Here is a 57,671-nt window from a genome sequence, read left to right on the forward strand (position 1 = left end):
GCCCTGGTCGGCCTCACCGGCTTCGGCATGCTGCGCAGCGGGCTGTCGGACGAGGCCGACGGCCCGCCGCAGCCGGCCGGCGGCACCGCGCTCTCCCGCGCCGACCGCCACCTCTCCGGTCCGCGCCCGCTCGCCCGCTCGGCCGTCTCCCGGGTGGCCATCCCCTCGCTCCGGGTCTCCGCCCCGGTCGTACCGCTCGGCCTGGACAAGGACGGCTGGATAGCCGCCCCGCCCGCGCGGAACCCCAACCTCGCGGGCTGGTACACCCACGCCCCGACGCCGGGCGAGCGGGGCACCGCCGTCATCGTTGGCCATGTCGACACCTATAGCGGCCCCGCGGTCTTCTACCGCCTGGGCTCCCTCAAGAAGGGCCAGACGATCCGGGTGACCCGCAAGGACGGGCGCACCGCGGTTTTCGAGGTCTACGGCGTCCAGGTCTTCAGCAAGCGGCACTTCCCGGCCAGGGAGGTCTACGGCGCCACCGGGCACCCCGAGCTCCGCCTCCTGACCTGTGGCGGCGGCTATTCCGCGAGTGCCGGTTACGCGGGGAATGTGGTGGTCTTCGCCCGAATGACGGGGATCGCGTAGCGGACGTCCGTCCACGCACCGGGCCGGGCCCCGCCACCGAACATCCGTGTGATGTGCTGACGCCATGAGCAGCGTCGCCGTCACCACCTGGTATCTGGAGCAGACCTCGCGCGCCGACCTCGCCCCCGCCGGGCGGCCGCCCTCCGAGCGGGGTGTCCGGATCGTCGGGTCCGAGGTGCCGTCGCCGGAATTCAGCCGGTTCCTCTATACGGCGGTCGGCGGGGACATTCTGTGGACGGACCGGCTGAGCTGGTCGTATGCGCGGTGGGCGGAGTATCTGGCGCGGCCGGGGGTGGAGACCTGGGTGGCGTACGAGCGCGGGACGCCCGCCGGCTTCATCGAGCTGGACGCGCAGCCGGAGGGTGTCGTGGAGATCGCCTACTTCGGGCTGATACCGGGTTTCCGGGGGCGCCGGATCGGCGGGCAGCTGCTCGCGTACGGCACGGAGCGGGCCTGGGACCTGGCGGAGCGGTGGCCGGAACGGGAGCGGACGCGGCGGGTGTGGGTGCACACCTGCAGCGACGACGGCGTGCATGCGAGGGCCAACTACGAGCGGCGCGGGTTCCGGGTGTACGAGACGACGGTGACCGAGGAGCCCCAGGTCGCGATGCCCGGCCCGTGGCCCGGCGCGGGGCCGGTCACGCCGGTCGCCGAGTGACCCATGACACAGTGTCCCAACATTCGGGACAGTGATGTCCAAATCCTGGACGACGGTGGACTGGCCGGAGAACGACGTGCCACGCTTCCGTCATGTCCAGAGCTGGAATTGCCTTGGTGAGTCGGCGGCACGTCGACCTCGGCCGCATGTCCAGCGCCATTTGTCGGGCAGGCTGACGAAGCGCCGACCAGGGCTCCGAGCCCCGGCCCGGCACCGCCAGCACCACCGATTTCCCGCCGTCCCCATCGTCGCGGACAGGCCGGCACCCGCCCCTGCAGCACACCTCCGACGCGTTGCCACGCGCCGCGTTTCGGTATGTCTGCACAGGTCACCGCGGGCACGCCGGGCCCGTCCGCACCCTTGAGCCCGCCCAGAAGGACGTACACCCATGGCCGCCGACACCCCGGAACTCCCCCAGCCCTCGGCCGGGGCCGCAAAGCCGCGCCGCAAGGCCGGCCGCCACCGCGGCGAGGGCCAGTGGGCCGTTGGCCACTTCACGCCGCTCAACGGCAACGAGCAGTTCAAGAAGGACGACGACGGTCTCAATGTGCGGACACGCATTGAGACGGTCTACTCCAAGGCCGGCTTCGACTCCATCGACCCCAACGACCTGCGCGGACGGATGCGTTGGTGGGGTCTGTACACCCAGCGCAGGCCCGGGATCGACGGCGGCAAGACCGCGATCCTGGAGCCGGAGGAGCTGGACGACAAGTACTTCATGCTGCGGGTCCGCATCGACGGCGGGCGGCTGACCACCGAGCAGCTGCGGGTGATCGGCGAGATCTCGCAGGAGTTCGCCCGCGGCACCGCCGACATCACCGACCGGCAGAACGTCCAGTACCACTGGATCCGCATCGAGGACGTCCCGGAGATCTGGCAGCGGCTCGAAGCCGTCGGCCTGTCGACCACCGAGGCGTGCGGTGACACCCCCCGCGTCATCCTCGGCTCGCCGGTCGCCGGTATCGCCGAGAACGAGATCATCGACGGCACCCCGGTGATCGAGGAGATCCACCGCCGGATCGTCGGCAACCCCGAGTTCTCCAACCTGCCGCGCAAGTTCAAGTCCGCGGTCTCCGGCTCGCCCCTGCTGGACGTCGCGCACGAGATCAACGACATCTCGTTCGTCGGCGTCGAGCACCCCGAGCACGGCCCCGGCTTCGACGTCTGGGTCGGCGGCGGCCTCTCCACCAACCCCAAGCTCGGTGTCCGGCTGGGCGCCTGGGTCTCGCGCGAGGAGGCCGCCGATGTCTACGAAGGCGTCATCTCGATCTTCCGCGACTACGGCTACCGCCGGCTGCGCACCCGCGCCCGCCTGAAGTTCCTGGTCGCCGACTGGGGCCCGGAGAAGTTCCGCCAGGTGCTGGAGGACGAGTACCTCAAGCGGAAGCTGACCGACGGCCCCGCCCCGGCCCAGCCCGACCAGCAGTGGCGCGACCACGTCGGCGTGCACAAGCAGACGGACGGCCGCTTCTACGTGGGCTTCGCCCCGCGCGTCGGCCGGGTCGACGGCGCCACCCTCACCAAGATCGCCGACCTGGCCGCGGAGCACGGCTCGGGCCGGCTGCGGACCACCGCCGAGCAGAAGATGATCGTGCTGGACATCGACGAGTCGCAGGTCGACTCGCTGGTCTCCGGTCTGGAGTCGCTGGACCTGCGGGTCACGCCGTCCCCGTTCCGGCGCGGCACGATGGCCTGCACCGGCATCGAGTTCTGCAAGCTGGCGATCGTCGAGACCAAGGGCCGCGGCTCCTCGCTGATCGACGAACTCGAGCGCCGTCTCCCGGAGTTCGAGGAGCCGGTCACCATCAACCTCAACGGCTGCCCGAACGCCTGCGCCCGTATCCAGGTCGCGGACATCGGTCTCAAGGGCCAGCTGGTGCTGGACGACGACGGCAACCAGGTCGAGGGCTACCAGGTCCACCTGGGCGGCGCGCTGGGCCTGGAGGCCGGATTCGGCCGTAAGGTCCGCGGACTGAAGGTCACCGCCGACGAACTGCCCGACTACGTCGAGCGGGTGCTGCGCAACTTCCAGGAGCAGCGCACCGACGGTGAGCGGTTCGCCCAGTGGGCCGCCCGCGCGGAAGAGGGTGCGCTGAAGTGAGCGAGCGTGCCGCCCCGTTCTACTGCCCGTACTGCGGTGACGAGGACCTGCGGCCCTCCGAGGAGGGTTCGGTCCGCGGCGAGGGTGCCGCCTGGGAATGCCGTTCGTGCAGCCGCGCGTTCCGGCTGAAGTTCCTGGGCCTGCTCTCGCAAGGGCTGTCCGCTTCCCCGTCACCCTCTGCCGGAGGTGCGTCGTGACCACTGCCACCGATCTGCCGCAGCTCGCCGAGCGCGCGGGCCGCGACCTGGAGGACGCGGCCCCGCTCGAGATCCTCACCTGGGCCGGCGAGACGTTCGGCGCCCGCTTCTGCGTCACCTCCTCCATGGAGGACGCGGTCGTCGCCCACCTCGCCTCGCGCGCCATCCCCGGCGTGGACGTGGTGTTCCTCGACACCGGCTACCACTTCCCGGAAACCATCGGGACGCGGGACGCGGTCGCCGAGGTGATGGACGTCAACGTCATCACCCTGACGCCCCGTCAGACGGTCGCGGAGCAGGACGCCCGGTACGGGCCGAAGCTGCACGACCGGGACCCGGACCTGTGCTGCGCGCTGCGTAAGGTCAAGCCGCTCGAAGAGGGCCTGACCGGCTACGACGCCTGGGCGACCGGGCTGCGCCGGGACGAGTCCCCGACCCGGGCGAACACCCCGGTCGTCGGCTGGGACGCCAAGCGCCAGAAGGTCAAGATCTCGCCGATCGCCCGCTGGACGCAGGCCGATGTGGATGCCTACGTCGCCGAGCACGGCGTGCTCACCAACCCGCTGCTGATGGACGGTTACGCCTCCGTCGGCTGCGCCCCCTGCACCCGCCGGGTTCTGGCGGGCGAGGACGCGCGGGCGGGCCGCTGGGCAGGCAGTAACAAGACCGAGTGCGGCTTGCACTGATGGCCGAACTGCAGGATTTTCGGGGCGCGGCCGAGGGCACATTGCGCACAGCGCAGGGCACCTCGCCGGGCACACAGGATGTTCAGGACGTTGCGGATGTTCAGGAGAAGCCGATGACGGGCGCCACGGTGTGGCTGACCGGACTGCCGAGCGCAGGCAAGACCACGATCGCGTATGCGCTCGCGGAGCGGCTGCGCGGCGAGGGCCGCCGGGTCGAGGTCCTCGACGGCGACGAGATCCGCGAATTCCTCTCCGCCGGCCTCGGCTTCACCCGCGCCGACCGGCACACCAACGTCCAGCGGATCGGGTTCGTCGCCGAGCTGCTGGCGAGCAACGGGGTCACCGCCCTGGTGCCGGTGATCGCGCCGTACACGGAGTCCCGTGAGGCGGTGCGCAAGCGCCACCAGGCCGAGGGCAGCGCGTACCTCGAGGTGCATGTGGCCACCCCGGTCGAGGTGTGCTCCGAGCGCGATGTGAAGGGGCTGTACGCCAAGCAGGCGGCCGGTGAGATATCCGGGCTGACCGGCGTGGACGACCCCTACGAGCAGCCCGAATCGCCCGACCTGCGCATCGAGTCGCACACCCAGACCGTGCAGGAGTCCGCAGCCGCGCTCTACGAGCTGCTCGTCGAAAGGGGACTGGCGTGACCACCGCGACCGTTCGTACCGAGACCGGCGGCGAGTCCGGCGACAGCCCGTACGCGCTGTCGCACCTGGACGCCCTGGAGTCCGAGGCGGTGCACATCTTCCGGGAGGTGGCGGGCGAGTTCGAGCGGCCGGTGATCCTCTTCTCCGGTGGCAAGGACTCCATCGTCATGCTGCACCTCGCGCTGAAGGCGTTCGCGCCGGCCGCGGTGCCCTTCTCCCTCCTGCACGTCGACACCGGGCACAACTTCCCCGAGGTCCTCGACTACCGCGACCGCACCGTCGAGCAGCACGGCCTGCGGCTGCACGTCGCCTCCGTACAGGACTTCATCGACCGCGGTGAGCTGCGCGAGCGCCCCGACGGCACCCGTAACCCGCTGCAGACCGTGCCGCTGCTGGACGCCATCGAGAAGAACCGCTTCGACGCGGTCTTCGGCGGCGGCCGCCGGGACGAGGAGAAGGCCCGCGCCAAGGAGCGGGTGTTCTCGCTGCGCGACGAGTTCGGCGGCTGGGACCCGCGCCGGCAGCGCCCCGAGCTGTGGCAGCTCTACAACGGCCGCCACTCGCCCGGCGAACACGTCCGCGTCTTCCCGCTGTCCAACTGGACCGAGCTGGACGTATGGCAGTACATCGCCCGCGAGAAGATCGAACTGCCCGCCATCTACTACGCCCATGAGCGCGAGGTCTTCGGCCGGGCCGGCATGTGGCTGTCGCCCGGCGAGTGGGGCGGCCCCAAGGACGGCGAGACCCTCGAGACGCGGTGGGTGCGCTACCGCACGGTGGGCGATATGTCCTGCACCGGTGCGGTCGACTCCGACGCCGACACCATCGAGGCCGTCATCGCGGAGATCGCCGCATCCCGGCTCACCGAGCGGGGCGCAACGAGGGCCGACGACAAGATGTCCGAGGCCGCCATGGAGGACCGTAAGCGCGAGGGGTACTTCTAACAATGAGCACCACCAATGCTGTTGAGGGCGATGGGGGTCCCCCCTGCTCGAGCGGAGCCGAGAGCTTGGGGGAGGACGCCGGCGCGACCTCGTTGCTGCGGTTCGCCACCGCCGGCTCCGTCGACGACGGCAAGTCGACCCTGGTCGGCCGGCTGCTCCACGACTCCAAGTCGGTGCTCGCCGACCAGCTCGAGGCCGTCGAGCGGGCCTCGCTGGGCCGCGGGCAGGAGACGCCCGACCTGGCGCTGCTGACCGACGGGCTGCGCGCCGAGCGGGAGCAGGGCATCACCATCGATGTCGCCTACCGCTACTTCGCCACACCCCGGCGCCGCTTCATCCTCGCCGACACCCCGGGACACGTGCAGTACACCCGCAACATGGTCACGGGTGCCTCGACGGCCGAGCTGGCCGTCGTCCTGGTCGACGCCCGTAACGGTGTCGTCGAGCAGACCCGGCGGCACGCGGCCGTGGCCGCTCTGCTGCGCGTCCCGCACGTCGTCCTCGCGGTCAACAAGATGGACCTGGTCGACTACGCCGAGCCCGTCTTCGCCGCCATCGCCGAGGAGTTCACCACCTACGCCGCCTCGCTGGGCGTCCCGGAGATCACCGCGATCCCGATCTCGGCGCTGGCCGGCGACAACGTCGTGTCCCCCTCGGCCAACATGGACTGGTACGGCGGCCCGACCGTGCTGGAGCACCTGGAGACCGTCCCGGTCGTCGCTGATCCCGCCGAGGACCCCGGCCGCTTCCCGGTCCAGTACGTGATCCGTCCGCAGACCGCCGAACACCCCGACTACCGCGGCTACGCGGGCCAGATCGCCTCAGGCGTGCTGCGCGTCGGCGACCCGGTGACCGTGCTGCCCTCGGGCCGCACCAGCACCATCGAGGCGATCGACGTGCTCGGCCAGGCCGTGGACGTCGCCTGGGCGCCGCAGTCGGTGACCGTCCGGCTCAGCGACGACCTCGACATCTCGCGCGGTGACCTGATCGCCCCGACCGCCTCGGCGCCGTCGGTCTCCCAGGACATCGAGGCCACGATCTGCCATGTCGCGGACCGTCCGCTGACCGTCGGCCAGCGGGTGCTGCTCAAGCACACCACCCGCACGGTCAAGGCGATCGTCAAGGACATCCCCTCCCGTCTGACACTGGACGACCTCTCCCAGCACCCGGCGCCGGGCGAGCTGGCCGCCAACGACATCGGCCGGATCGTGGTGCGGACCGCCGAGCCGCTGGCCCTGGACGCCTACGCCGACTCCCGGCGCACCGGCTCCTTCCTGCTGATCGACCCGGCGGACGGTACGACGCTGACCGCGGGCATGGCGGGCACCGCCTTCGCGGAGGCGGCCGCGGAAGCCGCCCCGGCAGCCGAGGCGGACAACGACGGATGGGACTTCTGAACATGCTGAAAGACATGTTTTCCACCTTCGCGATTGAGGGCGGCCGCATCGGCAGCGGCGCCCTCGGAAGCGGGCAGGGAGGAGTCGGGCGATGTGTGTGCTGACGATGCTCGACTCCGTACCCCCCACACCCCCCTTCCGAAGATCCATCGATCTGCCGGGCGCGCCTTAGAGGGGCGCGTACTGCCCCGGCCCTCCGAGAGGAACTCCTCCCGTGTCTGCCGTTCGTCACCGCCTGCTGGCGGCCGCTGTCTCCGTACCACTCCTGGTGGGCGTGCTGGGCGCCTGCGGCTACGGCTCCGAGGCCAAGAAGGACACCACGGCCGCCGTCGCCCCCAAGGGGCCGAAGACTGACGGGCTCGATCAAGTCCGGATCGGGCTCTTCGGCAACACCACGCACGCCACCCCGCTGATCGGCCTCCAAAAGGGCCTGTTCCAGAAGGAACTGGGCGGCACGGAGGTCAAGCCCTCCGTCTTCAACGCGGGCCCCGCCGAGATCGAGGCGCTCAACTCCGGCTCCATCGACATCGGCTGGATCGGCCCCTCCCCCGCGATCAACGGCTACGTCAAGTCGCACGGCAAGAGCCTGAAGATCATCGCCGGTTCGGCGTCCGGCGGTGTCTCGCTGGTGGTCAACCCGAAGAAGATCAAGAGCCTGGACGATCTCAAGGGCAAGAAGATCGCCACCCCGCAGCTGGGCAACACCCAGGACGTGGCGCTGCTGAACTTCCTGGCCGGCAAGGGCTACAAGGTCGACGCCACGACCGGCAAGGGCGATGTCACCGTCCAGCGCACCGACAACAAGGTGACGCCGACCGCCTTCGAGCAGGGCTCCATCGACGGCGCCTGGGTGCCCGAGCCGACGGCCTCCAAGCTGGTCGCCGCGGGCGGCAAGTCGATCCTGGACGAGAAGAAGCTGTGGAAGGACGGCAAGTTCGTCATCACGAACGTGATCGTCTCCCAGAAGTTCCTCAAGGAGCACCCCAAGGCCGTCGAGGCGGTGCTGCGCGGCTCGGTGCGGACCAACACCTGGATCCGGTCCCACCCGGACGAGGCGAAGAAGGCGCTCAACGACCAGCTCGCCGACTCGCACTTCTCCGGCAAGGCGCTGCCGGAGAACGTCATCGACCCGGCGTTCAAGAACGTCGACATCACCGATGACCCGCTGGCCGCCACCCTGCAGCAGGAGGCGGACCACGCCGTCAAGGCGGGTCTGCTGAAGAAGCCCGATCTCAAGGGCATCTACGACCTCACCCTGCTGAACAAGGTGCTCAAGTCCGAGGGCAAGCAGCCGATCGACGACGCCGGCCTCGGCAGCTGATCGCCCTCCATCCCGTAGCACCGCAGTCCCCCAGGAGGTGACACCGATGACGACCACCACACTCACCAAGCAGCCCGCCCCGGCGGCCCCGGCCGGCACCGTGCCGTACGCCGCTCGTATCGACCATGTCTCGAAGTCGTTCGGCCGCCCCGGCGCGCAGCAGCATGTGCTGGATGACATCAGCATCGATGTCGCACCGGGCGAATTCGTCTGCCTCCTGGGGGCCTCGGGCTGCGGTAAGTCCACCCTGCTCAATCTCGTGGCCGGTCTCGACGCGCCGTCGGCCGGCAGCATCGAGACGCCGGACGGCCGGCCGGCCCTGATGTTCCAGGAACACGCGCTGTTCCCGTGGCTGACCGCGGGCCGCAACATCGAACTGGCGCTGCGGCTGCGCGGGGTGCCGCGCGGCGAGCGCCGTGCCGAGGCCGAGCGGCTGCTCGACCTCGTCCGGCTGCGCGGTGCGTACGGCAAGCGCGTGCACGAGCTGTCCGGCGGTATGCGCCAGCGTGTCGCCATGGCCCGCGCGCTGGCCCAGGACAGCCAGCTGCTGCTGATGGACGAGCCGTTCGCCGCGCTCGACGCCATCACCCGCGACGTCCTGCACGACGAACTCACCCGCATCTGGCGCGAGACGAACCTCTCGGTCCTCTTCGTCACCCACAACGTCCGCGAGGCCGTACGGCTCGCCCAGCGCGTGGTGCTGCTCTCCTCCCGCCCCGGCAAGATCGCCCGCGAGTGGCAGGTGGACATCCCGCAGCCGCGACGCATCGAGGACGCCGCGGTCGCCGACCTTTCCGTCGAGATCACCGAACAGCTCCGTGGGGAGATCCGCCGCCATGGCCAGCACTGAGACCACGTCCGACACCGGAACGGCCGGCGAAGCCGCCGCCGCTCCGGATGCCGGCACGCCCGCCGAAGCGACCGTGCGGCCGCCCGCCGCGCGCGACACCTCCGGTGACCTCGCCGGTCTGGAGGCCGGGCTCGACGCCCTGGAATCCACCGTCGTCGCCCGTCAGCCCTGGCTGCGTACCGCCGTCTCGAAGGCGCTGCCTCCCCTCGTCGCCATCGCGATCGTCCTGGCGCTGTGGCAGCTCGCCTACCACTTCCAGCTCAAGGCGCACTACCTGCTGCCGAGCCCGGTGGAGGTCGCCCGTTCCCTGCGGGACAAGTGGCTCGAGGGCACGCTGCTGAGCTATGTGTGGACCAGCGTCTCCCGAGGTGCCCTCGGCTTCCTGGCCTCGGTCGTCATCGGGACCGCCCTCGGTCTGGTCGTCGCCCGCGTCAAGGCCGTACGGGCGGCGATCGGCCCGATCCTGAGCGGTCTGCAGTCCCTCCCCTCGGTGGCCTGGGTCCCGGCGGCGATCATCTGGTTCGGCCTGAGCGACGCCACCATCTACGCGGTGGTGCTGCTCGGTGCCGTGCCCTCCATCGCCAACGGCCTGGTGGCCGGCGTCGACCAGATCTCCCCCCTCTACCTGCGGGCGGGCCGCACCATCGGCGCCACCGGCCTCGCGGGCGTACGGCATGTCCTCCTGCCCGCCGCGCTCCCCGGCTACATCGCCGGCCTCAAGCAGGGCTGGGCCTTCTCCTGGCGCTCCCTGATGGCCGCCGAACTGATCGTCAACGCGCCCGACCTGGGCACCGGCCTGGGCCAGCTGCTGGAACAGGGCCGCGAGATCGGCGACATGTCCTGGGTGCTGTCCGCGATCCTGCTGATCCTCATCGTCGGTATCGGTATCGAGCTGCTGATCTTCGCCCCGATCGAGCGGCGGGTACTGCGCAGCCGCGGCCTCCTCGTCAAGAGCTGAACCATGGACGCACACCCCACACTCCTCGTCATCGCCCATGGCAGCCGCGACCCGCGGCACGCGGCGACCGTCTCCGCGCTCTGCGCGCGGGTGCGGTCGCTGCGGCCGGGGCTGCGGGTCGAGGTCGGCTATCTCGACTTCAACGCGCCCAGCGTGCCCCGGGTGCTGGAGCGCCTGTCGGCCGAGGGGATACGGGATGTGGTGGCGCTGCCGCTCCTCCTCACCCGCGCCTTCCACGCGAAGTCCGATATCCCGGCGGTACTGCGGGAGGCCGCGCTGCGGCTGCCCCTGCTGACCGTCCATCAGGCCGAGGTGCTCGGCCCCTCCTCCCTCCTGACCGCCGCGCTGGAGCGGCGGCTGGAGGAAGCCGGGCTGCGGCCCGGCGACCGCCGCTCGACCGGGGTCGTGCTGGCCTCGGCGGGCTCCAGTGACCCGGAGGCGATCGCAGTGATCGCTGAAATCGCGCGGGAGTGGCGGCGCACCGCTGGTTGGTGTGCCGTGCGACCTGCGTTCGCCTCCGCATCTCTTCCCCGTACGGCGGATGCCGTGCGGGCGCTACGGGCCGACGGCGCCGACCGGGTCGCCGTCGCCCCCTATGTCATCGCGCCCGGCTTCCTCCCGGACCGCATCGCCGCCGGGGCCCGCGAGGCCGGCGCGGACATCCTCGCGCCGGTGCTCGGCCCCGCCCCCGAGCTGGCCCGGCTCCTGCTCCGGCGCTACGACCAGGCGGCCGAGGGCCGCATCCGGCGGCGGCTGACGGCGCTGAGCGCCTGACGGGAGCCGTGCGTCCGTCGCGCGCCGACGCCTGCGAGCCGTCGTCGGCGGGTGCCGTTCCGCCGCCGTCACCGCGCTGTAGAGGTCGGAGAGGGTGGAGGTGACCACGCGGGCGGTGAACGTCGAGGCGTTGAAGCTGTGTTCGGCGTAGAGGATCAGCGAGGTCTCGAAGCAGCGCACGACCTCGGGGGCGGGAACGGTGCCGAAAGCACATGTGGAAGAAGTTCTCGGCGTAGCCGAGGCGCGGGTCGGGCCGGAGGGGCTCCAGCCCAGCCCGTGCCGTCTGCGGTGGTCGGCGGCGACCACGGCCGGCAGGCAGGCCAGCAGGGGCAGGGACTTGGCGGTGGTGCGGTCCAGCGGGCGCAGGGCGCGTTCGCGGGCCCGGAACTCCGCCAGCTGCGCGGGGTCGGGGAGTTCGCCGTACCAGAGGAGGTGGGCGACTTCCTCGAAGGAGCAACGGGCTGCCAGGTCCTGGACCGGATAGCCGCGGCAGGTAAGGGAGTTGGTCTCCTGGATGACCGTGGAGATCTCCGTGGTGTCGACGAAGACGCCGGCGAGACCGCGGTGGATGTCCGGCTTCTGCTGCTCCGACGGGATGACAGTGGGCATGGCGGTCCTCCGTGGGGTGCGGGGATGGGCCGGGCGCGGTCAGGCGCCGCACCCCGGACATCGGCGACCGCCGCGCGTCCCCGGCCGCGGAACGCGCGATCAGATGTCCGGTTCGGCGACGGGGTACGGCACGAACGTGCTGCTGTTCTCGTCCACCGCGAGCCGGCGGTCCAGCGGCGGCACCGCCCGCTGCGGGCAGTCGGTGCGTTCGCAGATCCGGCAGCCCATGCCGATCGGGGTGGCCGCCGCCGCGTTGCCGAGGTCCAGGCCGTCCGAGTAGACGAGCCGGGAGGCATGCCGGACCTCGCAGCCGAGGCCGATGGCGAACGTCTTGCCGGGCTCACCCCAGCCACCGCGGTGCCGGGTGATCGCTCGGGCGGTCCACAGGTAGCGCTGCCCGTCCGGCATCGCGGCGATCTGGACGTGGATGCGGCCGGGCGCGGCGAACGCCTCGTAGACGTTCCACAGCGGACAGGTACCGCCCGCCCGGGAGAAGTGGAAGCCGGTCGCCGACTGCCGTTTGGACATATTGCCCGCGCGGTCCACCCGCACGAACGAGAACGGCACTCCCCGCAGGCGCGGGCGCTGGAGGGTGCTCAGGCGGTGGCAGACCGTCTCGTAGCCGAGACCGAACTGGTCGGTGAGCCGCTCGATGTCGTAGCGCGCCTCTTCCGCCGCCGCGTGGAAGCGGCGGTACGGAAGGATCAGTGCGGCGGCGAAGTAGTTGGCGATGCCGATGCGGGCCAGCGACCAGGCGGCGGAGTCCGGGGTGAAGTCCTCCGAGGCGAGGCGGGACAGTTCGTCGTCGTATTCGAGGAACGCCAGCTGCGTGGCCATCCGGAACGCCTGCTGGCCGGGGCGCAGCCTGCTCGACAGGCGCAGAACGCGCTCGGCGGCGTCGTAGCGGTGCAGGGCGCGCGAGTCGGCCGATACCCGTACGTCGTGGCGGTCGGCCAGGCGGGCGGCCAGGATGCGCACGACCTCACCGGGGCGGATGCGGATCTCGGTGGCGAGCTGTTCGGCGGCCAGGTCGGCGTCGTGGAGGTAGTTCCGGCGGCGGTAGAAGAATTCGCGGATCTCCTCGTGCGGGGAACGCGGCAGCGCGGCGACGGTCTGCCCCCTTCCCTCCGCGGCTTCGGCCAGCCGCTCGGCGAGCTGGTGGTTGCGGCGGCCGAGATCGACCAGCACTCCGGCGACGGTCGGCATGCGGGAGGCAAGTTCCGCGATGTCGGCGGGCGATACCCGGTCGGCGGTGATCTCGTTGGCGAGTGCGTCGCGCAGATCGGCGACGAGCCTGCTGGTGTCGCGCTCGGAGAAGAACCCCGCGTCGACACCGAACACCTCGGTGAGACGAAGCAGGACGGGGACGGTCAGCGGCCGTGAGTCGTGTTCCATCTGGTTGAGGTAGCTGGGCGAGATCTCCAGCATGCGCGCCAGGGCCGCCTGGCTCAGGCGCCGGTCGTCGCGAAGCCGTCGCAGGCGTGCTCCGGCGTAGGTCTTGCTCACGGTGATCGCCGTCCCTCTCCGCGGGAGTCTCCGCGCTGGATCTTCAGCGGACCATAGCCTGCCCGAACCTTCGCAAGGTTGGCAAAGACGGGTGGGAAGATACGCAAAACTTGGCACAACTCCACGGTTGATGGCACTCAGTGCCGGTGTCAGAGTCTGAGTACGGCCCGCCGGAACCGGCGACCGAAGCGGAACACCGGGCACGATTCATGCCCTGATGTCGGAGAACCCGGCCGTTCCAGACGGAAGTCCGCGCAACATTGCTCACCCTTGATCGCGCAGGGAACTCCGGCGGGCCGCATCTGAAGACGGCACCCAGTGCCACATTCGCATCTTTGACAAGACACAGGCAGACCCGGGAGACGGTCATGGCACAGGCAAGCACGACGACGGCCGCAGAGCTGGCGCAGCGGTGGGCGGCCGACCCCCGCTGGAAGGGCATCGAGCGCACCTACACGGCCGAGGACGTGGTCCGGCTGTCGGGCAGCGTCCGTGAGGAGCACACCCTGGCCCGGCGCGGTGCCGAGCGGCTGTGGCGGCAGCTGCACGAGCAGGACTACATCCACGCGCTGGGCGCGCTGACCGGCGGCCAGGCGGTGCAGCAGGTCAAGGCCGGCCTCCAGGCGATCTACCTCTCCGGCTGGCAGGTCGCCGCCGACGCCAACCAGGCCGGCCACACCTACCCCGACCAGAGCCTCTACCCGGCCAACTCCGTGCCGCAGGTGGTGCGACGGATCAACAACGCACTTCTGCGCGCCGATCAGATCGCCACCGCGGAGGGCGGCAGCGACACCACCGACTGGCTCGCACCGATCGTCGCCGACGCCGAGGCCGGCTTCGGCGGGCCGCTCAACGTCTTCGAACTGACCAAGGCGATGATCGCGGCCGGCGCCGCGGGCATCCACTACGAGGACCAGCTCGCGTCCGAGAAGAAGTGCGGCCACCTCGGCGGCAAGGTCCTCGTGCCCACCGGCCAGCACATCCGCACCCTCAACGCCGCCCGCCTCGCTGCCGACATCGCCGACGTGCCCACCCTCATCGTGGCCCGTACGGACGCCCTCGCGGCAAACCTGCTGACCAGCGACATCGACGAGCGCGACGCCCGGTTCGTCACCGGAGAGCGCACCGCCGAGGGCTTCTACCGGGTCCAGAACGGCATGGCCCCCGTCATCGCCCGCGGCCTGGCCTACGCGCCCTACGCCGACCTCATCTGGGTGGAGACGGGGACGCCGGACCTGGCGCAGGCCCGCGAGTTCGCGGAGGCGATCCACGCGGAGCACCCGGACCAGATGCTGGCGTACAACTGCTCGCCGTCGTTCAACTGGAAGGCCGCCCTCGACGACGACCAGATCGCCAAGTTCCAGCGGGAGCTGGCAGCGATGGGCTACCGCTTCCAGTTCATCACCCTGGCCGGCTTCCACTCCCTCAACCACGGCATGTTCGACCTGGCCCGCGGCTACGCCGAGTCCGGCATGACCGCCTACGTCGACCTCCAGGAGAAGGAGTTCGCCGCCCAGGAGCACGGCTTCACCGCGGTCAAGCACCAGCGAGAGGTCGGTACCGGCTACTTCGACCAGGTGTCGACGGCCCTCAACCCGGCTTCCTCGACCACCGCGCTCGCCGGCTCCACCGAGGAGGAGCAGTTCCACTAGGAACCGCTCGGCCCTCTCCGGGCGCCGCCGGCCCCGCTGTTGGCCCCCATGGCTCGGCGCGTATGCGGCCGGCCGCCCCGTATCCAGGTGAGGGCCGGACGACCGTCTCCGTCCGGCCCTCACCGCTCCGCTCCACTCCGCCCGTTGAGGAGATGCGCATGTCCACCACCGAACTGACCAGCCGTGTCCAGGTGCTCGGCGCTTCCCCAAGCTCTCGACTCGGCTCGAGCAGGGGAGGCCCCAATGGCGACCGCTTCGACGAGATCCTCACACCCGCCGCCCTTGATTTCCTCGGGTGCCTCGCCCACACCTTCGCCGACCGGTACCGCGACATCCTCACCGAGCGCCGCCGCCGCGCCCTTCGCCTCTCTTCCGGGTCCCCGCTCGACTTCTCGCGGGCCACCTCCGCCATCCGCGCCGATCCGCACTGGCGGGTCGCACCGCCCGCGCCGGGTCTCACCGACCGCCGGGTGGAGATCACCGGGCCGCCGGAGCGCCGGATGACGGTCGACGCGCTCAACTCCGGGGCGCAGGTGTGGCTGGCCGATTTCGAGGACGCCACCTCCCCCACCTGGGACAACATCATCGGCGGCCAGTTGAACCTGCTGGACGCCATCGAGCGGCGGATCGACTTCACGGCACCCGACGGCGCGGAGTACCGCCTCGGCGACCGGCTCGCGACCATCGTCGTCCGCCCGCGCGGCTGGCACCTCACCGAAGAGCATCTCCTCGTCGACGGCCGTCCCGTGCCCGCCTCGCTCGTCGACTTCGGCCTGTACTTCTTCCACTGCGCGCAGCGCCAGATCGACGCCGGCTCCGGCCCGTACTTCTACCTCCCCAAGCTGGAGAACGCCTGCGACGCCCGCCTGTGGAACGACGTGTTCGTCCTCGCCCAGGATCTGCTCGGCATCCCGCGGGGCACCATCCGCGCCACCGTCCTGATCGAGACGGTCACCGCGGCCTTCGAGATGGAGGAGATCCTCTACGAGCTGCGCGAGCACAGCGCCGGGCTCAATGCGGGCCGCTGGGACTACCTCTTCAGCCTGATCAAGATCTTCGCGCATCGCCCCGACTTCTCGCTCCCCGACCGGAAGCGGGTCACCATGACGGCGCCCTTCCTGCGGGCCTACACGGAACTCCTCGTGCGCACCTGCCACAAGCGCGGTACGCACGCCATCGGCGGCATGGCCGCGCATGTGCCCAGCCACGACGCACAGGCCGACGGGGCCGCTCTCGCCACGGTGCGTCTCGACAAGGAGCGCGAGGCGGAGGCCGGCTTCGACGGGACGTGGGTCGCCCACCCCGGGCTTGTCCCCTTCTGCCGCGACATCTTCAACGGCGTGCTGGGCGGGCAGCCGCACCAGATCGACCGCACCCGGGAGGATGTCGACGTTCCGGCCGAGGCGCTCCTGGCCGTCCGGCGCACCGCGGGACCGCCCACCGAGGAAGGCGTGCGCGCCAACATCTCTGTCGCGTTGCGCTACTTCGACGCTTGGCTGCGCGGCACCGGTGCCGTGGCACTGGAGGGGTTGATGGAGGACGCGGCAGCCGCCGAGATCGCCCGAGCGCAGATCTGGCAGTGGCTGCGCCACGGCGCCGTCGACCGGGACACGGTGCTCGGCCTCCTCGACGGCGAGATCGCCGCCTTGGGAGCCGAGTACCCCTGGGCACGGCTCGACGACGTCCGGGAGCTGTTCGAACGGACCGCTCTCGCCAAGGAGCTCCCCGCCTTCTTCACCCCGGACGCCTACGCCCGCCATCTCGTGCACCGTGCGGAGGTCACGGCATGAGCGCCGCGCTGAACACCGCGATCCGACGGGTCGGAGTCGTCGGCGGCGGCCAGATGGGCGCGGGCATCGCCGAGGTGTGCGCCCGCGCCGGGCTCGACACCGTGGTCTGCGAGGCCGATGCGACCGCGGCCCGTGCGGCCCGCGAGCGGGTGGCCGTCTCCCTCGAACGCGCCGTCCAGCGCGGCAAGTTGGACCGTATCTCGGCCGAGGACGCTCTGACCCGGATGGTCTTCACCGGCAGTCTCGACGACCTCGCGGACCGGCAGCTCGTCATCGAGGCGATCGTCGAGAACGCCGCGGCCAAGACCGACGTCTTCGCCGCCCTCGACAAGATCGTCGAGGATGAGGAGGCGATCCTGGCGACCAACACCTCGGCCATCCCCGTCATGCGGCTCGGCATGGCCACCCGCCGCGCGGACCGCGTCCTCGGGCTGCACTTCTTCAACCCGGTCCCGGTGCTGCCGCTCGTCGAGGTCGTCACCTCCCTGCACACCACGCCGGCGACGGTCTCCGCCGCCGAGGAATTCGTCACCGGCACCCTCGCCAAGACGGTCGTACGGTCCCAGGACCGGGCCGGCTTCGTCGTCAACGCGCTGCTCGTGCCGTACCTGCTCTCGGCGATCCGGATGGCCGAGTCCGGCTTCGCGACCGCCGCCGACGTGGACGCGGGCATGGAGCTGGGCTGCGCGCACCCCATGGGCCCGCTGAAGCTCGCCGACCTGATCGGCCTGGACACCGTGGCATCCATCGCACGGTCCCTCTACGACGAGTTCAAGGAACCCCTCTACGCGCCGCCACCGCTGCTCCAGCGCATGGTGGAGGCGGGACTGCTCGGCCGCAAGACCGGGCGCGGGTTCCACACCTACGACCAGGGCTGAGGGTCCCTGGATCGCCGTCGGGCTGAGGGGCCCGGCAGGTGTGCGGTACGGGGCGCGGAACGGAGACTGAGGCCGTTCCGTGCCCTGCCGCGTGCGAACCTCGCCCCGCCGGTGTCTCATCTCACAGTCCGGAATGTGAACAGAGGTGTCCGCCGCGACGGCCGCGTTCTACGCTGGCCGGGCAATTGGTTCGCCCCGTCCGCCAGACGGGCCGCGTCGTAAGAGGGAACCCGGTGAGAATCCGGGACTGCCCCGCAGCGGTGAGTGGGAACGACCGCCGTCATACGCACTGGATCCGGGCCGCGGATCCGGGAAGCGACGGCCAGTAGGTGCCCGCCGGAAGAGACTCCGGCAGGCGCGCCCGCGAGTCCGAAGACCTGCCCGTTGCCCGTGCACGCCCCTGCGTGGACGGAGATCCCGGTGACCTCGAGGGCGGGTCGGCGTACATATCAGGCGGACACGTGCGTCGCGAGCGCAGCGTGGTTCCGTCCGGTTCGTCATCCCTTCGCGTTCCTCGTTCCGTCCCGGGACATTCAGGAGACACATCCGCGAAGGAGAGTTCCGTGACAGCTAAGCCCGCAGCCGCGGCAGCACGGGCCACCGTGTACGGCTACCCCCGCCAGGGCCAGAACCGGGAACTGAAGAAGGCCATCGAGGGCTACTGGAAGGGCAAGGTCACCGCCGACGCCCTGACGGAGACCGCCCGCACCCTGCGCCGTTCCCACTGGCAGCAGCTGGCCGACGCCGGCATCCACGAGGTGCCCACCGGTGACTTCTCGTACTACGACCATGTGCTGGACACCAGCGTCATGGTCGGCGCGATCCCGGACCGCCACCAGGCCGCCGTCACGGCCGACGCCCTCGACGGCTACTTCGCCATGGCCCGCGGCACGCAGGAGGTGGCGCCGCTGGAGATGACCAAGTGGTTCGACACCAACTACCACTACCTGGTACCCGAGTTGGGGCCGGACACGGTCTTCGCTGCCGACTCCACCAAGCAGGTCGCCGAGCTCACCGAAGCGCTCGGGCTCGACCTCACCGCCCGCCCGGTGCTCGTCGGACCGATCACCTACCTTTTGCTGTCGAAGCCCGCCCCCGGCGTGGCCGCCGACTTCGAGCCGCTGACCCTGCTGGACCGACTGCTGCCCGTCTACGCCGAGGTCCTCGCCGACCTGCGTGCCGCCGGCGCCGAGTGGGTGCAGCTCGACGAGCCCGCCCTCGTCCAGGACCGCACTCCGGCCGAACTGGACGCCGCGGCCCGCGCCTACCGCGAACTGGGCACCCGCACCGACCGCCCCAAGCTCCTGGTCGCCTCGCACTTCGACCGGCTGGGCGAGGCCCTGCCCGTCCTGGCCAAGGCTCCGGTGGACGGACTGGCGCTCGACTTCACCGACGCGGCCGCGGCCAACCTCGAGGCGCTGGCGGCCGTCGGCGGACTGCCGGGCAAGCGCCTGGTAGCGGGCGTGGTCAACGGCCGTAACATCTGGATCAACGATCTGGAGAAGTCGCTGGCCACCCTCGGCACCCTGCTCGGCCTCGCCGACCGGGTCGATGTGGCCGCCTCCTGCTCGCTGTTGCACGTCCCGCTGGACGCCACCGTCGAACGCGACATCGACCCGCAGATCCTCCGCTGGCTGGCCTTCGCCAAGCAGAAGACCGCGGAAATCGCCACGCTCGCCCGCGGCCTGGCGCAGGGCACCGACACCATCGCCGCCGAACTCGCCGCGAACCGCGCAGACTTGGCGTCCCGGGCCGGTTCGGCGCTGACCCATGACCCGGCGGTACGCGCCCGCGCCGCGGCCGTCACCGACGCCGACGGCCGCCGCTCGGCGCCGTACCCCGAGCGGGCCGCCGCCCAACGCGCCCACCTCGGGCTGCCGCTGCTGCCGACCACCACCATCGGCTCGTTCCCACAGACCGCCGACCTGCGCACTGCCCGCGCCGACCTGCGCACAGGACGGATCGACACCGCGGGATACAACGACCGCATCGCGGCCGAAATCCGCGACGTCCTCGCCTTCCAGGAAAAGGCCGGCATCGACGTCCTCGTCCACGGCGAGCCCGAACGCAACGACATGGTCCAGTACTTCGCCGAGCAGCTCACCGGCTACCTCGCCACCCAACACGGCTGGGTCCAGTCCTACGGCACCCGCTACGTCCGCCCACCAATCCTGGCCGGCGACATCTCCCGCCCCGAACCTATGACAGTCCGCTGGACCTCCTACGCCCAGTCACTCACCAACCGCCCCGTCAAAGGCATGCTCACCGGCCCGGTCACCATGCTCGCCTGGTCCTTCATCCGCGACGACCAGCCACTCGCCGACACCGCCCGCCAAGTCGCCCTCGCCCTGCGCGACGAAGTGAACGACCTCGAAACAGCCGGCACATCCATCATCCAAGTCGACGAGCCCGCACTGCGCGAAACGCTGCCACTACGCACAACCGACCACACCACCTACCTGACCTGGGCCACCGAAGCATTCCGCCTCACCACCAGCAGCGCACTGAACCGCACCCAGATCCACACCCACATGTGCTACGCCGAATTCGGCGACATCGTCCAGGCCATCGACGACCTCGACGCAGACGTCATCAGCCTGGAGGCCGCCCGCTCCCACATGCAGGTCGCCCGGGAACTGGCTACGGCCCGCTACCCACGCGAGGCCGGCCCCGGCGTCTACGACATCCACTCCCCCCGCGTCCCCAGCACCGACGAAGTAACCACCTTGCTCCGCAAGGGACTTGAGGCCATCCCCGCCGAACGCCTCTGGGTCAACCCCGACTGCGGTCTCAAGACCCGCGGCTGGCCGGAGGTGCGGTCCGCGCTGGAGAACCTGGTCACCGCCGCCCGCACCGTCCGCACGGAGCTGTCCGGCTCCTGATTCCGTTGACGGCCGGGAGGGAACGCAGCCGCGCCCTCCCGGCCGTCTCGGCATGTCCACCAGGAGACGGATGCCGGCACAGGTCAACAAGGCGCTGTCCTGCGGGAGTCGACAACGTCGTAACAGGCTGCGTTCCTCGGGGGCGAGACGCTGGTTGGCCCAGGCCGCCATGGCGAGCAGGAGGGGGCGCAGGGCGGCGCGGCCCTGCTCGGTGAGGAGGTACTGGTGGTGAGGAGCATCGGCCCCTAATTCCCTCTCGAAGTCCATGGGCGCGCCTCCGCCCGGCCTGAACGGGTAGCCCCGGAGCCCCGGAGCCCCGGAGGCCCGGGAGCCCGACCCCGGTCAACCGGATCTCTCTCCATCCGGACCCGGACCGGGAGCGGGACCGGGAGCGGGACCAGGACCGGCATGGCCGACGGACCGTGCGGGCACGGCCACCCGCGGCCGGTGCCTTTGGCGGCTCCTTCCCGCTCAGGCCGTAGCGGCGACGGCCGGCCCCGGGCGGGTATCGGCCCGGCCTTTCTCGTAGACCGTGAGGCCCCGCGACAGGTGGAGCGGCACCAGCAGCAGTTCCACGACGAGGGCTTTCCAGGCGTAGACGAGGTTGACGGCCTTGGTCGCGTAGACGCAGGGGATGTTCAACAGGACACCGGCGAGCGGGAGTTTGCGGCGGTGGGCGGCGTAGATCAGTGGTGGCGCCGTCAGCACCAGCTCGGCTCCGGCCCACCAGGCGAAGGTCAGCGCCGGAGACTGGCCCGTCGTCGCGGCGACCACGAAGGGCGTGGCCCACCACAGAGGCGCGGTCAGGATCTCCAGCAGGGCGAGGAGCACCCAGAGCGCCAGCAGCGGTTTGCGCACGATCAGCCGCCCGAGATGCAGCCGCACGTTCTGACAGAAGCCGGCCATCCAGCGCCAGACCTGTTTGCGGAGATAGGTGAGGTCTTCGGGGTCGGCGGCCAGGGCGAGGGCATCGGAGACATAGACCGCCCGCCTACCCGCGATCTGCTGGGACCAGGTGTAATCCATGTCCTCCACGATGGTCCGCTCGGGAAATCCGCCGAAGGCCACCAGGTCGTCCCGCCGGAAGACGGAACAGCAACCCGAGCACACCATGGGGCTGTTGGCGCGGGCCTGGATGGGCCGATGCCAGTGGAAGCCGAACAAATACTCCGTGGACCGTCCGCGCTCCCAGATGCTGCGGGTATGGCGGGTGCGGACCGTGCCCGCCGCGACCGAGACATTGGGGTCGTCGAAGACGGGGACAACGGTCTCGATGTAGTCCGGCGCGAGGACGGTGTCCGCGTCGACGGCCAGCACGAGGTCGGTGGTGCAGTGCGGAAGGGCGTAATTCTGCGCCTTGGCTTTACTGCCGAGATTGCGCGGCGGGCGGAGTACGGTGACTGCGTGTGAGGCCGCTACCTCGCCCGTACGGTCCGTGGACGCATCGTCCACGACCAGAATCCGGTCAGGTGGCACCGTTTGGCACGCGAGCGATTCCAGCGTGGCCGGCAGCCCCTCCTCCTCGTTGTGAGCGGGCACGATGACGGTGATGGTGTGCATGGTGAGCTCCTCCCCCTGTCTTGCGGATGGCGTCGGCCGCGACCGCGATCAGGCCGATCACGCCGTAGACGATGGTGCTGATGCCGATGAACGGCAGTCCTCCGTGCATGTCACCGACCGTAGCGGGAGGGAGCGTCGAGCGGTTGCGGAGGCGACCTCCTGTGGATAACTGCGCCAAGTCGGTTTCGGTGCCATCCGGTTGGGGCCCGGACACACAAAACCGCCGGCCGCCGCGCTCCGTGGGGGAGAGCGCGACGGCCGGCGGGCAGAGCCGGGAGGGGGTTACTCGACGATCTTCAGGAGCTTGTTGGGCGTGCCGTCGCCCGGGTTGGAGATCTTGTCGGGGGTGGCGCCGTCCGTCAGCGCCTTTTCGACGTCCGCGGGCTTGGCGTCCTTGTGGCCCGCCAGGTAGACCGCGGCGGCACCGACGACGTGCGGGGTCGCCATGGACGTACCCGAGATCGTCTTGGTGGCGTCGTCGCTGTTGTTCCAGTCCGAGGTGATGTCGGAGCCGGGGGCGTAAAGGTCCACCACGCTGCCGTAGTTGGAGAAGTCGGACTGCTCGTCCTTGTCGGTGCTGGAGGCCACCGTGATGGCCTCCTTCACGCGCGCCGGGGAGCCCTGGCCCGCGTCGGTGGACTCGTTGCCCGCCGCGACGCCGAAGGTGACACCGGAGTCGATGGCCTTCTTCACGGCCGCGTCCAGCGCCTCGTCCGCGCCACCGCCGAGCGACATGTTGGCGACCGAGGGGCCCTTGTGGTTCTTGGTGACCCAGTCGATGCCCGCGACGACCTGCTCGGTGGTGCCGGAGCCCTGACCGTCCAGGACCTTGACGGCCACGATCTTGGCCTTCTTGGCGACGCCGTGGGCCTCACCGGCGATGGTGCCCGAGACATGGGTGCCGTGGCCGTTGTCGTCCTCGGCCTTGTCGCTGTTGTCGATGGCGTTGAAGCCGTACGACGCGCGGCCGCCGAAGTCCTTGTGGCTGATGTGGACACCGGTGTCGATGACGTAGGCGGTGACGCCCTCACCCGCACTGTCGGGGTAGTTGTACTTCTTGTCGCCCTGGGTGTCCGCCTGGTCGATGCGGTCCAGGCCCCACGACGGCGGGTTGTCCTGGGTGGCGTCGATGTGGAACTTCTTGTTCTGTACGACCTTGTCGACGGCCGGGTCGGCGGCGAGGCGCTTGGCCTCGTCCTCGTCCAGACCAGTCGTCGAGAAGCCGTCGACGGAGGAGTAGCTCCGCTTGACCTTGCCGCCGTACTTGGCGGCGAGGTCGCCGCTCGCGGCGGTACGGACCGACTTCTTCAGCATGACGATGTAGCTGTCACTCACGGCACCCTTGGCCTGGGCACCATAGATCTTGCCCTCGACGGGAGCGGGGGAAGCGCCGGCGGTGACCGCGGTGACCGTGGCGATGCCCGTTGCCGCGACAGCGGCGGCTATCGCCGTGATGAGCCGCTTCTTGCTGGAACGCTTGTGATCCATTGCGAGGGTTCTCCTCGTTCGTGGTGTGGGGGGAAAGCGTTGCGCAATAGCCCGAAGAGACCGCAAAATCTCCGCGGGCTGGCTCGAAACCCTGTCGGATTGATGAGTTCAATTCAAGGGCCGCCCGGTCGTGTGAGATAAGCAACAACCTTGAATAAATGCAAAAGGCCGCAGAAACGGTCAAAGAGAGCCGCCCAGTTGAAGGGTAGGGACTCAACTCCGTTTACATTGCCGCAATAGAACGTGACGGTGGGCGACGAGCGCCCGCGATCCGTCGACGGGGCGTGGAAAGATCGCGCCCGGCAAGACGTGCGGCCGACAGCTCAACTCAGGGCGGTAATTCGGCCTCGATGGGATCCGCCGCCCCGCCCCTTTCCCATTCCTCGCCGCCGCGGTCACCGCTGATAGCGCGCCAGCACCAAGTTGCCGTCCTTGACGAGCCGTCGGCGCAGGGCGTCCAGGTCGATCGCGCCGCTGTAGTACTCCTGGAGACCGGGCGTTGCGATCTTGTCCTTCCACTCCGGGTAGCCGCGTACGGACTGGGCCGGCGCCGAGCGCAGGGCGCCCGCCAATGCCGTGCCGGTGGCCCAGTCGTATCGGGCCACCCGTAGCGCGGGGTCCTTGAGAGCCTGCCGGCCGGTCGGCAGCATCCAGTCGCCCAGGGCCAGTCGGACCATGTTCTCCGGGTGGAGGAGGAAGTCGATGAAGGCCATCGCCTCCTCCTTGTACGGGCAGTCCTCGGCCACCGACAGGGTCTGCGGGCTCACCCCCTGGTCCAGGGCGGTGCCCTTGGGGGCGGGCAGCACCGTCCAGTCGAAGCCCTTGGGGGCCTGCTGGACGATCTGCTGGCGGTAGGAGAACCCGAGCGGCACCATCGCGTACCGCCCGGCGAAGAAGCCCGGCAGGGTGTCCGAGCCGCCCATGCCCAGGGTCGAACGGGAGGCGGTCCGGTCGACGTTGACCTGGTCGTGGACGGTGCGCGGCACCACCTGGTCGACGGCGTCGAAGCGCACCTCCACCTTGCCGTCGGGGCGGCGGTGGAAGACCTGGCCGCCGGTGGACAGAGCGAGATTGAGGGTGACCGAGACCGGCTCCTTCAACGGCCAGGCGACGCCGTAGTTGCCACCACGGGTCATCTGCTGGGCGGCATCCGCGAACTCCTCCCAGGTCCAGGGGTGTTCGGGGGTGGGGATCCGGACGCCGGAGCGCTTCAGCTTCGTACGGTTGGCGATCAGCACCCGTGGTTCCTGGAGGAACGGGACGCCGTACACCCTGCCGTCGAAGGTGCCACTCGCCCAGCTCCGGCGCGGAATTTCCCTCTTGAGACGGGGCGACACCAAGGACGTGAGGTCGGCGAGATCGCCGCCGTAGGCGAAGTCGGCGAGGTCGTCGGTGGCGTCGTGGATGATGTCCGGCGCCTCGCCGCCCTCGAAGGAGGTGAGCAGCTGGTCGTGGACGGTGGCCCAGGCAGCCTGGACGTAGTGCACCTGGACGTCGGGGTGCCGGCGGTTCCATTCCGCGACCAGTTGTCTGTTGACCTTGATGGAGTCCTGCTGCCAGGCCAGCGACTGGAAGCGCAGAGTGATCTTGCCGCCGGTCGCCCGTCGGCGTTCGGCGGAGCAGCCGGGCAGCAGGGCCGCGGCGGGCAGCGCGGCGGCCGCCGCGAGGAGCCCTCGCCGGGGCAAACGGCCCGGTGTCGTCGCGTTGTTCCCGTGACGCATCAGCTCTTCACCGCCCCGGCCATCATGCCGCCCGTGATGCGCCGCTGGATGACGGCGAACAGGAGCAGGCTCGGGAGGGTGGCGAGCAGCGCGGCGGCGGCGAGCGGGCCGAGGTCGGCGACGCCCTCCGTCCCGATGAAGTGGGTCAGCACGACCGGCAGCGTCTGTTTCTCGGGAGACTTGAGCAGGACCAGGGCGAAGAAGAACTCGTTCCAGGCGGTGATGAAGGCGAACAGCGCGGTGGCGACGATGCCCGGCGCGAGCAACGGTGCGGTGACCGAGACGAGGGTACGGATGCGGCCCGCGCCGTCCATGGCCGCGGCCTCCTCCAGCTCGGGCGGCACCGCGCGGACGTAGCCGGTCAGCATCCACAGGGCGAACGGCAGCGACCACACCACATAGACCATGATCAGGCCGATCCGGGAGTCGACCAGATGCAGGGTCTTCAGGATCAGGAACAGCGGGATGATGACCAGGACCAGGGGAAAAGCCTGGCTGATGACGACCCAGCCGGTGCCGGCCCGTGCGAGGCGGCCCCGGGAGCGGGCCAGGACGTAGGCCATCGGGGTCGCCAGCGCGATCGCGATCACCGCGGAAACGGCCGCGGCCAGCAGGCTGTTGCCCGCCGCCGCCAGCAGCGGCTGCTGCTCGAACGCCTGCCGGAAGTTGTCCAGGGTGGGCGCCTCGGGAATCCAGGTGGGGTGGATGCTGCCCATTTCGCGCGGTGGCTTGAAGGCGGTGGAAATCAGCCAGAGGAAGGGGAAGGCGAGAAAGACCAGGTAGCAGAGGAGGGCGGCGTACTGGCCGGTGCGGGTGGCGGTGCGCCGGGCGGTCGGGCGGCGGCGCGCCCGGGGCCCCGGGCCGACTTGGCTCACTTGGCTCACTTGTCGTCGTCCCCCTTCAGCCGGCCGGCCAGATAGACGGCCAGCAGGACCGAGATCACCGCGACCATCGCCAGCCCCATCGCGGCGGCGTAGCCGAACTGCCCGTAGCGGAAGGCCTCTTCGTAGGCGAAGAGCATCGGCAGGCGTGTCCGGCCGCCGGGGCCGCCGTCGGTCAGCACGAAGACCAGGGCGAAGGAATTGAAGTTCCAGATGAAGTTGAGGGCGGTGATCGCGAGGGCGACGGGTTTGATGGCGGGCCAGGTGACCGTACGAAAACGCCGCCAGGCGCCGGCGCCGTCCATGGCCGCCGCCTCGTGCAGTTCCTTGGGGACGTTCTGCAGACCGGCCAGGAGGGAGACGGTGGTCTGGGGCATACCCGCCCAGACGCCGACGACGATGACCGCGGGCAGGGCGGTGGCCAGACCGCTCAGCCAGTCCCGGCCGCCGGATCCCGACAGCCCGAGATTGCGCAGCGTCTCGTTCAGGATGCCGGCGTCCGGGTGGTAGACCAGCCGCCACATGATGCCGACGACGACCTCCGGCATCGCCCACGGGATGATCGCCAGCGCGCGGGCCAGCCAGCGCATCCGGAGGTTCAGATTGAGCAGCAGGGCAAGGCCCAGGGCGAGCAGGAACTGCGGGACGGTGACACCGACGGCCCACACCAGGCCGATCCGGAAGGAGTCCCAGAAGAGGGTGTCGTGGAACAGATCGGTGAAATTCAGCGCCCCGACGAACCGGGTGGCCTGGGTCCGCCCCGACTGGGCGTCGGTGAACGCCAGCCCGATGCCGTACAGCAGCGGACCGACGCTCAGCACCAGGATCGGGATCAGCGCGGGCAGCACGAGGAACCAGGCTCCGTGGTCGCTCCGCGGCCCCGCGGTGCGGCCCGAGGCTCTTGCAGCGGACCGCTGCGGTGCCGTCACGAGGGTCACGGCGAAGACTCCTCACCCTGTGCTTCCGCCGTCGGCACTGCCGCCATCGCACGCCACCTCTCCCCCGTTGTCCGCGCCCCCGTTGCCCGCCCCGGCCTGCGCGCCGTACTGCCCGGCGCGGCAAGGCCGTTCGGGCCGGCGGCCGGTCCGTCGCCCGGTGCCCCGGTGCGGTCGGCCGCCGTCATCGTCGTGACGGCGGCCACCGCCGTCAAGCTCCCGGCCGGATTCCGTGAAGGATCTCCCCACCTGGGACGTCACGGGGCCTGCGACACTGGTCGCGATCACGCAAAGCAGGAGGCACCACGATGACCGAACCGAGCCCCGCCGCCTTCACGGAGGCGCGCGCCCGGGACGTCCTGGCGGCGGCCGGGCACCCCGACGCGGCGGCGGACGCCCAGCTGCTCTCGCTCGGCGAGAACGCCGTCTTCGCCCTCGATGAGCGCGGGCCGGTCGTACGGGTGGGCCGCAGCGCCGAGCTGCTGGAGCGCGCCGAGCGGGAACTGGGCGTGGCCCAGTGGCTCCAGGCGCAGGGCGTGCCGGCGGTACGGGCCGCCGAGCCCATGGCCTCCCTGGTCGACGGGCACCCCGTGACGTACTGGCAGCGGCTTGCGCCGGCCACCCGCCCCGCGGGACCGGGCGATCTCGCCGAGCTGCTGAAGGTGGTCCACGCGCTGTCGGAACCGCCCATCGCCCTCCCCCGGCGCGAACTCCTCGGCGGCGTCGAGCGTTGGCTGCGGCTGGCGGGCGACGCCGTTTCGGCGCAGGACGCGGAGTATCTGCGCGGGCGGCGGGATGCGTTCGCCGCGGCCGCGTCGGCGCTGGAACCGCATCTGGGGCGCGGTCCCATCCACGGCGATGCGCTGCCCCGTAACGTCCATGTCGGGCCCGACGGGCCGGTGCTGGTCGACCTGGAAACCTTCTCCTCCGATCTGCGCGAACACGATCTGGTCGTGATGGCGCTGAGCAGGGACCGCTACGGGCTGGCCGCGGACGCGTACGACACCTTTGTGTCGGTCTACGGCTGGGATGTACGGGACTGGGAGGGCTGCGCCGTGCTGCGCGGATCCCGCGAAACGGCGAGCTGCGCCTGGGTCTCCCAGCACGCGCCCGGCAACCCCGCGGCGCTGGCGGAATTCCGCCGCCGGGTCGCGTCGCTGCGCGAGAAGGACGCGACGGTGCGGTGGTATCCCTTCTGAGGGACATCCCTGTCTGAGGGGATGGAAGGGGCATCCCTTCTGGCGGCCTCGGGGCGCCCTGGCGGGACCGCCGCGCCGGGCCCGGCTCCGGTGTCCGTCAGGCCTGGTAGGGAATGAGCGGCCAGGCCGGCTCGACTATCGCCTGGGGGTCGCCGGAGCGCCGCAAGTACTCCTGGAACGAGGCGGCTTGGGATGCTGCGGCCTCCTCCTGCAGGGCGTGCAGGTCGCGCGGCGAGGGGATGGCGACGGCCGGGTACTTCTCCCCGATACGCCGGGCGACGCCGGCCGCGGCCGCGGCGTCGGCGCCCGCCTCGTGCGCGCCGTCCAGCCGCACGCCGTAATGCCCGCAAAGGGCCTGCAGCGCGCGCTTCCCCTTGCGGTAGCGGTCCACATGCTTGTCCAGGACCAGAGGGTCGATGACCGGCGCGGGTGCGTGCCCGAGGCGGTCCGTCAGCGTCCGTACGCCGTGGCGCCGGCACTCGCGGTCGAGGAGCGAGAGGTCGTATCGCGCGTTCATCACCACCAGCGGGATGTCCGCGCGCAGGGCCTCGGCCAGCGCCTCGGTGATTTCCTCTATCGCGGTGGCCGGCGGACGGCCGCGTTCTCGGACATATGCGGTCGAAATGCCGTGAATCGCCGCCGCTTCGTCGGGAATCGGGACGCCCGGGTCGAGCAGCCAGGACTGCTTTCCGGCCACCCGGCCGTCGCCTTCCAGCCGGATCAGCGCGGCGGTGACGATGCGGTCCCGCTCGACATCGGTGCCCGTGGTCTCCAGGTCAAAGCCGACCAGCAGCTCCTGATACCAACTCATGCCGAAACCTCGCTTCGCTCGGCCTCGCACTCGCTCGGCGCGCACCTCTCCTTGACTCCCTCGCTGCGCTCACTCATGCGGCCCCTCCTTCGGTGGTACTTCCCCCGTTGCTGATTCACTCTCCCACGCACCACTGACAATCCCCCCGGCTGCCCATCGCGGCAGACCCCCGCCGCCGTCCCGCCGCCCCTAGGCTGACCGCATGGACCTACGGCTGGCAGGACACGGCGTGCTGGTGACGGGCAGCAGTTCCAGGATCGGCGCGACGATCGCCGCGACGCTGGCGGGCGAAGGGTGCGATGTCCTCGTCCACGGGCGGGACGCGGCCGCCGCCGCAGCGGTCGCCGAACAGGTCACGGCCCACGGGGTGCGCGCCGAAGTGGTGCTGGGCGATCTGAGGGAGCCGGGCGTCGCCGAAGAGGTCGCGGTCACGGCACGCGAGTTCGGGGCCCGCATTCTGGTCAACAACGCCGGTCCGTTCGCCGGACACGGCTGGGACAGTGCCCGGCCGGCCGACTGGCGGGCCGCGTTCGAGGGGAATGTGCTGCCGACGGTACGGGTCACCCAGACCCTGCTGCCCTCGCTGCGCCAGCACGGCTGGGGCCGGGTGATCACCATCGGCAGCCGCGCCGCACGGACTCCGCCGCCGGACATGGCCGCCTACGCCGCGGCCAAGGCGGCCGTGGTCAACATGACCACGAGCCTGGCTCACCACCTCATCGGGACCGGGGTCACCGCGAACTGCGTGAGCCCGGGGACCATCGTCACGGACGAGGACCGCGTCGACGGGTCGGCGGACGAGCGGCGGGGGCGCCCGGAGGACATCGCCGCCGCGGTCGCCTATCTGGCCAGCCCGCTCGCCGACTACGTCAACGGAATCGAGCTACGGGTCGACGGCGGACTCACGGGGACACCGTAGGTCTCCGCCGGCCCCGCCGCCTGTGCCACCCGCGCCGCGGTCCAGGCGCCGCACGGTCACGACACGGGCCGCGAGTCCGCCCACACGCTTTCGAACTCCTCGCGGTAGGTCTCGAACAGACCGTGCTCGCCGTCGCGCCCGTCCCGCCCGTCCGTCCGGACGATGTTGCGGCCGCCGCCGCGCAGGACCAGAACCGGCGACTCCATCCCGCGGCTCTTGCGCAGATAGCTCTGCACCACCGCCAGGCCGTCGGGGCCGTCGCCGTCGACAAGATAGGCGGTGAAGCGCGGGGTCTCGTCGAAGACCTGGATCTCGAAGGCTCCGGGGTCGCGCAGCCGGGCCCGCACCCGCCGCATATGGAGAATGTTCATTTCGATGGAGCGGCTCATCTCGCCCTTCTTCAGGCCGATTTCGCGCTCCCGGCGGCGGACCGCGCTGCTCGCGGGGTTGAGGAAGAGCAGGCGGATGCGGCAGCCGGACTCGGCGAGCCGGACGAGGCGGCGGCCGGAGTAGTTCTGGACGAGGAGGTTCAGGCCTATGCCCACCGCGTCGAGGCGGCGGGCATCGCCGAAGAGGTCCTCGGCGGGGAGCTGGCGCTGCAGGCGTACCCGGTCGGAATGGACGCCGATGACGTCGGCGTAGCGGTCGCCGACGAGGTCTTCCACGGCATCGATGGGCAGCCGGCCGGAGACCCGGGTGCCGGCGCCGGAGCCCAATATGTCGAGCAGCCGGGCGGACGCCCGCTCCGCCTGGGCGAGCACCGTCTGCGACAGGGCGCGGTTGCGGGAGACGATGTTGCGGGCGACCTCCAGCTCGTCGAGGGCCAGCTCGACCTCGCGGCGGTCGTCGAAGTACGGCTCGAAGCAAGGCCAGTGCTGGACCATCAGCTCCCGCAGCTGAGGCAGCGTCAGGAAGCTGACGATGTTGTCGTCGGCGGGGTCGAGGAGATAGCCCTTGCGGCGGCTGACCTCGCGGACCGCGACCGCGCGCTGCACCCATTCCTGCCCGGCGGGCCCGGCCGCCGCGATGACCCATTCGTCGCCGTGCACCGGCTCGTAGATGGGCCTCAGCACGGCCGCCACGACGGCCCGCAGCCGCTGCTCGACCAGATTCAGCCAGATGTAGGCGCGTCCGGCCCGGCTGGCGCGGGTACGCACCTCGCTCCAGGCGTCGGCGCCCCAGTCGAGTTCCGCCCCGATCTCCAGCGGGCGCGCCAGGGACACCGCGCCGGGCGGTGCATCGACGGAGCCGCCCTCATAACCCTCATGACTCTCGTCACCAGGGGGCAACTCCAGCCCGCCGCTCACCTGCCACCGCCTTCCGAACCCCCGTGCCAACGATCAAGGCAGACTACTGCGGTGCGGGAGGCGGTGCAGCAGGATGGATCGAGTCGGCTGCCAACTCCCCTGCGTACCAGGGCGCGTTGCCTCCGGGGCGCGGGAGGGGAGTGAGCGGATTCATAGCTGTGACGTCGCAGGGAGCCGGGCGGGGCCGATGCCGGCCCACGCGATGGGGTGTTTCCGTGGCCGGCCGTTGACCCGGGCGCGTCCGCGATGTGGCGACGCGGCGGTCCGCTCCTGGCACGGCGACACCGAAATCCCCGCGCATGGAATGCCGTTGGAATGCCGCTGGAGTGCTGTCGGAATGCCGTTGGAGTGCTGTTCGCGATGTCCTTGTGCATTCCGGTCGGCGGCGATGATGGCGGTGCGCCGGCCGACGCTCTCCGCAACAGCTTCGGCCGCTTCGGCTTCGGCTTCGGCCGCTTCGGCTTCGGCTTCGGCTTCGGGCGGGACTCCTGCACAGCATCTCCGGCATCACATTCCCCCGCACCCTCTCCCGGCGCGCCTTAGTACGACGATCCGACATCGCGACCCATTGCCCACATTTCAGCGAAAACAAGGCGAGATTCCCCCTATAGGGACCAGGTTGGGGAAGGATTTCGCTTCGGTCCGCGGACGCGTGTCGTGGAGTCGCCGCTGCCCCCGACGAGAAGGTGGAAGAGTCAACGCATGCAGGTCTGGCCGGGACAGATGTATCCGCTGGGTGCCACCTATGACGGGGCGGGCACCAACTTCGCGGTGTTCTCCGAAGCCGCGAGACGCATCGAGCTGTGTCTGCTGCACGACGACGGTTCGGAGACCGCCGTCGAGCTGCGCGAGAGCGACGCCTTTGTGCGGCACGCGTATCTTCCGGGGGTGATGCCGGGGCAGCGCTACGGCTTCCGGGTGCACGGTCCCCACGAGCCGGGACGCGGGCACCGCTGCAACTCCGCGAAGCTCTTGATGGACCCGTATGCGCGGGCGATGAGCGGCCGGATCGACTGGAGCGAGGCGGTCTACGGCTACCACTTCGGCCGGCCGGAGGCGCGTAATGACATGGATTCGGCGCCGCACAGCATGGCGTCGGTGGTGGTCAATCCGTACTTCGACTGGGGTGACGACCGGCCGCCGCGCACCGCGTATCACGAGACGGTGCTCTACGAGGCCCATGTGAAGGGCCTGACGATGCTGCACCCGGAGCTGCCGGACGAGCTGCGCGGGACCTATGCGGCACTGGCGCATCCGGCGATCATCGACCACCTGACGAAGCTGGGGGTGACCGCCCTGGAGCTGATGCCGGTGCATCAGTTCGTGCAGGACCACCGGCTGGTGGATGCGAAGATGACGAACTACTGGGGCTACAACACCATCGGGTTCTTCGCCCCGCACAATGCGTACGCGTCCTGGGGAGACCGCGGGCAGCAGGTGCTGGAGTTCAAGACGGCGGTGCGGGCGCTGCACCGGGCCGGGATCGAGGTGATCCTCGATGTGGTCTACAACCACACGGCGGAGGGCAATCATCTGGGCCCGACGCTGTCGTTCCGGGGGCTGGACAATGCCTCGTACTACCGCCTGACGGACGACAAGCGGTACTACATGGACACCACCGGGACCGGGAACTCCCTGCTGATGCGCAGTCCGCATGTGCTGCAGCTGGTGATGGACTCGCTGCGCTACTGGGTGCAGGAGATGCACGTGGACGGGTTCCGGTTCGATCTGGCGGCGACGCTGGCCCGGCAGTTCCACGAGGTGGACCGGCTGTCGTCGTTCTTCGATCTGGTGCACCAGGACCCGGTGGTCAGCCAGGTGAAGCTGATCGCCGAGCCGTGGGACCTGGGGGAGGGCGGCTATCAGGTGGGGAACTTCCCGCCGCTGTGGACCGAGTGGAACGGCAAGTACCGCGACACCGTACGGGATCTGTGGCGGGGCGAACCGCGCACCCTGGCGGAGTTCGCGTCCCGGCTGACGGGCTCGTCGGACCTCTATCAGGGTGACGGGCGACGGCCACTCGCCTCGGTGAACTTCGTGACCTGCCACGACGGCTTCACGCTGCACGACCTGGTCGCCTACAACGACAAGCACAACGAGGCCAACGGCGAGGACAACCGGGACGGCGAGCGCTTCAACCGGTCGTGGAACTGCGGGGTCGAGGGGGCGACCGACGATCCTTCGGTGCGGCGGCTGCGGGCCCGCCAGATGCGGAATTTCATCGCGACGCTGATGCTGTCGCAGGGCGTGCCGATGCTCAGTCACGGGGACGAGTTCGGACGCAGCCAGGGCGGCAACAACAACGCGTACTGCCAGGACAACGAGCTGTCCTGGGTGCGGTGGCCGGAGAGCGACGCCAAGGCGGACCGGGACGAGGCGGAGGAGGGCGATCCGGCGGAGGCGCCGGACGAGGAGCGGGAGCTGCTGGCGTTCGTGCGGCAGATGGTGTGGCTGCGGCGCGATCACCCCGTGTTCCGGCGGCGGCGGTTCTTCCAGGGGCAGCCGGTCGAGGGCACGTATGACGAGCTGTCCGATATCGCGTGGTTCACGGCCGAGGGCGAGGAGATGGGCACCCGCGACTGGCAGTCCGTCCACGCCAAGGCGCTGACGGTCTTTCTGAACGGCAGCTCCATCTCCGAGCCGGGACCGCGGGGCGAGCCGATCTCGGACGACTCCTTCCTGCTGATGTTCAACGCGCACGAGCAGGAGATGGAGTTCACGGTTCCGGTGCACCACGGGCGGCAATGGCAGGTGGTGGTGGACACCGACCGGCCGCGGGCGGCGGCGGACGGCCAGGGTGCGAAGGTCAAGGCCGGTGATCTGCTGACGCTGACCGGACGGAGTCTGCTGGTGCTGCAGCGGCCGACGTGACGCGGGCGGTCCCGCTCGTCACCCGGGCCGCGACCGCGACGGCGAGGATCAGGACGGCAGCCCCCACGGCGACGGCGAAGGCGGCGAACGGCCCGTGCGCATCGGCGAGCCGGCCGGAAGCGGCCAGCGCCAGGGCCTGGCCGCCGACCACCGCGCTGGTGAGGAAGGCCATCGACTCGGCCAGCCGGGTGGCGGGTACCGCCCGTTCGGTGAGCCCGAAGACCGTGATCAGATGCGGTGCGAAGGCCACGCCGAGGACCACGACGACCAGATAGAGCGCCCCCAGCGTCTGGACGAACAGCAGCGGCACCGAGAGCACGATCAGCGCGGCGGCGGCCCCCCGCCACCGGGTCAGCAGCCCGATCCGGGCGGGCACCAGGGCCAGCGAGAGGCCCGCCACCGCGCTCATCACGCCCATCGCGGCGTAGACGAGGCCGGCCTGTGCGGGCTGGTGGAGGCGTTCGGTGAGCGCGGTGATGCCGGCCTGGCAGGCGCCGAACATGGCGCCCTGCAACACCATCGAGGCCCGCATGGCGAGCACGCCGCGAGACAGCCGGGAGCGGGCCGGGCGGCTGCCGGACGGGCCCGCCGCGGGCCGTAGCACCCTGGCCGTCGGGTGCAGCGCGAAGGCCGTGCCGCAGACGGCGAGCAGCACCGCGGCCAGCGCCAGTGCCACGGCCGGATGGGCGACCGTGGCGGCCAGGCCCACCAGCGCCGGGCCGAGCACGAACGACACCTCGTCCAGGGTCCCTTCGAAGGAGAGCGCGGCATTGACCATGCGGTCATCGGCCCTCACGTGATGGGCGAGGGCCACCAGACGGGTGCGGGCCAGCGGCCCGATCTGCGGTACGCAGGCGCCTGCCAGCAGCCCGATCAGGGCCAGCGGCAGCGTTGCGGTCCGCGCGAGGGAAGCCGTCACCAGTGCGGTCACGGCAAGGGCGTTGAGCCAGCAGGCCGCCAGCACGACGGGCCGCTGCCCGTGCCGGTCGGCGAGCCGGCCGATCAGCGGCCCGGCGATGGTCTGCCCCGCGGCCAGCGCACCGCCCACCAGGCCCGCGGTGGCGAGCGAACCGCTGGTCCTCGCCACCAGCAGCAGACTGCCGAGCTGGCACATGGCGGTCGGAAGTCTGCCGAGGAAGGAGGCGAAGGGCAGCAGGGGCCCGCCCAGGGCGATCACCTGGCGATAGGTGGCTGTGACAGCGGTCATCGGGCGGACGCTACCCGGGGCGGGGCGCCGCACCGTACACACGGGACGTACGAAGGAATGCCGCGCGCCGGCTCGCCGGGTCGGAGGAAACGCCAACGCGGATGCCCCGGGTGGATGGCGCAACGCGCCGTCAATGGGGTACGGGTGTTCCCATGACGCAGCCTTCGAGTCCGTCACCGACCGCCACCTACCGGCTGCAGCTCCAGCCGGACTTCCCCTTCGCCGCCGCCGAGCGGGCGGTGCCGCAGCTGGCCGCGCTCGGCGTCTCCCATTTGCACCTCTCCCCCGTCCTGGAAGCGGTGCCACGGTCCACACACGGCTACGACGTGGTCGACCACACGGCGGTACGGGCCGAGCTCGGCGGCGAGAAAGGGCTGCGGGCGCTGGCGTCAACGGCCCGGTCGCACGGTCTGGGCCTGGTCGTCGACATCGTGCCGAACCATATGGCCCTGCCGGCCCCGGCCTCGCTGAACGGCCCGCTGTGGGAGGTCCTGCGGGACGGGCCGCAGTCCCCGTATGCCCGGTGGTTCGACATCGACTGGGACGGCGGGCACGGCGGGCGGATGCTGCTGCCGGTGCTCGGCGGGCCGCTGGGTGAGGAGATGCGGCACTTCCGCGTCGACGGCGATGTGCTGCGCTATCACGAGCACGCCTTCCCGCTGCGCCCCGGTACGCAGCGGCTGCCGACGGCGCGCCTCCTGGAGGCCCAGTGGTACCGCCTCGCCTGGTGGCGGCTGGCCCGCAGCGAGCTCAACTACCGGCGTTTTTTCACCATTTCGGAGCTCATCGGGGTACGTGTCGAGGACCCCGAGGTCTTCGACGCGACGCATGGCACGCTGCTGCGGCTGATCCGCGAGGGGGTCATCGACGGGCTGCGCGTCGACCATCCCGACGGCCTGGTGGACCCCGGCGGCTATCTGGCCCGGCTGCACGCCGCCACCGGGGGCCGCTGGACGGTCGTCGAGAAGATCCTCACCGGCGACGAGCGGCTGCCGGAGAGCTGGGCCTGCGCGGGCACCACGGGCTATGACGCGCTGCGGCACATCGACGCGCTGTTCGTCTGTCCGCAGGGCGCCGGCCGCCTCTTCTCGCACTACCGCGACTTCGTCACCCCGCTGGCCGACGAGGGCGGCGACTGGGAGGAGACGGTGCGCCGGGCCGCGTACGAGGTCGTCACGCACGATCTGGCCGCGGAGGTGGAACGGCTGGTGCGGACGGCGACACGGATCAGCGAGCGGGCACCGGAGCCCGGCGATCATGCGCCGTGGGCGCTGCGGCAGGCGATCAGGGAACTGCTGGTGCGGCTGCCGGTCTACCGTCCGTACGCCGCGGACGCGGGCCGGGCCGGGCACGACGCGGCGATGCTGGGCGAGGCCGCCGCGCGGGCGCGGGGCGCGTTCCGGGTGCCACAGGAGGCGCGGGCGGTGGATCTGGTGCACGATCTGGCGCTGGGGCGGTACGGGGACGGTCCCGACGGCCGCCGCCCCGACGGCCCGGACCTCACCGACACCGCCGACACCGCAGACACCGCAGACACCGCCGACACCGCAGACTTCGCCGCCCGCTTCGCCCAGACCGCCTCCGCGCTGCACGCCAAGTCCGTGGAGGACACCGCCTTCTACCGCTACCCGGTGCTGCTGTCGGCCTGCGAGGTCGGCGGGGACCCAGGAACGCCGGCGCTCGGCCCGCAGGCTTTCCACGACTTCTGCACCCGGGTGCAGCGCGACTGGCCGGCCACCGCGACGGTGCTCTCCACCCACGACACCAAGCGCAGCGCCGACGTCCGGGCGCGGATCGCGGTGCTCTCGGAGTGTCCGGACCGGTGGCGCGATGTGCTGGGCGAGGTGGCCGACGGGGCGGTCGGCCACCTCATGGCGGACGGGGCGACGGACCCGTTGGTGTCCTGGCTCGCCTGGCAGACCGTGTTCGGGCTGGGCGGTCCCTCCACCGGTGACCCGGTGGCCGCCGACCGGGTGGCGCCCGCGGTCCTCAAGGCCGTACGGGAGGCCGGGCTGCGGACCTCCTGGACGGAGCAGAACCGGGCGTACGAGGAGGCGGTGACGGAGTTCGTGCGCAGCGGGCCCTGCGGTCCCCCGGCCGCCGCCCTCACCGCGCTGGACGACGAACTGGCCCCGTTCATCCGGTCGAACGTGCTCGGTGCGACGCTGCTGCACCTCACCATGCCGGGGGTGCCCGACCTCTATCAGGGCACCGAGCGGGAGTACGCGGCGCTGGTCGACCCGGACAACCGGCGGCCCGCCCGCTTCGGGCCCGAGTCGCTCGCCGAACTGGACGGCGGGGCCGCGCCGCGGGATCTGTCCGCCGAGAAGCTCCGGCTGACGGCGTTGGTGCTGCGGCTGCGGCGGGCCCACCCCGAGTGGTTCGGCGCGTACGAGCCGCTGCGCGCGGAGGGTCCCGCCGCCGAGCACTGTGTGGCCTTCGGCCGCGGCGGGCGGGTGGTGGCGGTCGCGACGCGGCTGTCGCTGCGCCTGGTGGAGACCGGCGGCTGGTGGGACACCGCGCTGCGGCTGCCGCCCGGCGGGCCCTGGCGCGAGCTGCTGAGCGGCCGGGTGGTGGACGGGGGCGCGGCGGTGGGGCTGAGCGACCTGCTGGAGGTGTCGCCGGTGGCGCTCTTCGCGGCGGAGTGACGCGGCTCAGGGCGCGCCGGCCGCGCGCAGCAGCTCGGTGAACTCCGCGGCGGCTCCGGTCAGTTCGACCCGCGAGAACACCGTGATGTCGCGGCGCCAGGGCGGGTCGGTGGAGACCAGGGCGCAGTCGAGGCCGGTGAGTTCATGGGCCGCCGTCAGCAGGACGCCCACGCCGGCGGCGGCCATCCGGACGGCGGTCGATGTGTGCTGCGTACGGATCGCGGTGCGCGGTGTGAAGCCCGCGCGCTCGCATTCCAGGTCCAGCCAGCGCCTTCCGCCGATCACCGGCTCCAGGGCGCACCGCACCCACGGCCGCTCCGCCAGGTCGGCCAGCCGTACGGACTCCCGGGCGGCGAGCGGGTCGTCGTGCGGCACGACCAGCACCATCTCCTCCTGGCCGACGACCGTGACCGGCCCCTGCCAGTCCTTGGGGCGCGGGCCGAGCGCCACATCGGCGACGCCGCGCGCCATCCGGTCGTACAGCTCCTCGGTGGTGGCGTACTCGTGAAGCACCAGCCGTACGCCGGGATGTTCGCGCGCCCACCGGGCGCAGACCTCCGGCAGCACTCCGATCGCCTGCGCATGCACCGTGGCGATATGGAGTTCGCCGCTCTCCGCGCCGGCCGCCGCCAGGGCCGCACGGCGGGCCTGCCGGGCGCTGCGTACCGCGAGTTCGGCGTAGGGGAAGTAGGCCCGGCCCATCGCGGTCAGCCGCACGCCGCGCGTCAGCCGCTCCAACAGCGCGCCGCCCGCCTCGCGTTCGAGGGCCTTGATCTGGTGGGAGAGCGCGGACTGGGTGACATGCAGCGCCTCGGCGGCGCGGGTGAAGGACTCCTCCTCGACGACCGCCACCAGGTATTCCATCTGCCGCAGGCTCATGGCCCGCCCCCTCCCCCATGCCGTATGCACGCCGCTCATCGCCCCCATAGAAACATTGCCTTGGACTCATCGCCGCAGGTGGGCGGAGTCTTGCCGCATGAGCGAGCGGATGACCGAGCACAAGAGTGAGTGCGTGAGTGAGCGCATGGATGAGACCGCTGCGGGCACGACGGACGTCATCGTCATCGGCGGCGGCACCGGCGGCTACAGCACCGCCCTGCGTGCCGCGGCCCTGGGCCTGGGGGTGGTGCTGGCCGAACGCGACCTGATCGGCGGCACCTGCCTGCACCGCGGCTGCATCCCCAGCAAGGCGATGCTGCATGCGGCGGAGCTGGTGGACGGCATCGCCGAGGCGCGGGAGCGGTGGGGTGTGAAGGCCACCCTGGAGGCCGTGGACTGGGCGGCGCTCACCGCGACCCGGGACGACATCGTCACCCGTAACCACCGAGGGGTCGAGGGGAACTTGGACCGTGCCGGGGTGCGGGTGATACGCGGCACGGCGCGGCTGACCGGGCCGCGCACGGTGCATATCGAGGGCGGCGGGGAGTTCACGGCGCGGCGCGGCATCGTGCTGGCGACCGGTTCGCGGCCGCGGCTGCTGCCGGGGCTCGCGGCCGATGGCCGACGGGTCGTCACTAGCGACGACGCGCTGTTCGCTCCGGGGCTGCCGGCGTCGGTGCTGGTCCTGGGCGGTGGCGCGATCGGCGTCGAGTACGCGTCGCTGCACCGCTCGATGGGTGCCGAGGTCACGCTGGTGGAGGCCGCGGACCGGCTGCTGCCGCTGGAGGACGAGGAGGTGAGCCGGCATCTCGTCCGCGGGCTGAAGAAGCGCGGCATCACGGTGCGTACGGGCTCGACGCTGGTCGGCACCGAGCTGCTGCCGGACGGCGTGCGGGCCACCCTCCGCACTCCCAAGGGGGAGGAAGTCGTCCTGGAGACCGAGCGGTTGCTGGTCGCCGTGGGGCGGGTCCCGGTGACGGAGGGGCTGGCCCTGGAGGCGGCCGGGCTGTCGGCGGACGCGCGGGGGTATGTGGCGCCCGCCGACTGGTCTCGGCTGGAGACCGCCGTACCGGGCATCCATGTGGTCGGCGACCTGCTGCCGCCGCCGTCCCTCGGGCTCGCGCACGCCTCGTTCGCGGAGGGGCTGCTGGTCGCCGAGACGCTGGCGGGTATCCCCTCGCCCCCGGTGGACTACGCCGCCGTGCCCCGGGTGACGTACTCCTCGCCGGGGACCGCGTCGGTGGGCCTGACCGAGGCGCAGGCTCGCGCCCGGGGGCTGCCGGTCAAGGTGAACACCATGCCGCTGACGGCGACCGCGAAGGGCATGGTGCACGGCCGGGGCGGCATGGTGAAGGTGGTCGCGGCGGCGGACGGGGCGGGCGGTGAGGCCACCGGGGTGGTGCTCGGCGTCCATCTGGTCGGTCCGCAGGTCTCGGAGATGATCGCCGAGAGCCAGCTGATCGTGGGCTGGGAGGCCGAACCGTCCGATGTGGCCCGGCACATCCATGCGCACCCGACGCTGTCGGAGGCGGTCGGGGAGGCGTTTCTCACGCTGGCGGGGCGGGGGCTGCACCAGCACTGAGCGCCCGGCAGCCCTCGGGGCCGAAGCCGGTTAATCCGGTTGCGGCCCCGCCGACGGCTGCGCAGCATGGCCCCGTACGCCCGGTTTACCGCACCGGCCCGCACCGATCCGCACCAAGGAGCCCCGAATGCGCCGATTCCTCGGAACTACTCATCGCCCCGTCCGGACGACAGTTCTCGAGGAATCCACCTTCCATGGCACCTTCCCTGCTCCCTTCCCACACCCTGAACATCGGGATTCTCGCCCACGTCGACGCGGGTAAGACCAGCCTCACCGAGCGGCTGCTCTTCGACACCGGCGTCATCGACCGGCTCGGCAGCGTCGACGCCGGTGACACCCGTACGGACACCGGCGAGCTGGAACGGCAGCGCGGCATCACCATCCGCTCCGCGGTCGCCTCCTTCACCGTCGGTGAGAATCCCGGTGTTCAGATCAATCTGATCGACACCCCCGGCCACTCCGACTTCATCGCCGAGGTCGAACGCGCCCTGGGCGTGCTCGACGGCGCCGTGCTGCTGCTCTCCGCGGTGGAAGGCGTCCAGGCCAGGACCCGGGTGCTGATGAAGACGCTGCGGCGGCTGCGGCTGCCCACCCTGCTCTTCGTCAACAAGATCGACCGGGTCGGTGCCCGGGGCGATGCGCTGCTGGCGGACATCCGCCGGCTGCTGACCCCCGCCGCCGTACCGATGATGTCCGTGGCCGGACTCGGCACGCCCCTTGCGCGGGCGACGCCGTACGGCCTGGAGGACCCCCAGGCCCGCGACCGGATCGCCGAGACGCTGGCCGAGGTGGACGAGTCGGTGCTCGCCCAGGTGGTCGAAGGGCCGCCGCCGACCGCTGAGCAGGTGCGCGCGGCGCTGGCCGCCCGGACGGCCGACGGGTCCCTGCATCCGGTGTACTTCGGTTCGGCGCTCGGCGGGCAGGGCGTCGGTGCGCTCGTCGAGGCGATGGCCGGGCTGATTCCGCCGGCTCCGGAGGGGGCGGGCGAGGTGCCGCGGGGCACGGTGTTCGCCGTCCATCAGCCGCCGGGCGGCGAACGAACGGCTCATATCAGGCTCTATCAGGGCGCGTTGCGGTCACGGCAGCGGGTGGAGCTGCACCGGCGTGCGGCGGACGGCGGGTGGAGCTCGCTGACCGGCCGGATCACCTCCCTCGACATCGTCGGCCGGCCGCCCGGCGACGAAGGGCCGCTCACGGCGGGCAATATCGCGGTGCTCCGCGGGCTGCCCGGCATCCGCACCGGTGACCGCCTCGGGCCCGCAGGCGACGCCGAGGACGCCCTGTTCGCCGCGCCCACCCTGGAGACCGTCGTCCGGGCCCACGATCCGGCGCGCGCCGCCGCCCTGCGTGCCGCGCTGCTGGCGCTGGCCGACCAGGACCCGCTGCTGCAGACCCGCCCCGCGGCCGACGGCGCGACCTCCGTACTGCTGCACGGCGAGGTGCAGAAGGAGATCATCGCGGCCACCCTGCGCGACGAGCACGGCATCGAGGCCGAGTTCGCGCCGAGCCGGGTGGTGTGTGTGGAGCGGCCGTGCGGGGTGGGCGAGGCGCACCACGAGATCGCCAAGCGGGGCCATACCGGGCACTGGGCGACGGTCGGGCTGCGCGTCGAGCCGGGCGCCCGCGGCTCCGGCCCGGTCTTCACCTACGAGACGGAACTGGGCGCGCTGCCGCACGGCTTCCACCAGGCCATCGAGGAGACGGTGCTGGCGACGCTGCGCGAGGGGCCGCGGGGGCGGGCGGTGACGGACTGCCGGGTGGTGCTGACCCGCTCGGGGTTCGTCGGCCCGGTGAGCACCGCCGGGGACTTCCGTACGGTGACGCCGGGCGTCCTGCTGCGTGCGCTGCGCCGGGCCGGGACCAGGACCTACGAGCCGTATCACGCCTTCGAGGCGGAGCTGCCGCTCGATGCGCTGGCTGCGGTCACCGCCCGGCTCGGGGCGCTGGGCGCGGAGTTCGGCGAGACGGCGGGCGGGCGGCACGCCTGGCTGGTGCGCGGGGTGCTCCCGGCGCGTCATGTCCAGGAGGCCGAGGGCGCGCTGCCCGGCCTGACGCACGGTGAAGGGGTGTGGAGCTCGTATCCTTCGGGCGACCGTCCGGTACGGGTGACGGCCGATGCCGTGGGCGGCGGGCGGGCTTGAGAGCGCGGCGGGACTCCGGGCGGGGCGCTCAGCGCTCCGTCAGGACGTAGTCGACCCGGCCGAACGTGATGTGGTCGCCCGGCCCGACCGGCACCTCGCCCACCACGCGGCGCCCGTTGACGCAGGTGCCGTTGGTGGAGCCGAGGTCGCGCAGCATCCAGCCGCTGCCCACGCTGCGCAGTTCGGCATGGGCGCGGGAGACCGTCTCGTGGTTGAGCCGCAGGCCCACGCCGGGTGCCCGTCCCACGAGCAGCGGGAAGGGGCCCGGTGCGGGCAGCAGCAGCTTGGGCAGCCGTTCCGTACGCCATGCGCGGCGCACCCGGATGTGGAATGCCGATATCCGGCCGACCATCCGCAGCACCGCCCCCTGGACCTTGCCGCGGCTTTCCAAGTCGGCGGTGGCCAGGGCGAGATCGGAGTGCTGCTGGGCGGTGAGGACGAGTTCCAGTCGGCGCAGGAAGGTGTCCTGGGACAGCCGTCCCTGCGCCGCGCCGTCGCGCAGCAGGTCGAGGGCGCGTTCCCGGTCGGCGTCCGACGGGCGCGCCGGCCGTGCGGGGAACTCGAGCGAAGTCATGACGTGATTCTCCGGCGACCGCGAGCCGCTGTCCAGGCGATGTGTGCCTCACGAGCGGGCGGGGGCGGGGCGGCGGGCCGTTCGACGGGGCGGCGGAATGGCGCAATTACCGGCGCGAAGTCGCGCCATGTCGCCACGTCGGGGTGCCGGACGGGGCGGCGGCGTGCTTTCGTCGTCAGAAAGCGGGGCGCCGGGGACCTCCTGAACCCGGTGCACGGGAAGTCCGCAACCGGGAGCGGAGCGCGCCCCCAGGGGCCACAAACCAAGGAGGCAGCCGTGCTGTTCGAGGTCTGGGCACCGAACGCCGGGCAGGTCGCCCTCCAGTGGGCGGGCGACCGGTCCGGCGAACCCGCACTCGCTCTGGAGCGCGATACGGACCGCGACGGCTGGTGGTGCGCCGAGGCGCGGGCCCGCGACGGCGACCGCTACGCCTACCGCCTCGACGGCGGCCCGCCGCTGCCCGATCCGCGCGCCGCCCGTCTGCCTGACGGCCCCGGCGGTCCCGGCGCGGTCGTCGACCACGGCCTCTTCGCCTGGCGGCACCCGTGGCCCGGCCGCCCGCTGCCCGGCGCCGTCCTCTACGAGCTGCACATCGGCACGTACACCCGCCAGGGCACCTTCGACGCCGCGGCCGACCGTCTGCGGCACCTCGCCGACCTGGGCATCACCCATATCTCCCTGATGCCGGTGTGCCCGTTCCCCGGTACGCATGGCTGGGGATACGACGGCATCGCCCCGTGGGCGGTACACGAGCCGTACGGCGGACCGGACGGGCTCAAGCGGTTCGTGGACGCCGCGCACGGGCACGGTCTCGGGGTCGTCCTCGACGTCGTCCACAACCACCTCGGTCCGTCCGGCAACCATCTCCCCGCATTCGGCCCGTACTTCACCGATGCCCATCACACGCCCTGGGGGACGGCGGTCAATCTCGACGCTCCCGGGTCGGATGAGGTACGCCGCTATCTCATCGGCAGCGCGCTGGGCTGGCTGCGCGACTACCGCATCGACGGGCTGCGACTGGACGCCGTTCACGCGCTGCACGACACCCGCGCCCGGCACTTCCTGGCCGAACTCTCCGCCGAGGTGGAGGCGTTGGCCGGCCATCTGCGGCGCCCGCTGTTCCTGATCGCCGAGTCGGACCGCAACGATCCGGTGACCACCACCTCGCGTGCGTCCGGCGGCCACGGCCTGCACGCCCAGTGGAACGACGACTTCCACCACGCCCTGCACACCGCTTTCACCGGCGAATCCCACGGCTACTACGCCGACTTCGCCCGCGCCCCGCTGGCCGCCCTCGCCAAGACCCTGACCGGCGGCTTCTTCCACGACGGTACGTACTCCAGCTTCCGCGGCCGCACCCACGGCGCCCCCCTGGACCCGCGCCGCACACCCCCCTACCGCCTGCTGGCCTATGCCCAGACCCACGACCAGATCGGCAACCGCGCCCTCGGTGACCGCCTCACCGCCACGCTTTCCCCCGGCCTGCTGGCCTGCGCGGCCGCGCTTGTCCTGTGCGCCCCCTTCACGCCGATGCTCTTCATGGGCGAGGAGTGGGGCGCGCGGACGCCCTGGCAGTACTTCACCGACCACACGGACCCGGACCTCGCCCAGGCCGTACGGGACGGACGGCGCCGGGAGTTCGCCGCTCACGACTGGGGCGGTGCGGCCGCCGACTGGCCGGACCCGCAGGATCCGGCGACCCGGTCCCGCTGCGTCCTGGACTGGACCGAACCCGACGACGAACCGCATGCCGCGCTGCTGTCCTGGCATCGGACACTGCTCGGTCTGCGCCGCACCGTAGCGGCCCTGACGGATCCGGATCCGGCCCGCACCCAGGTCACTTACGACGAGGGGGCCCGCTGGCTGGTCCTGCGGCGCGGGGCCGTCCGGGTGGTCGTCAATCTGGCCCGGGGCGCCGCGGTGGCCGTCCCGGTGGGCACGGACGGGGGGCCGCGCCCGGAGCTGGAGGTGCTGGCCGCGTGGGGCGAGGGGGGCGGGCCTGACGGTGACGGGGTGGTGCGGGTGGGGGCGGAGTCGGTGGTCGTGGTGCGGGAAGTTCTCTGAGCGGTGCCTTCTTGCAGCTTGGGGGCGTATGAGTCCCGTTGGGCCATATCACCGGCATTACCGGCGTCACCGGCATCACCGGAGACAGCAGACAATTCCGGACGGGGAGCAATTCCGCAGCTAATTGCACGGTTGGTTACACGGGCGACGCCGCCCCTAAATGCCGTTTTACCCCCACCTGCAAGGCCGCGCCCGCGATGCATACGATGCGGATATGACCGCGCAAGGCCCGTGCACGGCTTTCCCCAAGGGTTGTCCAGTAGGTGCCACGCCAGGGGATTCGTCACCCCAGGAGCCACAGAAGCCCAGGTCAGAGCGATTGCGCCGCTTGCATTTCCCTCAGGTAAAGAAACCGGAAGGAAAGTTGCCCGGCAACCCGCCGACGTGGTTGCATCCTGCGAGTGCACGAGTCGTCGATACGGCGTCTGGTTTTGGTCGTCGGCACGACTTTCAGTAATCCAGTTTCAGTAATTCAGAGCGTTAAAGGGAAGGCCACGCCATGCGCAACGACTTCACCGCCAAGATCGACTCCTGCGAGATTTCCGACAGCGAGCTGGACGGTATCTCCGGAGGCATCGCAAGCGCCGGCGGCGAGGTTGCCGGGCACGGCGCCGCTGTGAGCATCGGCGATGTCGTCGGCACCGCCCAGTCCCTCGCCCCCGCCCTGCCCGTCTCGCAGGTCGCCGGTCTCGCCACGGTGCAGACCTCCGGCGTCTGACGGCAGCGTCTGCGGCAAGACGCACGGAACCCCGGGACCCTCCGTCCCGGGGTTCCCGCGTTTCGGCGAAGACCGCCAGGCGGCCTGTGACACGACGAGCCACCGAACCGGCACCAACCACGACCACAAGCCACTCACTGCCACCGCGGGCCTTCCGCTTCAGGGGAGGCGAGCGGCGGGAGGACGGCGAGTCAGCCGGCCGCGCGGTGCCGCCGCTGGGAGGAGGCGGCGGGCACCACGTCGGCCCTGATGCGGGGCGCGGTCACCTGGAAACGGCATCGCTCCAGTACTGGCTGATGAAGACCTTGGCACTGTTCTGCTGGGACTCGGACGGGAAGCTCGGCGTGCCGGAGACCGCCGGCAGCTTCGCCGCTGCGGTCTTGTCGAGCGTGCCGGCCTTCTTCATGGCGGTCATCAGAGCCGGGCGGGCGTATCCCCTGAGTCTGAGGTTCTGGCCCTCGGCGCTGTAGAGGTACTCCAGCCACAGGCGCGCGGCCGCGGGGTGCGGCGCATACGTGTTGATCGCCTGCGAGTAGTACTGGGAGAACTTGCCGTCCGTGGGGACCGCGACCGTCCAGTCGAGGCCCTTGGACTTGAACTCGTTGGTGTACCCGGCGTTGAGGTAGTCCCAGTCGATGCTGATCGGCGTCTCGCCCTTCTCGACGGTGGCCGGGGTGGATTCGACGGGCGTGTAGTTGCCGTTCTTCTTCAGCTTGGCGAAGAAGTCTATGCCGGGCTGGATGTCGTCGAAGGAGCCGCCGCTGGCGAGGGCCGCCGCGTACACGGCGCCGAAGGCCGAACCCGACTTGCTGGGGCTGCCGTTGAGCGCGACCTGCCCCTTGTACTGCGGCTTGAGCAGATCCTTGAAGCTGGTCGGGCAGGTCTGCACACGCTTGGCATCGCAGCCGAAGGAGATGTAGCCGCCGTAGTCGTTTGCCCAGCGGGCGATCGAGTCCTTCTGGACATCGGGGATGTCAGCGAAACCGGCGACCATGTACGTCGCGAGCAGCCCCTGCTGGGCGGCGCTCTGCGCGAAGGAGCTGCCGAGGTCCAGGACGTCGGGCGCGCGGTCCTGGCCCTTGCGCGAGGTGACCGCGTTGATCTCGTCCTGGCTGGCGCCGTTCGGGTTCTCGACCTCGACCTTGATGCCGTACTTCTTCTTGAAGCCGTCGATCAGGGCGCCGTAGTTGGCCCAGTCGCGGGGCAGCGCCATCGCATGCAGCGAGCCCTCCTTCTTGGCCGCCTCGGCCAGGGCGTCGATGCCGCCGAAGTCCTTGGCCGTGGACGCGGTGGCCGCGCTCTTGCCGTCGGCGCCGGTCGACGCGTCGGGGGCCGCGCCACAGGCGCTGAGGGCGAGGGCGGCGGTGCCGGCGAGGACGCCGGTGAGGACGGCGGTCCTCGGCAGGAACACGGTCACGGTCTCTCCAGGGGTGCGCACAGAGGGGTTGAGGGGATTCCTGCGGGGCCACACAGGGGATGCACGTGGGGGGTGAGCACTTGTCCGGCGACTTGTCTGAACAAGTTGGGCCTAAGTAGGCCCAACAATGGCGTCTATTAGGTGAACATTGGTTAAACTAATGACTCCGATTCCCTCACGATCGCAGCTCGCGGGGGTCACACTGCACGTCGCCAGGCCGGCCGCGCTGCACACTTTGCGCACAACTCCGCGCGAGAGAGGAAGCATGGCGGCACGACACGAGGAGATCGCCGAAGAGCTGAGGCGGGCGATCGACCGCCAGGACTACACCGTGGGCAGCCTGCTCCCCGCGGAGACCGAACTCGCGGCCCACTACGGCGTCTCGCGCGGCACGGTCCGCCAGGCCGTCGCGGCCCTGACCGCCGAGGGACGCATCGGGTCACGCCAGGGCGCCCGCCGTGTGGTCCTGGCCGGCCGCCGCAGTCAGAGCTTCACCGAGCTGTGCAGTTTCGCGCAGTGGGCGCACGCGATGGGCCGCGAGGCGTCCGGACACGTGGTGTCGTCCGCATACCGCCCCGCGACGCCGGAGGACTCCGCGCGACTTCAACTCCCGCCCGGCGCACCGGTGTTGCACATCCTGCGGGTACGCGGTCTGGACGGCGAGCAGGTGCTGCTGGAGCGGACCGTGTACGCGGACTGGATCGCCCCCACCGTCGAGCGCATCGAGCCCGAGTGCCCGTCCGTGACACAGCGGCTGTACGAGGACGAGGGCCTGGTCTTCGCGTACGGCGAGCATCAGATCGACGCCGTGGCGGCGGGCGCCCAGGACGCCGAGCTCCTCGGCGTGCGTCGTACCAGCCCGCTGCTGCGCGTACGGCGGGTCACCACAACACGCGCAGGGCGCCCCGTGGAGTGGTCGGACGACCGCTACCGCTCGGACGCCGTGAGCTTCAGCGTCCACAACTCGACAAGGAACAACACGCTGGCTCGCAAAACGGGCCCCGCCATGAGCTGAGCGGTCTTGCCCGAGCCGGCTGCTCGGTGGGCAGATGGTGGAGGCTGTGCCTTCATTCCCATCCGGGCCTGTCCATCGACCGAAGAACCGCAGGCCACCATCGAGCAGGCCCTCGCACAGCGGGACGCCCTTCTCCGCGCGGCAGCACCTGACTTTCGCAAGACCGCTCAGGCGGAGAATTCAGCACGAAGTTCCCGGTGAACCAGAAGGGTCCCTGGTGCCACACCTTTCCGTGCCGTTCGCGGACGGGGACGTAATCGATGGAGCGGACCTCGATCACACGGGATCCTCGCCCCTCGCTCGTACCTTCCCTGGGGGACGTGGGATCCATGCGGGTCTCTCCTGGGGGGCGTGGCGACAGGTCTCAGCGGGTTCTGCAGTGGCTGCAGTGGTTCGGTAACCGCAGTAGTTGCGGTCTACAGCGAATCCGCGGTGGTGTGAACTTAGGGCGTCGCGCCACCGGGACTCGATCGCCCGATCGTCCACCCCATAGATATGTGATGGACACTATGTCTATGCCGCTGCATATCTCCGACCTCTTGGCCCGGCCCGACCTGAATCTGTCGGTCACCTATGACGTGCCGCCGCAGCTGCTGACGCGCACCATCGAGGCGGCCACCGTCTCGGATCTGCTGGTCCCGGGGAAGTGGCTGCAGGGCGGTGAGCTGCTGATGACCATCGGCCTGCTGCTGCCCATGGAGCCGGCCGCGTGCCGGGCATACGTACGGGATGTGGCCGAGGGCGGGGCGGCGTGTCTGGCACTGGGCCTCGGGCAGGGCCTGCCCTACCAGGAGGCGCCCGAGCCGCTGGTGCGAGCCGCCGAGGAGGCCGGCCTGCCGCTGCTGACGGTGCCGGACGAGGTGCCGTTCATCGCGGTGACCAAGGCGGTCTTCGACGCGCGGGCCGATGAGCGGCGCGAGGTGCTGCACCGGGCGTTCGCCACCCAGCGGCGGCTGACGGCCGCGGCGGCCGACAACGGGCTGCGGCCGATGCTGGAGGAGTGGACGGCCGCCACCGGGGTGGGTGCGGCGGTGCTCGACCCGCTGGGGCGGCTGCTCGCGGCGGGCGAGCGGGAGACGAGCCCGCCGCTGGCGGAAGCGCGGGATCTGATCGAACGGGTCGCGGCGCGCGGACTGCGCGGCAGCGCCTCCAGTACGGCGGCGGGGCGGCAGCTGGAGGTCCAGCCGCTCGGCGCCCGGCGGTTGCGCGGGCTGCTGCTGCTCACCGGCCGCCCGGACGACGCCGCCCGTTCGGTCGTACCGGGTCTGGTCTCGCTGCTCTCGCTGGAGCTGGAGCGGCGCCATCTGCGCGATGAGCCGGAGCGCCGCCGCCGGTCGGCACTGCTGTCGGAGCTCCTGGCCGACGAGGAGCTCTCCAGTGGGCGGGCCCGCGACATGCTGGCCTCGGCCGGTGTGACCGCCGAACGGGTGCGGGGCGTCGCGGTGGAGGCCGGGGCCGGCCGGAACGGTGCTGCGGAGCGCGGGGCGGCGGCCGCGAAGCCCGCCGAGGGCGCCGCGCAGGAGATGGCCGCCGATCTGGCGCTGGCCATGCCCGGCGGGCTGGTCAGGGTGACGGGCGAGGTCATCGAGGCGGTCGTCGGCGAGGATCTGGACATCCGCGAGGTGCTCGGCCGGTTCGCCCCGGGCTGCGCGGCCGGGATCGGTCCGGCCGCCGCCCCCGAAGCGGTACGGGTCTCGCTGCGCCAGGCGGCCGGGCTGCTCGCCGTCAGCCGGTCGAGCGGCGCGCCCGCCGAGGCCCGGCAGAGCGAGGCCAGCAGGCTGCTGCTCGACCTGGGCGACCGCCGTACGCTGCACGGATACGCCGACACGGTGCTCGGCCCGCTCGATCTGGCCGACAACGGCGAGGAGTTGATCGCCACGCTGGCGGCCTGGCTGGAGACCGGCGGTGCCTGGGACGCCACCAGCCGGCGGCTCGGCGTGCACCGCCACACCGTACGCAACCGCCTCGACAAGGCGATGGACCTCACCGGCCGCCGGCTCGATGACCCCGACGACCGCTTCGACCTGTGGCTGGCCACCCGCATCCGCCGCGGCGGCGCCCCCTCCCCCGGCACCGCCGGCTCCCCGGCCACGCACCGGCCCCCGGCCCCGCCGCGCCGATAGGCGCAACGCGCCGGACACCAAGCGCTCTTCACTCTCACCCCGCCACCGTCTTTACTTCGACCATGACTTACGAGATCCGCAGCATTCCCCCGGAGAGCGCCGCGACGCCCGCCCTTGGCCCGCCGCCGGACCGGGGCGCCGGCCCGAGGCGCGGGCACGGCACCCTGGTGGCCGTCAGCGATCTGCACGTCCGGTACGACGAGAACCGCGACATCGTCGAGCGACTGCGGCCCGAGTCCGAGGACGACTGGCTGCTGATCGCCGGCGACATCGGCGAGTACATCGCCGACATCCGCTGGGCGCTCACCCTGCTCAGCGACCGCTTCGCCAAGGTGGTGTGGGTACCGGGCAACCACGAGCTGTGGACGCCCGCCAACGACCCGGTACAGCTGCGCGGCGTCGCACGCTATGAACATCTCATCGATATCTGCCGGGAGTTGGGGGTCATCACCCCCGAGGACCCCTATCCGGTCTGGGAGGGCGAGGGCGGCCCGGTCGCCATCGCGCCGCTCTTCCTCCTCTATGACTACTCGTTCCGGATGCCGGGGCTGGACTCCAAGGAGGCGGCTCTCACCGCCGCCGAGGAGGCCGGGGTGGTCTGCACCGACGAGTTCTTCCTGCACCCGGACCCGTATCCGACGCGCGAGGCCTGGTGCCAGGCGCGGCTGGCGGCCACCGAGGCCAGACTCGCCGCCGTACCGCAGGAGTTGCCCACCGTGCTCGTCAACCACTTCCCGTTGGTCCGCGAACCCGTCCGGCCGCTGTGGCATCCGGAGTTCGCGCTGTGGTGCGGCACCGAGGCGACCGCCGACTGGCCCCGCCGGTTCCGGGCCGCGGCCGTGGTCTACGGCCATCTCCACATCCCCCGGCTGCTGATCTGCGACGGCGTGCCCCACCAGGAGGTCTCGCTCGGCTACCCGCGCGAATGGCACCGCCGCTCCTCCCCGCCGGGCCGACCGGTGCAGATCCTGCCCGCCATCACCGCCGTCACCCCCGACACCACTGGAACCCGCGCATGATCGAAAAGCTGCTGCCGGCGCCCTTACGGACCGCCGAGGCATTCCAGGACGACCCGCTGTCCGCGATGTTCCCCGAGGAGCTGGCGCTGGTGGCGGGCGCGGTCCCGCACCGCCAAAGCGAGTTCGGTACCGTACGCCGCTGCGCCCGCACCGCACTCGCCGAACTCGGCATCGACCCCGCCCCCATACTCCCCGGCCCCGCCCGCGCCCCCCAGTGGCCGGACGGCATCGTCGGCGCGATGACCCACTGCACCGGCTATCGCGCCGCGGCGGTGGCGCGCGCGACGGACGTGCACGCCGTCGGCCTGGACGCGGAACCCAACGAGCCCATCGGGGACCCCGGCGTCATCCGCCTGGTCACCCTGCCCGAGGAACGCCCCCAGCTCTCTCATCTGGCCACCCTCGAGCCCGACATCAGCTGGGACCGCCTGATATTCAGCGCCAAGGAATCCGTCTACAAGGCGTGGTACCCCCTCACCGGCCGCTGGCTCGGCTTCGAGGACGCCCGCATCACCCTCGACGCCACCGACGCCACCTTCACCGCCCGCCTCCTCGTCCCCGGCCCGGTGATCGCCGGGAGGGTCATCGAGGAATTCAGCGGACGGTGGATGGTGGGGGCGGGGTTGGTGGTGACGGCGGTCGTGGTCGGCCGTTAGCCGTCCGCCGCCAGCCGCAGCGAAATGCTGTTGATGCAGTACCGCTGGTCCGTGGGCGTCGGATACCCCTCGCCCGCGAAGACATGGCCCAAGTGGGAGCCACAGCGGGCGCACCTGGCCTCGGTGCAGACCATGCCGTGGGAGAGGTCCTCGATGAGTTCCACGGCGTCGGAGTCCTTGGGGGCGCGGCAGGATGGCCGGCCGTCATGGCTCGTGGATTCACGCTACTCGTGCGCGCTTCCCGGCGGAGCACCTGAGCCATAGGCCCGCGGGCCGACTGTCAAGCCTGCTCATTCCCGGTTCGCTGACCGCGTTACCGTGGGGCCGGGTTCCGGAAACCGCTCTCCCAGAACAGGTGATGGTCATCAGCAGCTCCCACAGCTCTGCGCTGACGCGCTGGCTGCGAACCCTCGATGCCGATCGGCTGCAGGGTGTCCTCGACGCGCGCCCGGACTGCGCATGCGCACCGGAACCGCGCACCCTCGGTGAGCTTGCCGACCGGCTGCAACGTCCGGGGTCGGTCTCACGGGCGTTACCGCTGCTGCCGCTGCCCTGTCTCCAGACCGCCGAAGCACTCGCCGCCCTGGACGCACCCGCCCCGCGTACGGAACTGGAGAGCCTGCTCGGCACGGATACCGCGCGCCTCGACACAGCGCTGCGCACACTCGGCGGGCACGCACTCGTCTGGCCCGGCCCGGACGGCGAACTGCACATGGCGACGGCACTGCGTGATGCCTGGGAGACACCCCTCGGTCTCGGGCCCGGGCTCGACGAGCTGTTGTCCGGCACGACATCCGACGAGCTGCGCAGGATCGCGACGACGCTGGGGCTCACCCCCGGCACCAGGAAGCGGGAGCGCCTTGACGCGGTACTCGCTCACCATCGTGACCCCGGCCGGCTGCAGGTACTGATCGACTCCGCGCCACCACGGGCCAGGGACCTTCTGGAGCGGCGTATCCGCCTCGAACAGGCACCCATCGTGTACGGCTCGGTCAGCGAGGATCCCGCAGAACTCTGGCTACGGGAACGGGCCCTGCTGGCGGGCCGGGGTTGGTCGGTGGAGCCGGCGCGGGTGCCTGCCGAGGTGACACACGCCGTGCGCGGTCCCGACTGGCACGCCCCTTTCGATCCGGAGCCGCCCGAGCTCCCGCTCGTATCCCTCACCGCCTCGGAAGTGGAGAGTGACGCAGCAGCCGCGGCCGCGTCCTTCACCGGGCAGGCCGGCGCACTGCTGGGGGAATGCGCGGCCCGCCCCGTAACCGTGCTGAAGTCCGGCGGCATCGGAGCACGCGAACTGGCCCGCCTCGGCAAGGCTGTCGGGTGTGACGAGCCGGTGGTACGCCTGGCGCTGGAGACCGCCTACGCCGCCGGGCTGCTGGCCTACGAGAAGCGCGCGCTGTCCGTCACAGAGGCGTACGACGGATGGGCCGAGCAGGAACCCACCGACCAGTTCTCCTCTCTCCTCCATGCCTGGTGGCTGCTCGGCCGCACTCCCTCCGACTCCCGTGACGACGAGGGAAAAGCTCTGCCGGCCGTGGCGCGTACACCCCCCTGCGCCGGTTGCCTGGTGGCCCGCCAGGGGCTGCTCACCGCGGCAGCCGGCCTTCCGGGCTCGCGCGGCGTACGGAACCCGGCCGCCCTGGGACCGCTCGTGGCCTGGCACCGGCCCTTGGCCCACGAACTGCCGCAGGACACCACGCCGTTCGCCGGACTGATCCGGGAGTCCGGGCTGCTGGGGGTCCTGGCCCGCGGCGCCCTGTCCCCGTTCGGCGCGGCCCTGCTGCACGACGACGAAGACCTCCTGCGCACGCATGCCCGGCGCCTGCTGCCGGGCGCCGTGTCAAAGGCCCATATCGGAGCGGACCTCACCGCGGTGGTGATGGGTACCCCCAGCGGCCGTCTCGCGGCGCTCCTGGACTCACTCGCCGACCGGGAGGCCCATGGCACGGCGTCCGTCTGGCGGTTCGGTCCGTCATCACTGCGCCGGGCGCTGGACGCGGGCCGTACTCCGGCCGGGATCCGGTCCGACCTCTCCGACGCCGTGGACGGTCCACTGCCCCAGAGCCTCACCTACCTGATCGCCGACACCGCGCGTATCCACGGACGGGTCCGCCTCGCCGCCACCGCGTGCGTGATCCACAGCAACGACACGGCACTGCTGGCCGAGATCGCCGCCCACCGCAACCTGTCCCGGCTCGGACTGCGCAGCCTGGCTCCGACCGTCCTGCTCTGCCGCGCCCTGCTGCCCACGGCGCTGGACGCGCTGCGTGCCGAAGGGTACGCACCGGTCGCCGAAGCGGAGGACGGAGCGGTCCGCCTAGAACGGCCCGAGCAGCCCCGTGCCACGCGGCCCCTTCCCCGGCCCCGGCAACGAACCCCCCACGACGCTCCTGGCGACGGCCTCGCGCTGCGCCTGCTGGCGGCCCCGGACCACGAACCCCACCCCGACCCGGAGCACGGCATCCCCTTCCGGACCGATACCGAAGAGATCGTCGCCGGATACGCGAAGGGCCTGAACCTGACGGACATCCGGCAGCTCGCCCACGCCATCCACGAAGACGAACCCATCACCCTCGAATACATCGCGGTCTCAGGGAACCGGACCATCCGCACGGTGAGCGAGCTCGAACTCGATCCGCCCCTCCTCTCCGCGTACTGCCACCTCCGCGAAGACCAACGGGTCTTCACGCTCTCCCGCATCCAGGCCGTCATGCCCACCTGATCCACGCCGGCCTGGCCGGCACCATACGGCGCCACCTCGGCCGTCTCCTGCGTTCCGACGACCTCCAGCCAGGGGGCTCTCCTCGCCGCTGCCAACCCAGCCGGCTCCGCGTCCTCGCCCCGCGGCAGCCTCGGGACGCCCACCCGCGGCCGACTGCAGGCCGGCAAGACCGCCTTCCGAGCGTGGCGGCGGGCCCCGCAAACGAGAGTCGCCCCCACCAGATTCGCTTACACGTCATGAGGCTCTGCTCGCTGAGTGGTCCGGTCAGCCCTCGTCCGGGATCAACCGCGGGGAGATGGAGTTGATGCAGTACCGCTGGTCCGTCGGCGTCGAAGCACGAAGACCTCACCAGTCGGGCCCAACCCCCAGCCAGGTCGTCCGCTACTCCCACGGGCTGCGCGAGGGAGGAATCAGCCTGCCGCGGCCCCACGCGAGTGGCGTGCAGCACATACTCGTGAGCACGGTGCCGCCAGCGCCCCAGCGGACCGTGCCTCGCGTGAGGCCGGCACAGCAACTGCCCGGCCGGTCCACCAGGAGCACCGGTTCCGGCGACGGTCGAGGTCGGCAATGGTGTGCCGGGCAGCGTACGGACGCGCCCGGCACAAAACCCGTGGCCTTCGCCCAGCACGCTGTCATCCTCAAATCAGCGTATTTCCGCAGCCTCAGGAGGTGGGGCGCGTTCAGCCCCACCCTCGACCAGCTACAGCCGATGCAGAGCTCAGCCCTCGTCCGAAATCAACCGCAGGGAGATGGAGTTGATGCAGTACCGCTGGTCCGTCGGCGTCGGGTACCCCTCACCCTCGAAGACGTGCCCAAGGTGCGAGCCGCACTTCGCGCAGCGGACCTCCGTCCGCACCATTCCGTGTGAACTATCGGACAGAAGTTCGACCGCTTCCGAGTTGCGTGCATCCCAGAAGCTCGGCCAGCCGCAGTGGCTCTCGAACTTGGTGTCGGAGCGGAAGAGTTCGGCGCCGCAGGCACGGCAGGAGTAGATGCCTGCGGTTTTGGTGTCGGTGTATTCGCCTACGAAGGCGGGCTCCGTGCCGGCCTCGCGGAGGACGTGGTACTCCGCGGGGGTCAGTTCGGTGCGCCACTGGTCGTCGGGCTTGTCGATCTCGTACGGCATCGGGGCCTCCTCAGCTCAGCTGCCCAGGCGGGTCAGGATGGCGGGGCCGAGGTCGGTCACATCGCCCGCGCCCATGGTGAGAACAAAGTCACCGGGCTTGGCCATTCCGGCGATGAGGTCCGGGATGGCCTCCTTGGCGCTCTCGGCGGTGACATCGGCGCCGGCGGCGCGGGCGGCATCGGTGATCAGGGCGCTGGTGACGCCCGGGATCGGGTCCTCGCGGGCCGGGTAGATGTCCAGGACGACGGAGGAGTCGGCGAGGGCGAGCGCCTGGCCCATCTCCGCGCCGAGCTCCTGGGTGCGGGAGAAGAGGTGCGGCTGGAAGACGACCAGGACCCGGGAGTCCTCGGCGACGGCGCCCCGGATGGCTTCGAGGTCTGCGGTCATCTCCGTCGGGTGGTGGGCGTAGGAGTCGATGACCTGGACGCCGGCCGCCTCGCCCTTGAGCTGGAGGCGGCGCTTGACGCCGGTGTACGTGCCGAGCGCGGAGGCGAGGTTGTGCGGCGGCAGGTCCAGGGCGACGCCGGCGGCGAGGGCGGCGACGGCGTTGTGGGCGTAGTGCCGGCCGGGCACCGAGACGGTGAAGGTGAGGATCTTGCCGCTGGTGAGGGTGACGGTGACATCGCTGGTCAGGCCGCGGGGGTTGACCTTGAGGATGCGGACGTCGGCGTCCTTGGACTCGCCGTAGGTGACGATCTCGATGTCGTAGCGGCCGGAGATCTTGTCGGTCAGCTCGCGGGCGCCGGGGTGGTCGGCGGCGATGACCAGGGTGCCGCCGGGGCGGATGCGGCCGACGAAGGTCTCGAAGGATTCGTAGATCTCGTCCATCGAGGCGTAGTTGGCGTGGTGGTCCAGCTCGACGTTGAGGACGATGGCGACCTCGGGGGCGTACTTGTGGAAGCTGCGGTCGCTTTCATCGGCCTCGGCGACGAAGATCTCGCCCGCGCCGTGCTCCGCGTTGGAGCCGGGGGCGTCCAGGTCGCCGCCGATCGCGTACGACGGCTTGAGGCCGAGCGAGGTGAGGGAGACGGCCAGCATGGAGGTGGTGGTCGTCTTGCCGTGGGTGCCCGCCACGGCGATGGGGCGCAGGCCGTCCATGAGCGCGGCGAGAGCGTCGGAGCGGTGGACGACGGGGATGCCGCGCTCCTGAGCCGCGGCGAGCTCGGGGTTGTCCGGGCGGATCGCGGAGGAGACGACGACGCTGGTGGCGTCCGCGGCGAGATGTCCGGCGGCGTGGCCGATGTGGACGGTGGCCCCGAGGTCGCGCAGGGCCTGGGCGGTCGCGGACTCCTTGGCGTCACTGCCCGCCACCTTGGCGCCGCGCTGCGCGAGGATCTTGGCGATGCCCGACATACCGGCTCCGCCGATACCGATGAAGTGCGGCCGGTCCATCGAGGCTGGGATGGCGGGTGCCATGGGTGGGTCTCCCTGAATCGTCGCGGGCTGTCGTGCCGGTCGTGCTCTGGTGCTCCTGGTGATTCTCGCACCCGGCACCGACAGTCCGCGTCGCCATGGTCGCTCAGCGGCGGATCAGGCCCTGCCCGGTGGCGGCGGCGACCGCGGAGGTGCGGGAGTCGACGCCCAGTTTCGCGTAGATGTGGACAAGGTGGGACTTGACGGTCGCCTGGCTGAGGAAGAGCTGCTTGCTGA

45 protein-coding genes, 3 pseudogenes and 1 riboswitch (2 of these 49 running past the window's edge) are annotated in these 57,671 nt (G+C 71.1%); of the genes and pseudogenes, 30 read left to right on the top strand and 18 right to left on the bottom strand.

The window, feature by feature from the left end; translation table 11 throughout:
- From ACZ4S3_RS21965 to ACZ4S3_RS22025, 13 genes are all read left to right on the top strand, one after another.
- A protein-coding gene (locus tag ACZ4S3_RS21965) for a class F sortase (RefSeq protein ID WP_467936682.1) crosses the window boundary here: on the top strand, positions 1-588 show its 3' portion. It extends 72 nt beyond the left edge of the window; only the last 588 of its 660 coding nucleotides appear in the window; the start codon falls outside the window, past its left edge; it ends in the stop codon at positions 586-588.
- A 64-nt stretch (positions 589-652) separates the two neighbouring features.
- A complete protein-coding gene (locus ACZ4S3_RS21970; protein WP_467936684.1) occupies positions 653-1,246 on the top strand; it encodes a GNAT family N-acetyltransferase in 594 nt (197 codons plus the stop codon).
- Positions 1,247-1,338: 92 nt separating this feature from the next.
- Entirely contained in the window at positions 1,339-1,422 is an 84-nt protein-coding gene (locus ACZ4S3_RS21975) for a putative leader peptide (RefSeq protein WP_350257049.1), read from the top strand.
- Positions 1,423-1,634: 212 nt separating this feature from the next.
- A complete protein-coding gene (locus tag ACZ4S3_RS21980) occupies positions 1,635-3,347 on the top strand; it encodes a nitrite/sulfite reductase (protein ID WP_467936686.1) in 1,713 nt (570 codons plus the stop codon).
- Complete coding sequence (locus tag ACZ4S3_RS21985; protein WP_467936688.1) at positions 3,344-3,544, top strand: hypothetical protein; 201 nt, start codon at positions 3,344-3,346, stop codon at positions 3,542-3,544. The genes ACZ4S3_RS21980 and ACZ4S3_RS21985 overlap by 4 nt, the downstream gene beginning before the upstream one ends.
- Positions 3,541-4,230 (top strand): phosphoadenylyl-sulfate reductase, encoded by a 690-nt coding sequence (locus tag ACZ4S3_RS21990; protein ID WP_467936690.1) that lies wholly within the window; start codon positions 3,541-3,543, stop codon positions 4,228-4,230. The genes ACZ4S3_RS21985 and ACZ4S3_RS21990 overlap by 4 nt, the downstream gene beginning before the upstream one ends.
- Complete coding sequence (gene cysC, locus ACZ4S3_RS21995) at positions 4,230-4,877, top strand: adenylyl-sulfate kinase (RefSeq protein ID WP_467937011.1); 648 nt, start codon at positions 4,230-4,232, stop codon at positions 4,875-4,877. Before ACZ4S3_RS21990 ends, cysC begins: the two co-directional genes overlap by 1 nt.
- The gene (cysD, locus tag ACZ4S3_RS22000) at positions 4,874-5,821 is read left to right on the top strand and encodes a sulfate adenylyltransferase subunit CysD (RefSeq protein WP_467936692.1); all 948 of its coding nucleotides are present in this window, start codon (positions 4,874-4,876) and stop codon (positions 5,819-5,821) included. The genes cysC and cysD overlap by 4 nt, the downstream gene beginning before the upstream one ends.
- A gap of 2 nt (positions 5,822-5,823) precedes the next feature.
- Positions 5,824-7,218: a sulfate adenylyltransferase subunit 1 gene (locus tag ACZ4S3_RS22005; RefSeq protein ID WP_467936694.1), complete on the top strand. Its 1,395-nt coding sequence runs from the start codon at positions 5,824-5,826 to the stop codon at positions 7,216-7,218.
- A gap of 214 nt (positions 7,219-7,432) precedes the next feature.
- Positions 7,433-8,539, top strand: a complete 1,107-nt coding sequence (locus ACZ4S3_RS22010) for an aliphatic sulfonate ABC transporter substrate-binding protein (protein ID WP_467936696.1) — start codon at positions 7,433-7,435, stop codon at positions 8,537-8,539.
- Between the two features lie 46 nt (positions 8,540-8,585).
- Complete coding sequence (locus ACZ4S3_RS22015; protein WP_467936698.1) at positions 8,586-9,389, top strand: ABC transporter ATP-binding protein; 804 nt, start codon at positions 8,586-8,588, stop codon at positions 9,387-9,389.
- Positions 9,376-10,347 (top strand): ABC transporter permease, encoded by a 972-nt coding sequence (locus tag ACZ4S3_RS22020; protein ID WP_467936700.1) that lies wholly within the window; start codon positions 9,376-9,378, stop codon positions 10,345-10,347. The genes ACZ4S3_RS22015 and ACZ4S3_RS22020 overlap by 14 nt, the downstream gene beginning before the upstream one ends.
- A gap of 3 nt (positions 10,348-10,350) precedes the next feature.
- Entirely contained in the window at positions 10,351-11,121 is a 771-nt protein-coding gene (locus ACZ4S3_RS22025; protein ID WP_467936702.1) for a sirohydrochlorin chelatase, read from the top strand.
- Between the two features lie 72 nt (positions 11,122-11,193).
- Here ACZ4S3_RS22025 and ACZ4S3_RS22030 read toward each other — a convergent pair.
- Positions 11,194-11,730 (bottom strand): annotated as a pseudogene (locus ACZ4S3_RS22030) (citrate/2-methylcitrate synthase); the annotation flags it as partial.
- A 99-nt stretch (positions 11,731-11,829) separates the two neighbouring features.
- Positions 11,830-13,236, bottom strand: a complete 1,407-nt coding sequence (locus ACZ4S3_RS22035) for a short-chain fatty acyl-CoA regulator family protein (protein ID WP_467936704.1) — start codon at positions 13,234-13,236, stop codon at positions 11,830-11,832.
- A gap of 368 nt (positions 13,237-13,604) precedes the next feature.
- Between ACZ4S3_RS22035 and aceA the strand changes: the two genes are divergently transcribed.
- From aceA to metE, 4 genes are all read left to right on the top strand, one after another.
- A complete protein-coding gene (gene aceA / locus ACZ4S3_RS22040; RefSeq protein ID WP_467936706.1) occupies positions 13,605-14,888 on the top strand; it encodes an isocitrate lyase in 1,284 nt (427 codons plus the stop codon).
- Positions 14,889-15,046: 158 nt separating this feature from the next.
- The gene (aceB, locus tag ACZ4S3_RS22045) at positions 15,047-16,678 is read left to right on the top strand and encodes a malate synthase A (protein WP_467936708.1); all 1,632 of its coding nucleotides are present in this window, start codon (positions 15,047-15,049) and stop codon (positions 16,676-16,678) included.
- On the top strand, positions 16,675-17,556 hold the full coding sequence (locus ACZ4S3_RS22050; RefSeq protein ID WP_467936710.1) for a 3-hydroxybutyryl-CoA dehydrogenase: 882 nt from the start codon (positions 16,675-16,677) through the stop codon (positions 17,554-17,556). Before aceB ends, ACZ4S3_RS22050 begins: the two co-directional genes overlap by 4 nt.
- A 169-nt stretch (positions 17,557-17,725) precedes the next feature.
- Positions 17,726-17,955, top strand: a riboswitch (cobalamin riboswitch).
- Positions 17,956-18,119: 164 nt separating this feature from the next.
- Complete coding sequence (gene metE / locus ACZ4S3_RS22055) at positions 18,120-20,438, top strand: 5-methyltetrahydropteroyltriglutamate--homocysteine S-methyltransferase (RefSeq protein ID WP_467936712.1); 2,319 nt, start codon at positions 18,120-18,122, stop codon at positions 20,436-20,438.
- Positions 20,439-20,909: 471 nt separating this feature from the next.
- Here the strand turns inward: metE and ACZ4S3_RS22060 are convergent, their stop codons facing one another.
- From ACZ4S3_RS22060 to ACZ4S3_RS22080, 5 genes are all read right to left on the bottom strand, one after another.
- Positions 20,910-21,998, bottom strand: coding sequence for a glycosyltransferase family 2 protein (locus tag ACZ4S3_RS22060; protein ID WP_467936714.1), 1,089 nt, complete (start codon positions 21,996-21,998; stop codon positions 20,910-20,912).
- Between the two features lie 282 nt (positions 21,999-22,280).
- The gene (locus ACZ4S3_RS22065; protein WP_467936716.1) at positions 22,281-23,486 is read right to left on the bottom strand and encodes a S8 family peptidase; all 1,206 of its coding nucleotides are present in this window, start codon (positions 23,484-23,486) and stop codon (positions 22,281-22,283) included.
- A gap of 395 nt (positions 23,487-23,881) precedes the next feature.
- The gene (locus ACZ4S3_RS22070) at positions 23,882-25,207 is read right to left on the bottom strand and encodes an ABC transporter substrate-binding protein (protein ID WP_467936718.1); all 1,326 of its coding nucleotides are present in this window, start codon (positions 25,205-25,207) and stop codon (positions 23,882-23,884) included.
- The gene (locus ACZ4S3_RS22075) at positions 25,207-26,082 is read right to left on the bottom strand and encodes a carbohydrate ABC transporter permease (protein WP_467937013.1); all 876 of its coding nucleotides are present in this window, start codon (positions 26,080-26,082) and stop codon (positions 25,207-25,209) included. The genes ACZ4S3_RS22070 and ACZ4S3_RS22075 overlap by 1 nt, the downstream gene beginning before the upstream one ends.
- Positions 26,083-26,087: 5 nt before the next feature.
- Entirely contained in the window at positions 26,088-27,026 is a 939-nt protein-coding gene (locus ACZ4S3_RS22080) for a carbohydrate ABC transporter permease (protein WP_467936720.1), read from the bottom strand.
- A gap of 305 nt (positions 27,027-27,331) precedes the next feature.
- Between ACZ4S3_RS22080 and ACZ4S3_RS22085 the strand changes: the two genes are divergently transcribed.
- On the top strand, positions 27,332-28,222 hold the full coding sequence (locus ACZ4S3_RS22085; protein WP_467936722.1) for an aminoglycoside phosphotransferase family protein: 891 nt from the start codon (positions 27,332-27,334) through the stop codon (positions 28,220-28,222).
- A gap of 97 nt (positions 28,223-28,319) precedes the next feature.
- Here the strand turns inward: ACZ4S3_RS22085 and ACZ4S3_RS22090 are convergent, their stop codons facing one another.
- The gene (locus tag ACZ4S3_RS22090; protein ID WP_467936724.1) at positions 28,320-29,033 is read right to left on the bottom strand and encodes an exonuclease domain-containing protein; all 714 of its coding nucleotides are present in this window, start codon (positions 29,031-29,033) and stop codon (positions 28,320-28,322) included.
- A 202-nt stretch (positions 29,034-29,235) separates the two neighbouring features.
- On the opposite strand from ACZ4S3_RS22090, the gene ACZ4S3_RS22095 reads away from it, so the two are divergent.
- Positions 29,236-29,952 carry an SDR family NAD(P)-dependent oxidoreductase gene (locus ACZ4S3_RS22095; protein WP_467936726.1) on the top strand — a complete coding sequence of 239 codons (717 nt, stop codon included), beginning with the start codon at positions 29,236-29,238 and terminating at the stop codon, positions 29,950-29,952.
- A gap of 56 nt (positions 29,953-30,008) precedes the next feature.
- On the opposite strand, the gene ACZ4S3_RS22100 is transcribed toward ACZ4S3_RS22095, so the two are convergent.
- The gene (locus tag ACZ4S3_RS22100) at positions 30,009-31,259 is read right to left on the bottom strand and encodes an SAV2148 family HEPN domain-containing protein (RefSeq protein ID WP_467936728.1); all 1,251 of its coding nucleotides are present in this window, start codon (positions 31,257-31,259) and stop codon (positions 30,009-30,011) included.
- A 702-nt stretch (positions 31,260-31,961) separates the two neighbouring features.
- Between ACZ4S3_RS22100 and glgX the strand changes: the two genes are divergently transcribed.
- A complete protein-coding gene (gene glgX, locus ACZ4S3_RS22105; RefSeq protein WP_467936730.1) occupies positions 31,962-34,130 on the top strand; it encodes a glycogen debranching protein GlgX in 2,169 nt (722 codons plus the stop codon).
- On the opposite strand, the gene ACZ4S3_RS22110 is transcribed toward glgX, so the two are convergent.
- On the bottom strand, positions 34,066-35,337 hold the full coding sequence (locus ACZ4S3_RS22110) for an MFS transporter (RefSeq protein WP_467936732.1): 1,272 nt from the start codon (positions 35,335-35,337) through the stop codon (positions 34,066-34,068). The genes glgX and ACZ4S3_RS22110 overlap by 65 nt on opposite strands.
- 152 nt (positions 35,338-35,489) lie before the next feature.
- On the opposite strand from ACZ4S3_RS22110, the gene treY reads away from it, so the two are divergent.
- Positions 35,490-37,985 (top strand): malto-oligosyltrehalose synthase, encoded by a 2,496-nt coding sequence (treY, locus tag ACZ4S3_RS22115; protein ID WP_467936734.1) that lies wholly within the window; start codon positions 35,490-35,492, stop codon positions 37,983-37,985.
- A gap of 6 nt (positions 37,986-37,991) precedes the next feature.
- Here treY and ACZ4S3_RS22120 read toward each other — a convergent pair whose 3' ends face one another.
- On the bottom strand, positions 37,992-38,864 hold the full coding sequence (locus ACZ4S3_RS22120) for a LysR family transcriptional regulator (RefSeq protein ID WP_467936736.1): 873 nt from the start codon (positions 38,862-38,864) through the stop codon (positions 37,992-37,994).
- A gap of 145 nt (positions 38,865-39,009) precedes the next feature.
- Here ACZ4S3_RS22120 and lpdA point away from each other — a divergent pair, with 145 nt between their 5' ends.
- The gene (gene lpdA, locus ACZ4S3_RS22125) at positions 39,010-40,446 is read left to right on the top strand and encodes a dihydrolipoyl dehydrogenase (RefSeq protein WP_467937015.1); all 1,437 of its coding nucleotides are present in this window, start codon (positions 39,010-39,012) and stop codon (positions 40,444-40,446) included.
- A 194-nt stretch (positions 40,447-40,640) separates the two neighbouring features.
- Entirely contained in the window at positions 40,641-42,587 is a 1,947-nt protein-coding gene (gene otr(A) / locus ACZ4S3_RS22130; RefSeq protein ID WP_467936738.1) for a tetracycline resistance ribosomal protection protein Otr(A), read from the top strand.
- A gap of 28 nt (positions 42,588-42,615) precedes the next feature.
- Here otr(A) and ACZ4S3_RS22135 read toward each other — a convergent pair whose 3' ends face one another.
- Complete coding sequence (locus ACZ4S3_RS22135) at positions 42,616-43,161, bottom strand: FHA domain-containing protein (protein ID WP_467936740.1); 546 nt, start codon at positions 43,159-43,161, stop codon at positions 42,616-42,618.
- Between the two features lie 276 nt (positions 43,162-43,437).
- Between ACZ4S3_RS22135 and treZ the strand changes: the two genes are divergently transcribed.
- Positions 43,438-45,225 (top strand): malto-oligosyltrehalose trehalohydrolase, encoded by a 1,788-nt coding sequence (gene treZ, locus ACZ4S3_RS22140; protein WP_467936742.1) that lies wholly within the window; start codon positions 43,438-43,440, stop codon positions 45,223-45,225.
- 499 nt (positions 45,226-45,724) lie between these two features.
- Positions 45,725-45,943, top strand: coding sequence for a hypothetical protein (locus ACZ4S3_RS22145; RefSeq protein WP_467936744.1), 219 nt, complete (start codon positions 45,725-45,727; stop codon positions 45,941-45,943).
- A gap of 262 nt (positions 45,944-46,205) precedes the next feature.
- Here the strand turns inward: ACZ4S3_RS22145 and ACZ4S3_RS22150 are convergent, their stop codons facing one another.
- Positions 46,206-47,360 carry an ABC transporter substrate-binding protein gene (locus ACZ4S3_RS22150; protein WP_467936746.1) on the bottom strand — a complete coding sequence of 385 codons (1,155 nt, stop codon included), beginning with the start codon at positions 47,358-47,360 and terminating at the stop codon, positions 46,206-46,208.
- Positions 47,361-47,625: 265 nt separating this feature from the next.
- Between ACZ4S3_RS22150 and ACZ4S3_RS22155 the strand changes: the two genes are divergently transcribed.
- Entirely contained in the window at positions 47,626-48,375 is a 750-nt protein-coding gene (locus tag ACZ4S3_RS22155) for a GntR family transcriptional regulator (RefSeq protein ID WP_467936748.1), read from the top strand.
- 181 nt (positions 48,376-48,556) lie between these two features.
- Here the strand turns inward: ACZ4S3_RS22155 and ACZ4S3_RS22160 are convergent.
- Positions 48,557-48,706, bottom strand: a pseudogene (locus ACZ4S3_RS22160) (cytosine permease); the annotation flags it as partial.
- Positions 48,707-48,875: 169 nt separating this feature from the next.
- On the opposite strand from ACZ4S3_RS22160, the gene ACZ4S3_RS22165 reads away from it, so the two are divergent.
- The 3 genes from ACZ4S3_RS22165 to ACZ4S3_RS22175 all read left to right on the top strand — a co-directional run bounded on the left by ACZ4S3_RS22165 (position 48,876) and on the right by ACZ4S3_RS22175 (position 52,173).
- Positions 48,876-50,498 (top strand): PucR family transcriptional regulator, encoded by a 1,623-nt coding sequence (locus tag ACZ4S3_RS22165; protein WP_467936749.1) that lies wholly within the window; start codon positions 48,876-48,878, stop codon positions 50,496-50,498.
- A gap of 62 nt (positions 50,499-50,560) precedes the next feature.
- Positions 50,561-51,517 (top strand): metallophosphoesterase family protein, encoded by a 957-nt coding sequence (locus tag ACZ4S3_RS22170; protein WP_467936751.1) that lies wholly within the window; start codon positions 50,561-50,563, stop codon positions 51,515-51,517.
- Complete coding sequence (locus tag ACZ4S3_RS22175; protein ID WP_467936753.1) at positions 51,514-52,173, top strand: 4'-phosphopantetheinyl transferase family protein; 660 nt, start codon at positions 51,514-51,516, stop codon at positions 52,171-52,173. Before ACZ4S3_RS22170 ends, ACZ4S3_RS22175 begins: the two co-directional genes overlap by 4 nt.
- Here ACZ4S3_RS22175 and ACZ4S3_RS22180 read toward each other — a convergent pair.
- A pseudogene (locus ACZ4S3_RS22180) lies at positions 52,170-52,385 on the bottom strand (peptide-methionine (R)-S-oxide reductase); the annotation flags it as partial. The gene ACZ4S3_RS22175 and the pseudogene ACZ4S3_RS22180 overlap by 4 nt on opposite strands.
- A gap of 146 nt (positions 52,386-52,531) precedes the next feature.
- Between ACZ4S3_RS22180 and ACZ4S3_RS22185 the strand changes: the two are divergent.
- Complete coding sequence (locus ACZ4S3_RS22185; protein ID WP_467936755.1) at positions 52,532-54,895, top strand: helicase C-terminal domain-containing protein; 2,364 nt, start codon at positions 52,532-52,534, stop codon at positions 54,893-54,895.
- Positions 54,896-55,613: 718 nt separating this feature from the next.
- On the opposite strand, the gene msrB is transcribed toward ACZ4S3_RS22185, so the two are convergent.
- The 3 genes from msrB to ACZ4S3_RS22200 form a co-directional block, all read right to left on the bottom strand.
- The gene (msrB, locus tag ACZ4S3_RS22190; RefSeq protein ID WP_467936757.1) at positions 55,614-56,021 is read right to left on the bottom strand and encodes a peptide-methionine (R)-S-oxide reductase MsrB; all 408 of its coding nucleotides are present in this window, start codon (positions 56,019-56,021) and stop codon (positions 55,614-55,616) included.
- Between the two features lie 15 nt (positions 56,022-56,036).
- The gene (murC, locus tag ACZ4S3_RS22195; protein ID WP_467936759.1) at positions 56,037-57,437 is read right to left on the bottom strand and encodes a UDP-N-acetylmuramate--L-alanine ligase; all 1,401 of its coding nucleotides are present in this window, start codon (positions 57,435-57,437) and stop codon (positions 56,037-56,039) included.
- A 103-nt stretch (positions 57,438-57,540) separates the two neighbouring features.
- Positions 57,541-57,671, bottom strand: the 3' end of a protein-coding gene (locus tag ACZ4S3_RS22200; RefSeq protein ID WP_467936761.1) for a response regulator. The gene runs 517 nt beyond the window's last position; 131 of the gene's 648 nt are visible here — the last part of the coding sequence; its start codon lies off the right edge, out of view — the gene reads right to left on this strand; it ends in the stop codon at positions 57,541-57,543.

The sequence above is a fragment of the Streptomyces sp. NPDC028368 genome (assembly GCF_055565615.1).

Bases quoted from the DNA above. Each gene is read 5' to 3' on its own strand.
- ACZ4S3_RS21970 (WP_467936684.1), top strand. From the start codon at position 653: ATGAGCAGCGTCGCCGTCACCACCTGGTATCTGGAGCAGACCTCGCGC.
- ACZ4S3_RS21975 (WP_350257049.1), top strand. From the start codon at position 1,339: ATGTCCAGAGCTGGAATTGCCTTGGTGAGTCGGCGGCACGTCGACCTC.
- ACZ4S3_RS21980 (WP_467936686.1), top strand. From the start codon at position 1,635: ATGGCCGCCGACACCCCGGAACTCCCCCAGCCCTCGGCCGGGGCCGCA.
- cysC (WP_467937011.1), top strand. From the start codon at position 4,230: ATGGCCGAACTGCAGGATTTTCGGGGCGCGGCCGAGGGCACATTGCGC.
- ACZ4S3_RS22005 (WP_467936694.1), top strand. From the start codon at position 5,824: ATGAGCACCACCAATGCTGTTGAGGGCGATGGGGGTCCCCCCTGCTCG.
- ACZ4S3_RS22015 (WP_467936698.1), top strand. From the start codon at position 8,586: ATGACGACCACCACACTCACCAAGCAGCCCGCCCCGGCGGCCCCGGCC.
- ACZ4S3_RS22020 (WP_467936700.1), top strand. From the start codon at position 9,376: ATGGCCAGCACTGAGACCACGTCCGACACCGGAACGGCCGGCGAAGCC.
- ACZ4S3_RS22025 (WP_467936702.1), top strand. From the start codon at position 10,351: ATGGACGCACACCCCACACTCCTCGTCATCGCCCATGGCAGCCGCGAC.
- aceA (WP_467936706.1), top strand. From the start codon at position 13,605: ATGGCACAGGCAAGCACGACGACGGCCGCAGAGCTGGCGCAGCGGTGG.
- aceB (WP_467936708.1), top strand. From the start codon at position 15,047: ATGTCCACCACCGAACTGACCAGCCGTGTCCAGGTGCTCGGCGCTTCC.
- ACZ4S3_RS22050 (WP_467936710.1), top strand. From the start codon at position 16,675: ATGAGCGCCGCGCTGAACACCGCGATCCGACGGGTCGGAGTCGTCGGC.
- ACZ4S3_RS22060 (WP_467936714.1), bottom strand. From the start codon at position 21,998: ATGCACACCATCACCGTCATCGTGCCCGCTCACAACGAGGAGGAGGGG.
- ACZ4S3_RS22065 (WP_467936716.1), bottom strand. From the start codon at position 23,486: ATGGATCACAAGCGTTCCAGCAAGAAGCGGCTCATCACGGCGATAGCC.
- ACZ4S3_RS22070 (WP_467936718.1), bottom strand. From the start codon at position 25,207: ATGCGTCACGGGAACAACGCGACGACACCGGGCCGTTTGCCCCGGCGA.
- ACZ4S3_RS22085 (WP_467936722.1), top strand. From the start codon at position 27,332: ATGACCGAACCGAGCCCCGCCGCCTTCACGGAGGCGCGCGCCCGGGAC.
- ACZ4S3_RS22090 (WP_467936724.1), bottom strand. From the start codon at position 29,033: ATGAGTTGGTATCAGGAGCTGCTGGTCGGCTTTGACCTGGAGACCACG.
- ACZ4S3_RS22095 (WP_467936726.1), top strand. From the start codon at position 29,236: ATGGACCTACGGCTGGCAGGACACGGCGTGCTGGTGACGGGCAGCAGT.
- glgX (WP_467936730.1), top strand. From the start codon at position 31,962: ATGCAGGTCTGGCCGGGACAGATGTATCCGCTGGGTGCCACCTATGAC.
- ACZ4S3_RS22110 (WP_467936732.1), bottom strand. From the start codon at position 35,337: ATGACCGCTGTCACAGCCACCTATCGCCAGGTGATCGCCCTGGGCGGG.
- treY (WP_467936734.1), top strand. From the start codon at position 35,490: ATGACGCAGCCTTCGAGTCCGTCACCGACCGCCACCTACCGGCTGCAG.
- ACZ4S3_RS22120 (WP_467936736.1), bottom strand. From the start codon at position 38,864: ATGAGCCTGCGGCAGATGGAATACCTGGTGGCGGTCGTCGAGGAGGAG.
- lpdA (WP_467937015.1), top strand. From the start codon at position 39,010: ATGGATGAGACCGCTGCGGGCACGACGGACGTCATCGTCATCGGCGGC.
- ACZ4S3_RS22135 (WP_467936740.1), bottom strand. From the start codon at position 43,161: ATGACTTCGCTCGAGTTCCCCGCACGGCCGGCGCGCCCGTCGGACGCC.
- ACZ4S3_RS22145 (WP_467936744.1), top strand. From the start codon at position 45,725: ATGCGCAACGACTTCACCGCCAAGATCGACTCCTGCGAGATTTCCGAC.
- ACZ4S3_RS22155 (WP_467936748.1), top strand. From the start codon at position 47,626: ATGGCGGCACGACACGAGGAGATCGCCGAAGAGCTGAGGCGGGCGATC.
- ACZ4S3_RS22165 (WP_467936749.1), top strand. From the start codon at position 48,876: ATGGACACTATGTCTATGCCGCTGCATATCTCCGACCTCTTGGCCCGG.
- ACZ4S3_RS22170 (WP_467936751.1), top strand. From the start codon at position 50,561: ATGACTTACGAGATCCGCAGCATTCCCCCGGAGAGCGCCGCGACGCCC.
- ACZ4S3_RS22175 (WP_467936753.1), top strand. From the start codon at position 51,514: ATGATCGAAAAGCTGCTGCCGGCGCCCTTACGGACCGCCGAGGCATTC.
- ACZ4S3_RS22185 (WP_467936755.1), top strand. From the start codon at position 52,532: ATGGTCATCAGCAGCTCCCACAGCTCTGCGCTGACGCGCTGGCTGCGA.
- msrB (WP_467936757.1), bottom strand. From the start codon at position 56,021: ATGCCGTACGAGATCGACAAGCCCGACGACCAGTGGCGCACCGAACTG.
- murC (WP_467936759.1), bottom strand. From the start codon at position 57,437: ATGGCACCCGCCATCCCAGCCTCGATGGACCGGCCGCACTTCATCGGT.